The 55,799-nt window shown below is 73.4% G+C and carries 51 protein-coding genes, 3 tRNA genes and 2 pseudogenes (1 of these 56 running past the window's edge); 17 read left to right on the top strand and 39 right to left on the bottom strand.

Annotated features, from left to right (window positions below; genetic code table 11):
- On the bottom strand, positions 1–596 hold the start of the coding sequence (locus ACIPXC_RS27635) for a sensor histidine kinase (protein WP_401623565.1). The gene continues 811 nt to the left of window position 1, outside the view; only the first 596 of its 1,407 coding nucleotides appear in the window; it begins with the start codon at positions 594–596; its stop codon lies beyond the left edge, outside the window.
- 7 nt (positions 597–603) lie between these two features.
- Entirely contained in the window at positions 604–1,293 is a 690-nt protein-coding gene (locus tag ACIPXC_RS27630; protein ID WP_401623563.1) for a response regulator transcription factor, read from the bottom strand.
- A gap of 79 nt (positions 1,294–1,372) precedes the next feature.
- On the opposite strand from ACIPXC_RS27630, the gene ACIPXC_RS27625 reads away from it, so the two are divergent.
- Positions 1,373–1,915: a hypothetical protein gene (locus tag ACIPXC_RS27625; RefSeq protein ID WP_401623561.1), complete on the top strand. Its 543-nt coding sequence runs from the start codon at positions 1,373–1,375 to the stop codon at positions 1,913–1,915.
- Positions 1,916–2,261: 346 nt separating this feature from the next.
- Here ACIPXC_RS27625 and ACIPXC_RS27620 read toward each other — a convergent pair whose 3' ends face one another.
- The gene (locus tag ACIPXC_RS27620) at positions 2,262–3,134 is read right to left on the bottom strand and encodes a spermidine synthase (RefSeq protein ID WP_401623559.1); all 873 of its coding nucleotides are present in this window, start codon (positions 3,132–3,134) and stop codon (positions 2,262–2,264) included.
- Between the two features lie 34 nt (positions 3,135–3,168).
- On the bottom strand, positions 3,169–3,573 hold the full coding sequence (locus tag ACIPXC_RS27615; protein WP_401623557.1) for a hypothetical protein: 405 nt from the start codon (positions 3,571–3,573) through the stop codon (positions 3,169–3,171).
- A gap of 249 nt (positions 3,574–3,822) precedes the next feature.
- Between ACIPXC_RS27615 and ACIPXC_RS27610 the strand changes: the two genes are divergently transcribed.
- Complete coding sequence (locus tag ACIPXC_RS27610) at positions 3,823–5,136, top strand: tetratricopeptide repeat protein (RefSeq protein WP_401623555.1); 1,314 nt, start codon at positions 3,823–3,825, stop codon at positions 5,134–5,136.
- Between the two features lie 1,295 nt (positions 5,137–6,431).
- Here the strand turns inward: ACIPXC_RS27610 and ACIPXC_RS27605 are convergent.
- The gene (locus tag ACIPXC_RS27605; RefSeq protein ID WP_401623553.1) at positions 6,432–7,046 is read right to left on the bottom strand and encodes a histidine phosphatase family protein; all 615 of its coding nucleotides are present in this window, start codon (positions 7,044–7,046) and stop codon (positions 6,432–6,434) included.
- A gap of 124 nt (positions 7,047–7,170) precedes the next feature.
- On the opposite strand from ACIPXC_RS27605, the gene ACIPXC_RS27600 reads away from it, so the two are divergent.
- The 3 genes from ACIPXC_RS27600 to ACIPXC_RS27590 are packed head-to-tail and all read left to right on the top strand — an operon-like array spanning position 7,171 to position 11,260.
- A complete protein-coding gene (locus ACIPXC_RS27600; RefSeq protein ID WP_401623551.1) occupies positions 7,171–8,340 on the top strand; it encodes a hypothetical protein in 1,170 nt (389 codons plus the stop codon).
- Positions 8,328–9,914 (top strand): hypothetical protein, encoded by a 1,587-nt coding sequence (locus tag ACIPXC_RS27595; protein ID WP_401623549.1) that lies wholly within the window; start codon positions 8,328–8,330, stop codon positions 9,912–9,914. Before ACIPXC_RS27600 ends, ACIPXC_RS27595 begins: the two co-directional genes overlap by 13 nt.
- Positions 9,911–11,260 (top strand): AAA domain-containing protein, encoded by a 1,350-nt coding sequence (locus tag ACIPXC_RS27590; protein WP_401623547.1) that lies wholly within the window; start codon positions 9,911–9,913, stop codon positions 11,258–11,260. Before ACIPXC_RS27595 ends, ACIPXC_RS27590 begins: the two co-directional genes overlap by 4 nt.
- A 14-nt stretch (positions 11,261–11,274) precedes the next feature.
- Here the strand turns inward: ACIPXC_RS27590 and ACIPXC_RS27585 are convergent.
- The 3 genes and pseudogenes from ACIPXC_RS27585 to ACIPXC_RS27575 all read right to left on the bottom strand — a co-directional run.
- Positions 11,275–11,466: pseudogene (locus tag ACIPXC_RS27585) on the bottom strand (XRE family transcriptional regulator); the annotation flags it as partial.
- Between the two features lie 17 nt (positions 11,467–11,483).
- Entirely contained in the window at positions 11,484–11,987 is a 504-nt protein-coding gene (locus ACIPXC_RS27580) for a hypothetical protein (RefSeq protein ID WP_401623545.1), read from the bottom strand.
- A gap of 128 nt (positions 11,988–12,115) precedes the next feature.
- The gene (locus ACIPXC_RS27575; protein ID WP_401623543.1) at positions 12,116–12,598 is read right to left on the bottom strand and encodes a MarR family winged helix-turn-helix transcriptional regulator; all 483 of its coding nucleotides are present in this window, start codon (positions 12,596–12,598) and stop codon (positions 12,116–12,118) included.
- Positions 12,599–12,713: 115 nt separating this feature from the next.
- On the opposite strand from ACIPXC_RS27575, the gene ACIPXC_RS27570 reads away from it, so the two are divergent.
- The 4 genes and pseudogenes from ACIPXC_RS27570 to ACIPXC_RS27555 all read left to right on the top strand — a co-directional run bounded on the left by ACIPXC_RS27570 (position 12,714) and on the right by ACIPXC_RS27555 (position 14,687).
- Complete coding sequence (locus ACIPXC_RS27570) at positions 12,714–13,295, top strand: NADPH-dependent FMN reductase (RefSeq protein WP_401623541.1); 582 nt, start codon at positions 12,714–12,716, stop codon at positions 13,293–13,295.
- Between the two features lie 203 nt (positions 13,296–13,498).
- On the top strand, positions 13,499–13,843 hold the full coding sequence (locus tag ACIPXC_RS27565) for a hypothetical protein (RefSeq protein WP_030964132.1): 345 nt from the start codon (positions 13,499–13,501) through the stop codon (positions 13,841–13,843).
- Positions 13,844–13,998: 155 nt separating this feature from the next.
- A pseudogene (locus ACIPXC_RS27560) lies at positions 13,999–14,623 on the top strand (bifunctional DNA primase/polymerase).
- Positions 14,614–14,687: transfer RNA gene (locus ACIPXC_RS27555), tRNA-Lys, on the top strand. The pseudogene ACIPXC_RS27560 and the gene ACIPXC_RS27555 overlap by 10 nt, the downstream one beginning before the upstream one ends.
- Before the next feature lie 43 nt (positions 14,688–14,730).
- On the opposite strand, the gene ACIPXC_RS27550 is transcribed toward ACIPXC_RS27555, so the two are convergent.
- Positions 14,731–15,966, bottom strand: coding sequence for a M6 family metalloprotease domain-containing protein (locus tag ACIPXC_RS27550; protein WP_401623539.1), 1,236 nt, complete (start codon positions 15,964–15,966; stop codon positions 14,731–14,733).
- Between the two features lie 345 nt (positions 15,967–16,311).
- Between ACIPXC_RS27550 and ACIPXC_RS27545 the strand changes: the two genes are divergently transcribed.
- Both ACIPXC_RS27545 and ACIPXC_RS27540 read left to right on the top strand, forming a co-directional pair.
- Positions 16,312–18,195, top strand: coding sequence for a putative bifunctional diguanylate cyclase/phosphodiesterase (locus ACIPXC_RS27545; protein WP_401623537.1), 1,884 nt, complete (start codon positions 16,312–16,314; stop codon positions 18,193–18,195).
- The gene (locus tag ACIPXC_RS27540; RefSeq protein ID WP_401623606.1) at positions 18,192–18,386 is read left to right on the top strand and encodes an ALF repeat-containing protein; all 195 of its coding nucleotides are present in this window, start codon (positions 18,192–18,194) and stop codon (positions 18,384–18,386) included. Before ACIPXC_RS27545 ends, ACIPXC_RS27540 begins: the two co-directional genes overlap by 4 nt.
- 47 nt (positions 18,387–18,433) lie before the next feature.
- On the opposite strand, the gene ACIPXC_RS27535 is transcribed toward ACIPXC_RS27540, so the two are convergent.
- The 4 genes from ACIPXC_RS27535 to ACIPXC_RS27520 form a co-directional block, all read right to left on the bottom strand.
- Positions 18,434–18,694 carry a DUF397 domain-containing protein gene (locus ACIPXC_RS27535; protein ID WP_401623535.1) on the bottom strand — a complete coding sequence of 87 codons (261 nt, stop codon included), beginning with the start codon at positions 18,692–18,694 and terminating at the stop codon, positions 18,434–18,436.
- A complete protein-coding gene (locus ACIPXC_RS27530; RefSeq protein WP_401623533.1) occupies positions 18,654–19,502 on the bottom strand; it encodes a helix-turn-helix transcriptional regulator in 849 nt (282 codons plus the stop codon). The genes ACIPXC_RS27535 and ACIPXC_RS27530 overlap by 41 nt, the downstream gene beginning before the upstream one ends.
- A gap of 158 nt (positions 19,503–19,660) precedes the next feature.
- Positions 19,661–21,343: a glycosyl hydrolase family 18 protein gene (locus tag ACIPXC_RS27525; RefSeq protein WP_401623531.1), complete on the bottom strand. Its 1,683-nt coding sequence runs from the start codon at positions 21,341–21,343 to the stop codon at positions 19,661–19,663.
- A 255-nt stretch (positions 21,344–21,598) separates the two neighbouring features.
- Complete coding sequence (locus ACIPXC_RS27520; protein WP_401623605.1) at positions 21,599–22,666, bottom strand: LLM class flavin-dependent oxidoreductase; 1,068 nt, start codon at positions 22,664–22,666, stop codon at positions 21,599–21,601.
- A 359-nt stretch (positions 22,667–23,025) separates the two neighbouring features.
- Here ACIPXC_RS27520 and ACIPXC_RS27515 point away from each other — a divergent pair, with 359 nt between their 5' ends.
- Entirely contained in the window at positions 23,026–23,784 is a 759-nt protein-coding gene (locus ACIPXC_RS27515; RefSeq protein WP_030964149.1) for an IclR family transcriptional regulator, read from the top strand.
- A 113-nt stretch (positions 23,785–23,897) separates the two neighbouring features.
- On the opposite strand, the gene ACIPXC_RS27510 is transcribed toward ACIPXC_RS27515, so the two are convergent.
- The 5 genes from ACIPXC_RS27510 to ACIPXC_RS27490 form a co-directional block, all read right to left on the bottom strand.
- Positions 23,898–23,971, bottom strand: a tRNA-Lys gene (locus ACIPXC_RS27510).
- A gap of 157 nt (positions 23,972–24,128) precedes the next feature.
- A complete protein-coding gene (locus ACIPXC_RS27505; protein ID WP_401623529.1) occupies positions 24,129–25,805 on the bottom strand; it encodes an AMP-binding protein in 1,677 nt (558 codons plus the stop codon).
- Between the two features lie 26 nt (positions 25,806–25,831).
- Complete coding sequence (locus ACIPXC_RS27500) at positions 25,832–26,425, bottom strand: lytic polysaccharide monooxygenase (protein ID WP_401623603.1); 594 nt, start codon at positions 26,423–26,425, stop codon at positions 25,832–25,834.
- A 179-nt stretch (positions 26,426–26,604) separates the two neighbouring features.
- Positions 26,605–29,034, bottom strand: coding sequence for an SPFH domain-containing protein (locus ACIPXC_RS27495; protein WP_401623527.1), 2,430 nt, complete (start codon positions 29,032–29,034; stop codon positions 26,605–26,607).
- Between the two features lie 11 nt (positions 29,035–29,045).
- Positions 29,046–30,407, bottom strand: coding sequence for a peptidoglycan-binding protein (locus tag ACIPXC_RS27490; RefSeq protein WP_401623601.1), 1,362 nt, complete (start codon positions 30,405–30,407; stop codon positions 29,046–29,048).
- 214 nt (positions 30,408–30,621) lie between these two features.
- Here ACIPXC_RS27490 and ACIPXC_RS27485 point away from each other — a divergent pair.
- A tRNA-Lys gene (locus tag ACIPXC_RS27485) sits at positions 30,622–30,695 on the top strand.
- 74 nt (positions 30,696–30,769) lie between these two features.
- On the opposite strand, the gene ACIPXC_RS27480 is transcribed toward ACIPXC_RS27485, so the two are convergent.
- The 13 genes from ACIPXC_RS27480 to ACIPXC_RS27420 form a co-directional block, all read right to left on the bottom strand.
- On the bottom strand, positions 30,770–31,396 hold the full coding sequence (locus ACIPXC_RS27480) for a class F sortase (RefSeq protein ID WP_401623599.1): 627 nt from the start codon (positions 31,394–31,396) through the stop codon (positions 30,770–30,772).
- Between the two features lie 63 nt (positions 31,397–31,459).
- Complete coding sequence (locus tag ACIPXC_RS27475; RefSeq protein WP_401623525.1) at positions 31,460–32,065, bottom strand: hypothetical protein; 606 nt, start codon at positions 32,063–32,065, stop codon at positions 31,460–31,462.
- A 170-nt stretch (positions 32,066–32,235) separates the two neighbouring features.
- Entirely contained in the window at positions 32,236–33,015 is a 780-nt protein-coding gene (locus ACIPXC_RS27470) for an HAD-IIA family hydrolase (RefSeq protein ID WP_401623523.1), read from the bottom strand.
- Positions 33,016–33,141: 126 nt separating this feature from the next.
- Entirely contained in the window at positions 33,142–34,620 is a 1,479-nt protein-coding gene (locus tag ACIPXC_RS27465) for an alkaline phosphatase family protein (RefSeq protein WP_401623597.1), read from the bottom strand.
- 209 nt (positions 34,621–34,829) lie between these two features.
- A complete protein-coding gene (locus ACIPXC_RS27460; RefSeq protein ID WP_401623521.1) occupies positions 34,830–35,900 on the bottom strand; it encodes a 2-aminoethylphosphonate ABC transporter substrate-binding protein in 1,071 nt (356 codons plus the stop codon).
- A 104-nt stretch (positions 35,901–36,004) separates the two neighbouring features.
- Positions 36,005–36,802 (bottom strand): ABC transporter permease, encoded by a 798-nt coding sequence (locus tag ACIPXC_RS27455; RefSeq protein ID WP_401623519.1) that lies wholly within the window; start codon positions 36,800–36,802, stop codon positions 36,005–36,007.
- Entirely contained in the window at positions 36,789–37,616 is an 828-nt protein-coding gene (locus ACIPXC_RS27450) for a 2-aminoethylphosphonate ABC transporter permease subunit (RefSeq protein ID WP_401623595.1), read from the bottom strand. The genes ACIPXC_RS27455 and ACIPXC_RS27450 overlap by 14 nt, the downstream gene beginning before the upstream one ends.
- A 643-nt stretch (positions 37,617–38,259) precedes the next feature.
- Positions 38,260–39,309 carry an ABC transporter ATP-binding protein gene (locus ACIPXC_RS27445; RefSeq protein WP_401623517.1) on the bottom strand — a complete coding sequence of 350 codons (1,050 nt, stop codon included), beginning with the start codon at positions 39,307–39,309 and terminating at the stop codon, positions 38,260–38,262.
- Complete coding sequence (locus tag ACIPXC_RS27440; protein WP_401623515.1) at positions 39,306–40,064, bottom strand: phosphonatase-like hydrolase; 759 nt, start codon at positions 40,062–40,064, stop codon at positions 39,306–39,308. The genes ACIPXC_RS27445 and ACIPXC_RS27440 overlap by 4 nt, the downstream gene beginning before the upstream one ends.
- Before the next feature lie 5 nt (positions 40,065–40,069).
- Complete coding sequence (locus tag ACIPXC_RS27435; RefSeq protein ID WP_401623513.1) at positions 40,070–41,197, bottom strand: TIGR03364 family FAD-dependent oxidoreductase; 1,128 nt, start codon at positions 41,195–41,197, stop codon at positions 40,070–40,072.
- A gap of 156 nt (positions 41,198–41,353) precedes the next feature.
- Entirely contained in the window at positions 41,354–42,118 is a 765-nt protein-coding gene (locus ACIPXC_RS27430; RefSeq protein WP_401623511.1) for a GntR family transcriptional regulator, read from the bottom strand.
- A gap of 188 nt (positions 42,119–42,306) precedes the next feature.
- Positions 42,307–43,065: a hypothetical protein gene (locus ACIPXC_RS27425; RefSeq protein ID WP_401623509.1), complete on the bottom strand. Its 759-nt coding sequence runs from the start codon at positions 43,063–43,065 to the stop codon at positions 42,307–42,309.
- Positions 43,066–43,782: 717 nt separating this feature from the next.
- Positions 43,783–45,009 (bottom strand): ROK family protein, encoded by a 1,227-nt coding sequence (locus ACIPXC_RS27420; protein ID WP_401623507.1) that lies wholly within the window; start codon positions 45,007–45,009, stop codon positions 43,783–43,785.
- A 56-nt stretch (positions 45,010–45,065) separates the two neighbouring features.
- On the opposite strand from ACIPXC_RS27420, the gene ACIPXC_RS27415 reads away from it, so the two are divergent.
- Positions 45,066–46,172, top strand: a complete 1,107-nt coding sequence (locus ACIPXC_RS27415; RefSeq protein WP_401623505.1) for a Gfo/Idh/MocA family oxidoreductase — start codon at positions 45,066–45,068, stop codon at positions 46,170–46,172.
- Positions 46,173–46,386: 214 nt separating this feature from the next.
- On the opposite strand, the gene ACIPXC_RS27410 is transcribed toward ACIPXC_RS27415, so the two are convergent.
- The 4 genes from ACIPXC_RS27410 to ACIPXC_RS27395 form a co-directional block, all read right to left on the bottom strand.
- The gene (locus ACIPXC_RS27410; RefSeq protein ID WP_401623503.1) at positions 46,387–47,244 is read right to left on the bottom strand and encodes a fumarylacetoacetate hydrolase family protein; all 858 of its coding nucleotides are present in this window, start codon (positions 47,242–47,244) and stop codon (positions 46,387–46,389) included.
- A gap of 122 nt (positions 47,245–47,366) precedes the next feature.
- Positions 47,367–48,242 carry a hypothetical protein gene (locus ACIPXC_RS27405; protein WP_401623501.1) on the bottom strand — a complete coding sequence of 292 codons (876 nt, stop codon included), beginning with the start codon at positions 48,240–48,242 and terminating at the stop codon, positions 47,367–47,369.
- A 114-nt stretch (positions 48,243–48,356) separates the two neighbouring features.
- Complete coding sequence (locus ACIPXC_RS27400) at positions 48,357–48,626, bottom strand: DUF6412 domain-containing protein (RefSeq protein WP_401623593.1); 270 nt, start codon at positions 48,624–48,626, stop codon at positions 48,357–48,359.
- Between the two features lie 252 nt (positions 48,627–48,878).
- Complete coding sequence (locus ACIPXC_RS27395; protein WP_401623591.1) at positions 48,879–49,670, bottom strand: class E sortase; 792 nt, start codon at positions 49,668–49,670, stop codon at positions 48,879–48,881.
- Between the two features lie 74 nt (positions 49,671–49,744).
- Between ACIPXC_RS27395 and ACIPXC_RS27390 the strand changes: the two genes are divergently transcribed.
- Positions 49,745–50,740 carry an SEC-C metal-binding domain-containing protein gene (locus tag ACIPXC_RS27390; protein WP_401623499.1) on the top strand — a complete coding sequence of 332 codons (996 nt, stop codon included), beginning with the start codon at positions 49,745–49,747 and terminating at the stop codon, positions 50,738–50,740.
- 30 nt (positions 50,741–50,770) lie between these two features.
- Here ACIPXC_RS27390 and ACIPXC_RS27385 read toward each other — a convergent pair whose 3' ends face one another.
- Genes ACIPXC_RS27385 through ACIPXC_RS27375 form a run of 3 tightly spaced genes read right to left on the bottom strand, consistent with a single transcriptional unit; the run spans position 50,771 to position 52,279 of the window.
- Complete coding sequence (locus tag ACIPXC_RS27385) at positions 50,771–51,700, bottom strand: YDG/SRA domain-containing protein (protein ID WP_401623497.1); 930 nt, start codon at positions 51,698–51,700, stop codon at positions 50,771–50,773.
- A 51-nt stretch (positions 51,701–51,751) separates the two neighbouring features.
- The gene (locus ACIPXC_RS27380; RefSeq protein WP_401623495.1) at positions 51,752–52,048 is read right to left on the bottom strand and encodes a hypothetical protein; all 297 of its coding nucleotides are present in this window, start codon (positions 52,046–52,048) and stop codon (positions 51,752–51,754) included.
- A gap of 39 nt (positions 52,049–52,087) precedes the next feature.
- Entirely contained in the window at positions 52,088–52,279 is a 192-nt protein-coding gene (locus ACIPXC_RS27375; protein ID WP_401623493.1) for a hypothetical protein, read from the bottom strand.
- A 186-nt stretch (positions 52,280–52,465) separates the two neighbouring features.
- Here ACIPXC_RS27375 and ACIPXC_RS27370 point away from each other — a divergent pair, with 186 nt between their 5' ends.
- Both ACIPXC_RS27370 and ACIPXC_RS27365 read left to right on the top strand, forming a co-directional pair.
- Entirely contained in the window at positions 52,466–53,002 is a 537-nt protein-coding gene (locus tag ACIPXC_RS27370; protein ID WP_401623492.1) for a GNAT family N-acetyltransferase, read from the top strand.
- A 34-nt stretch (positions 53,003–53,036) separates the two neighbouring features.
- Entirely contained in the window at positions 53,037–54,050 is a 1,014-nt protein-coding gene (locus ACIPXC_RS27365; RefSeq protein ID WP_401623490.1) for a hypothetical protein, read from the top strand.
- On the opposite strand, the gene ACIPXC_RS27360 is transcribed toward ACIPXC_RS27365, so the two are convergent.
- Positions 54,020–55,369 (bottom strand): DUF445 domain-containing protein, encoded by a 1,350-nt coding sequence (locus ACIPXC_RS27360; RefSeq protein ID WP_401623488.1) that lies wholly within the window; start codon positions 55,367–55,369, stop codon positions 54,020–54,022. The two genes, ACIPXC_RS27365 and ACIPXC_RS27360, sit on opposite strands and share 31 nt — an antisense overlap.
- Between the last annotated feature and the right edge of the window lie 430 nt (positions 55,370–55,799).

Genomic DNA, 55,799 nt, shown 5'->3' with positions numbered 1-55,799 from the left:
CGGGCCCCGAGCCGCCCCTCGCCCAGCTGGTGCGCGGCGTCCGCGAGCCGTTCGGCCGGCCGGACCAGCCGGGCGCCGAGCCGGTCGGCGACCGCGACCGAGCCGACGATCAGGGCCAGTCCGACGCCCGCGAGCACCAGCCAGGCGGTCGCGACGCCGTTGCTGACCTCGCTCTCCGGTACGAAGATCTCCACCACGGCGATATCGCCGGATCCCAGCGCGATCGGCTGGAGCAGCGCCGAGCCGCCGCCCGTCAGCGAGGCCGTGGTGGCGCGTCCCATCCGGCGGGTCTCCGCGACGGCGCGGTCCCCGACCCGGCCCTCGCCGATGCTCACCGGCGCGCCGCCGCCGACCGCGGGCACGTGGACGGCCATCCGCTGCGCGGCGCCCATCTGCGTGGACTCCACGGCCTTGCTCAGCTGCCCCGGGTCGGTGGTGATCGACAGCGTCGGCCCGATGGTGGCGGCCTGCCGTTCGGCGTTGGAGAAGGCGCGGTCGCTGGCCATCTCCTGGACGACGAGCCCGAGCGGTACGGCGAAGGCCACGACCACCATGGCCGTGACCGCGAGGCACACCTTGACCAGGGCCCATCTCATCGCTGCATCACTGCGGCGGCTCCAGCTTCACGCCGACCCCGCGCAGCGTGTGCAGGTACCGGGGCCGGGCGGCGGTCTCGCCGAGTTTGCGGCGCAGCCAGGACAGGTGGACGTCGATGGTCTGGTCGTCGCCGTAGGACTGCTGCCAGACCTCGGCGAGCAGTTCGCGGCGGGCCACGACGACTCCGGGGCGCCCGGCGAGGAAGGCCAGCAGGTCGAACTCCCGGCGGGTGAGGTCCAGTACCGCCCCGTCCAGTTCGGCCTGGCGGCGCAGCGGGTCGATGGCGAGGCCGCCGACGCGCAGGACGCGCGAGGGCGGTTCGGCTCCGGCGGCGGCCCGGGCGCGGCGCAGGACGGCGGCCATCCGGGCGGAGAGGTGTTCGACGGAGAAGGGTTTGGTCAGGTAGTCGTCGGCGCCGTCGTTGAGCAGCCGGACGATCTCGGCCTCGTCGTCGCGCGCGGTGGCGATGATCACGGGCACGTCCGTGATGCCGCGCAGCATCTTGAGCGCCTCGGACCCGTCCAGGTCCGGCAGGCCGAGGTCGAGGATGACCACGTCGAAGCGGTGGTGCGCGACTTCGCGCAGTGCCTCCAGGGCCGTGCCGACGCTCCGCACGGTGTGCGCGGCCTCCGTCAGGTGCCGGATGAGGGCGGAACGTACGAACTGGTCGTCCTCGACCACGAGCACACTTGCCATGGGCCGCACCGTAGTCCATTCGGACGACTGCACGGGGTGTCGGGCCACTCCTGTGGTGTGTGGTGCAGTATGTGCCTTGATGCGAAGAGGACTTGTGCATGCCATGGCGTGGATGCTCGCGACCGGGGCGGCGGTGACGCTGTGCTGGTGGGGTGTCCACACCGTCATGTCGGGCACGGCCTACGACCGGCCGCTCGCGGTGCCGCTGGCCGGCCAGCCGCTGTCCTCCTCGACCCGGAGCGCGCAGCCCTCGGACTCGCCGTCGCAGTCCCCGTCCGCCTCGGGCTCCCCGTCGCCCGGCCCGACCTCGTCGCCGACCGCGGAAGCCTCTCCCGGCAGGCCGTCGCAGACTCCTGCGGCCTCCCCGCGCGGGCCGCAGCAGCCGGAGGGCCAGGACTCGGGGAAGGTGCAGGCCTATCCGGTCTCCGGCGGCCGGGTCGTCTTCTCCCTCGGCGCCTCCTCGGCCGAGCTGGTGACGGCGACACCGGCGGCGGGCTGGCGGATGCAGGTGTGGAAGCAGGACTTCTGGATCCGGGTCACCTTCACCCGGGACGGCCGCGAGGTGTCGGTGTTCTGCACCTGGCACGACCACCCGCCGCTGGTGGAGATCGTCGACCCCTGAGGCGGTCCCCGGGGCGGCGCCGGAGCGGGTCCCGGCCCTTGCGCAAGGGCCGCCCCACCGGGGAGCGGCGCCCGCGCCGCGGCGGACGCCTCATCGGGCGCGGTCCGGCCGCGTGCACCCTCCAGGAGGTCCCGCCCCGGTCGCGGACGGAAAGGTCGTCCGCCCGCCGCACCAGCACTCCACCCGCTCCTTCTCCCCTCCGGACACCATCCACGTGCCGCGCCGCGAGGCCCCGAGCGCCCGGTGGGCCTTCGTGCGGTCCGGCACCTCGGAAGGGAGCGGAGTCGTGCGCGCCCGGGTGGCGCAGGAACCCGTCACCCCTTCCCCGTGCCGGCCGAGGACACCCCTACCGGAACACGGAGGGCGGCGGCTGCGGCGAGGCCACCGCGGAGGCGTCGGCGACCGGGGGCGCGCCGCCCGCGAAGTCGGCCAGCGCCCGGCCGTGCTCGACGCGGCCCGGATGCGGGTCGGTCGCGACCCGGCGGGTGAACTCCGCGACGGGCAGTTCCCGGTCGGCGGCCACGAGCACCGCATTGCCGAAACGTTTCCCTCGCCACACCACCGGGTCCGCGGCCAGCGCCAGCTCCGCGAACCGGGACGCCGCCGTCGCGATCTGGCCGCGCAGATGGGCCAGCGGCGGCCCGTCCGCGAGGTTCGCCACGTACCACCCGGTGGGCGCCAGGGCCCGGCGTACGTCGTCCAGGAACTCCGCGCTCGTCAGGTGCGCCGGAGTGCGCGCCCCGCTGAACACGTCCGCGATCACCAGGTCCGCCCAGCCGTCCGGCACCTTCGCCAGACCGGCCCGCGCGTCCACCGTCCGCACCCGGACCCGCGCCTGCGGATCCAGCGGCAGGTGCTCCCGTACGAAGGCCACCAGCGCGGCGTCGATCTCCACGACCTGCTGGGTGGAGCGCGGGCGGGACGCGGCCGTGTACCGGGCCAGGGTGAAGGCGCCGCCGCCCAGGTGCACCACGTTCAGGGGCCGGCGGGCCGGCGCGACGAGGTCGATGAGGTGGCCGATCCGTCGCTGGTAGGCGAAGTCCAGGTACGACGGGTCGTCCAGGTCCACATGCGACTGCGGGGCCCCGTCGATCAGCAGGGTCCAGGCGCGGGGCCGCTCCCGGTCCGGCTCCAGCTCCGCCAGACCGCCGCCCACCTGCCCGGCGACCGCCTCCGCGCCACCGCGCTGCCTGCCCCTGTTCCTGTCCTTGCCCGCCACCACCCCATTGTGCGGGTCGGCGGGCGGGGACGGTTCAGCGGCAGTTGTCGGCGGCCTCGATCAGCCGGGCCGCCTCGCCGAGCGCCGCGCGCAGCACCTCGGGGTCGGTGACCGGGCCGACGGCCTCCGGCGGGAGCAGCCAGCCCGTGGCGCCCGCCGTGGGCGAGACGGCGTCACCGAAACGCATCCCCCGCCCGTTGGTCTGCGTACACGCACTGCCCGGGAGGTCCCAGGCGTCGGCGGTGCCGGGCGGTACGAGAAAGCCGAGGGTGTCACCGGACCCGTCGTGCAGGACGGGCCCCACCGGGCCGGACCGGCCGGCGGCCCGGCGGATGATGTCCACCGCCTCCAGGCCCTGCCGGGCGGGCACGGTCACCAGGTCCAGCTCCGGGGCAGCGACGCCGGACCCGGGCGCGGTGTTCGTTCCAGTGCTCTCCATGCCGACCTCCACCAAGGGGAACCCCTCCTCGATCCGTATCCGCATGGGTTCAACGCACGGGAACGTCAACGGGTGCGGCGCCAAGACGCCGCAAAGGATGGCAGTTCATGGCGGATCGCGGGTGAGATATCCGTTTTGTAGCTAAACACCGCGTGAACACCGCGTCGCTGGCGGTACGTTCATGCGCGCCGGGCCCACCGCACCAGCCCCCGCACCGGCGCTGCGCTCCTCGCCAGAGAGGTCACGTCCATGGCGGCGTTCCCCCACTCACCCAACTCCACGTTCAGGCGGCTGCGCGGGCAGCTCTCCCCCGCCGAATTCGCCGCCCTGGTACGCAGGGCGGCGAAGGAGATCGGAGAAACGGTTTCCTGCGACGCGCGCTACATCGGCCGGGTCGAGTCCGGCGAGATCCGCTGCCCCAACTACGCCTACGAGCGGGTCTTCCTCCACATGTTCCCCGGCCGCACCCTGGCCGACTTGGGCTTCTCCCCCCGCGAGGCCGTCCGCGGCCGCTCGGCGCAGCGCGGCCCGCACCCGGTCCCCCGTTCCCCTTCCAGTGCCAAGGAGAGCGACGTGCTGCGTCGCGCGTTCATGGCGGGCGGCTCCGCGACCGTGGCGGCCGCGACGCTCAGCCTCACCCTGCTCGGCGACACCCGCCGACTGCCCGCGCGCGCCGGCGAGTCCGAGGCCGCCGCCGTCGAGGACGCCGTACGCCGGATCCGGCTGCTCGACGACCGGCACGGGGCGGACGCCCTCTACCGCAGGGCCTCCGAACCCCTGCGCACCGCCTACGCCCTGCTCGACGCCGGGGCGACGCGGCAGTCCACCGAGGACAGGCTGCACTCGGGCGCCGGCGAACTGGCCGTCTCGGTCGGCTGGCTGGCCCACGACTCCGGCCGTTTCGACGACGCCCGCTCCCACTACGCGGAGGCGTTGGCCACGGCGCGGGTGGCACGGGACGCGGGCCTGGAGGCCCACGCCTTCAGCAACATGTCCTTCCTGGCCCGGGACACCGGTCGCGCGCGCGAGGCCGTACGCGCGGCCCAGGCGGGCCTGCGCGCCGCCTCCTCCCTCGGCTCGCCCCGGCTGCTGTCGCTGCTCGCGCTGCGGGAGGCCGGTGGATGGGCGGGGCTCGACGACCGCAAGTCCTGCGAGGGGTCGCTGGCGCGGGCCCACCGGGAGTTCTCGCGGGGGCCCGCGGAGGCCGACCCCGAGTGGATGTCCTTCTTCGGCGAGGCCGAGCTGGAGTCGCTGGAGGCGCGGTGCTGGTCGGCGCTCGGCGAGCACGCCCGAGCCGCGCGGCACGCGCGGCGGGCCGCCGACCTCCAGGATCCGCACTTCGCCCGGAACGTGGCCCTCTACGCCGCCGAGCTGGCCGGTGACCTGGCCCGGGCCGACGCCCCCGACGAGGCGGCGTGGGCGGGCGGGCGGGTGCTGGACCTGCTGGCCGAGGTCCAGTCGACGCGGGTGCGGTCGATGCTCGCGGAGACGGCCGCGACCCTCGTCCCCCACCAGCGGTCCCCCCGCGTGAACACGTTCCTGACCCGCCACGCCTCTGCTTGACGCCGAGTCGCCGCGCGGGTCGGCTCCCGCCGGGGGTGACCACTGCCTTGCGGCGGGCTCGGCGGTACGGGTCGGCTCCCGCCGGGCGGTGGTGTTGGCGGGCTCGGCGGTACGGGTCGGCTCCCGCCGGGCGGTGGTGTTGGCGGGCTCGGCGGTACGGGTCGGCTCCCGCCGGGGGTGACCAATGCCCCTGTGGCGGTCTCGGCGGTACGGGCGGGGTTTCGGCTGGCCGGTGGTGCGGGAGTGCGGGTCGGCTCCCGCCGGGGTGACCAATGCCCCTGTGGCGGGCTCGGTGGTACGGCCTGTGTCTGCTGGTCGGTGGTGTGGGGGTGTGGGTCGGTGCCCCGGCGGAGTGTCTCCTCGGCTCGGCGCGGACTCCTTGTCCCGGCCAGGCGGCCTTGGTCGCGCCTCGTCCTGCGGGGACACTCCGCCGTGTCCCCGCCCCACGCCACGGCTCCGCCCGGACGACACCACGCCCTCCCGGAGCCTGCCCGTACCGCTGGAGGGAGGCCCGGCGGTGTGGGCGGAGTTTCGGCTGGCCGGTGGTGTGAGGGTGTGGGTCGGTGCCCCGCCGGAGTGTCTCCTCGGCTCGGCGCGGACTCCTCGTCCCGGCCAGGCGGCCTTGGTCGCGCCTCGTCCTGCGGGGACACTCCGCCGTGTCCCCGCCCCACGCCACGGCTCCGCCCAGGCGACACCACGCCTTCCCGGAGCCTGCCCGTACAGCTGGAGGGAGGCCCGGCAGGGGTGTCCCCGCCCCACGCCACAGCTCCGCCCAGGCGACACCACGCCTTCCCGGAGCCTGCCCGTACGGCTGGAGGGGGGACGGGCAGGGGTGTCCCCGCAGGACGAGGCGCGACCACCGGGTACAGCCGGGACAAAGAGCACGCGCCGAGCCGAGGAGACACCCCTGCCCGGCCCCCCGACCCCGCCCGCACCACGCCCGCAACCCGGGACCCGCGACACACCGCCGACCCCGCGAAGCAAGCCCCGGACCCGCCGAGCAACCCCGCAGGAGCCCCGGCCCCCCGACCCACCCGCACCGCGCCCGCAACCCGGGACCCGCGACACGCTCCCGACCCCGCGAAGCAAGCCCGAATCCCGCCGAGCAACCCCGCAGGGGCCCGGCCCCCCGACCCACCCGCACCACGCCCGTAACCCGGGACTCGCGACACGCTCCCGACCCCGCGAAGCCAGCCCCGGACCCGCCGAGCAACCCCGCAGGGGCCCGGCGGCACGCTCCCGACCCCGCGAAGCAAGCCCCGGACCCGCCGAGCAACCCCGCAGGGGCCCGGCCGCTACCCCCGCGGGAGCGGATCGGCGTCCAGATGGCCCGTGTCGTTCCAGCGTTCCAGGGCCGGCGCCCCGTACGCCCAGCCCAGGACCGACAGGGACGTCGGCTCCAGGCGGATGCGGGCGCCGAAGGACGCGTCGAAGCCCAGCCAGCGCGCGGCCAGCGTGCGCAGGATGTGTCCGTGGGCGAAGACGAGCACGTCCCGCTCCGCCGCGCGCGCCCACGCCACCACCTCGTCGGCACGCGCCGAGACGTCGGCCACCGACTCGCCGCCGGGGACGCCGTCGCGCCAGATCAGCCAGCCCGGCCGGACCGCCTGGATCTCGGCCGGGGTCATGCCCTCGTACTCGCCGTAGTCCCACTCCAGCAGCGCGTCCCACGGTTCGGCCCGGGCGCCGAAGCCCGCCAGGTCGCAGCTCTCGCTCGCGCGGACCAGCGGGCTGGTCCGCACCTCCAGGCCGGGCAGGCCCTTCCACGGGTCGCGGGCCAGGCGTTCGCCGAGCAGTTTCGCGCCCTGTTTGCCCTCCTCCAGCAGCGGCACGTCCGTGCGTCCGGTGTGCTTGCCGAGCTGCGACCACGCCGTCTGACCGTGACGGGCCAGCAGGATGCGGGGGGCCATGCGAATCTCCCGATGTGCGTTTCCTCGTCCGCCCATCATCCATCACGCCCCCGGCCGCCTCTCCCACCGGCCCGTTTCCGCGCTCCGCCCACGATTGTCAGTGGCGGATGGGACACTTCCGCGGGTGAGCTCTTACCCGCCCCGCAGCCCCGCGCAGCCGACCACGCTGCGGCAGCGGCTCGCCGGCCTGCGAGGTCCTGACGTACAGCCCCGCCCGCTCGACGCCCGGGCGCTGGCGGCCCTCGCCGCCAACCCCGGCTGCGGCAGACGCGCCCTGCTCGACGGCGCCGGCGTGGACAAGAACGCCCTGGCCACGGCCCTCGGCTCGCCCGCCGCCTTCGGGCAGTCGCAGTTCGCCATCATCCGCGGGAACTCCTTCGAGGCGAGGGTCAAGGGCGACGGCGGCGCCGAGCTGCTGCGGCTGGTCCACGCGCATCTGGATCCGGCCGCCGAGCCGCCCGGGGCGGGCGCCCGCGTTCCCGACCTGACGGCCGCCGGTCCCGAGGGCCGCGCCGCCCGGACCGCCCTGGCGCTGCGCGATGCCACCGCGGCGAAGGAGTGGACGCTGCTGGACCACCCGATGCTGGCCCTGGAGGTGGCCGGTTCCCCGGCCTATCTGGAGCCGGACGCCGTCGTCGTGCACCCCGACGGCCGCTGGACCGTGGTGGAGATCAAGTCGTTCCCCATGATCGACGCGGCCGCGGACGCCGCGAAGGTGGGCGCGGCGGCCCGGCAGGCCGCCGTCTACGTCCTGGCTCTGGAGCGGACCGCCGGGAAGCTGCCCGGCGCCGAGGTCGGGCACACCGTGCTGCTGGTCTGCCCGAAGGACTTCTCCAACCTGCCCACGGCCGCTCCCGTCGACATCCGCCGCGAGCGTTCGGTGACCCGCCGCCAGCTGGACCGGCTGACCCGGGTCGAGGAGCTGGCCGCCGCGCTGCCGGAGGGGCTCAGCTTCGACCCGGAGCGGAGCGCCGAGGAGCTGGCCGAGGCGGTCTCCGCGGTGGACGCCGCCTACGCCCCCGAGTGCCTGGCCGCCTGCGAGCTGGCCTTCCACTGCCGGGAGCGGGCCCGCGCCGCCGACGAGGTGACCGCGCTGGGCCGTTCCGTACGGGGTGAGCTGGGCTCGCTGACCACCGTCGAGGAGGCCCTGGCGGCGGCCGCCGGCGGCGGGTGCGCCGAGGACCCCACCGCCGCCGCCCTGCACCGCGCGGCGCGGCTGCGCGCCGAGGCGCTGGAGACCGCCGCCGCCCGTCCCCGCCCGCACGTTCCGGAGATCCCCGCATGCCCCTGCTGAGCACCCTGGCCCGGCTGGAGGCCGTCCGCGCTGGCCGCGCCCAGCCGCTCGCGACGGTGCGTCACCGTCATCTGAGCGAGAAGCCGCTGGTCTTCGTGCCGCTGACCACGGCCGGTGAGGCCGGTGCCCCGCTCGGCGCGCTGGTCGGCACCGACCGGCACGATCCGCGCGTCTTCGTGATACCCCAGCCCCGTGACCGGGACCTGCGCTGGGCGTTCCTCGCCGACCTCGCGGTGCACGTGCTGGCGCACATCGAGGCGTACGCCGACGAGGTGGAGCCGGCCGAGCGCAGCGAGACCGATCCGGAGACGGGCAAGCGGGTCAAGGTCGAGACGGAGCTGTGCGTCGACGCCCCGCAGCTGATCGTGCCGAGCCGGGCGGGCATCGAGTACGTCCGCCTGCTGGGGCGGTCGATGAGGTTCCGGCGCACCGCGGAGGAGGATCCGGACAATCCCTTCCCGGCGCCGTCACGGGTGCCGCTGCTGGGCCGCTGGTTCACGCACCTCGGTGAGCGCGCGCGGGTGCCCGGCTCCTCGATGCTGCTGTCGGCGACGGATCTGCTGTCCCGGCACTGGGCGACGGGGCAGAGCAACCTGGAGGACCAGCACCTGGGCGCGCTCCTGGCCTGGATCGCCCCGCCGGGGGGCGGGTCGGGGGCGGAGGCGGCCCTGCGCGCGGAGCTGGGCCGGGACGAGCACGGCCAGTTGCTGTGCCCGCCGGCCGGTCCGGCCACCGACCCGGCCTTCGACAACAAGCTGCTGGCGCCGGCCATCGCCCGCTACGACGCGGCGCGCGCGGCCCTGGCGGCCGGGCCGGGGGACGACGACCGTGAGGTGCGGACGGCCGAACGGGCCGTGCGCCGACTGGTCGTGGACCAGATGTCAAGCACCTGGTGGGCGACGTGGGAGGCGATCGACCTGGTCCGCGGGCTGCCGCCGGGCGAGCGGGCGCAGGAGCGCTGGACGCGCGACCGCTGGTCGTACACGGGCCACCGGGACCGGGTACGGGCGGGCGAGCCGCCGCAGCCGCGCCGCGACGACGCGGTGACGGCGGCCCAGAAGCTGGCCACGCGGGAGACCGAGCAGGTGCGGCTGGATGCCCAGGAGGCGCTGGACGATCCGCTGGTCATGGCGGGCCGGCGGCTGGCGGGCGAGGCCTTCGCGGGTGAGGTCACCGAGGTGGTGATGGAGTGGACGGAGTCGAAGCGGCCGAGTCCGCGTCCGCTGGTGACGGTGTCCACGGAGGACCGGCCGCAGCTCGCGGACGGGGGCGGCGCCGTGAAGGTGTACCGCTCCCTGGAGGGGCGGCCGCAGAGCGCGCAGTTCGTCCGTGTCGAGGAGGACGGGCAGGTGGTGCTGCGGCTCCTCGACAAGATGGGCCGTGGCCGGGACCCGGAGCCGGGTTCCGTGCCCGACAAGGGCGACCGCGTGTGCTGGACGCTGTTCGAGCACGACGCACGCGGTGGCCCGAAGCTCCCGGACCCGGAGCGGACGCCGTGGACCCATGGCGGCCCGCCGGGGTCCGGGTCCGCCGTTCACCTTCCCGACGCCGTCACCGACGAGGACATCCTGTGACTCCTGTGTCCGCACCCGCCGCCTTCGACCCGGGTGCGGCGGCCGCCCGGGCGACCGCCGAGATCCTGCACGACACCCTGTACGGGACCGAGCGGGGTGTCGTGGTGGACTCCCCGCCGGGGGCCGGCAAGTCCACGCTGGTGGTCCGGGCGTCCCGGGAGCTGGCCGCCGCGGGGCGCCGGCTGATGGTGGTGGCGCAGACGAACGCGCAGGTCGACGACCTGGTGCTGCGGCTGGCCGAGAAGGACCCGGAGCTGAGGGTCGGCCGGCTGCACAGCAGTGAGGGGGATTCCTACGATCCGGCGCTGCGGGAGCTGCCGTCGGTGACCCTCTCGGCGAAGCCGGGGGATCTCGCGGAGCTGCCGATCACCCTCTCAACGGCGGCGAAGTGGGCGTTCGTGAAGGACGTCGAGCCCTGGAGCCACGCGATCGTCGACGAGGCGTACCAGATGCGCTCCGATGCGCTGCTGGCGGTGGCCGGGCTGTTCGAGCGGGCGCTGTTCGTGGGCGACCCGGGGCAGCTGGACCCGTTCAGCGTGGTCGGCGCAGAGCAGTGGGCGGGGCTGTCCTACGACCCGTCGGCGTCGGCGGTGAGTACGCTGCTGGCGCACAATCCGCAGTTGCCGCAGCACCGGCTGCCGGTGTCCTGGCGGCTGCCGGCGACGGCGGCGCCGCTGGTGTCCCGCGCGTTCTACCCGTACACGCCGTTCCGCAGCGGTACGGGGCCGGGCGACCGGCGGCTGTCGTACGGGGTGGCCTCGGACGGGTCGGGGCCGGACCGGGTGCTGGACGAGGCTGCGGAGGCGGGCTGGGGGCTGCTGGAGCTGCCGGCGCGGCACACGCCGCGGACCGATCCGGAGGCGGTCGGCGCGGTGGCGCTGGTGGTGCGCCGGGCCCTGGACCGGGGGGCGGTGACCTCCGACGAGCGGTCCTCGGGGCCGGTGGCGCTGACGGCCGACCGGATCGCGGTCGGCACCGCGCACCGCGACCAGGCGGCGGCGGTCCGTGCGGCGCTGGCCTCGCTCGGGGTCTCGGGGGTCACGGTGGACACGGCAAACCGGCTGCAGGGCCGCGAGTACGACCTGACGGTGGTCCTGCACCCGCTGTCGGGGCGCCCGGACGCGACGGCCTTCCATCTGGAGACGGGCCGGCTGTGCGTGCTGGCGTCGCGGCACCGGCACGCCTGTGTGGTGGTGGCCCGGGCGGGCATAGCGGAGCTGCTGGACGACCATCCGTCGACGGAGCCGGTGCAGCTGGGGGTGACGGTGAAGTTCCCGGACGGCTGGGAGGCGATGATGTCCACGTGGGATTTCTGGTCCAACCACCGCGTCTCGTGGCGGCCGTAGCACAACGGGTGCCCTCAGTGCCCGGTCACTTCGTCCATGAGCATCCGCAGCGTCAGTGAGTGCTTCTCGGGTGGCAGAGCGGTCAAGGCTGCCTGCGCATACGCCACGCCTCCCACACGGTCACCGGACCGAGCCGGCATCAGACCCCGGTGCCTCTCCAGGTGCGTCCGGAAGCGAGGAAGCGTTTCGGGAAGCTCTCGAACAGCCGGCCTCGCGCCACCGCTCACGACAGGTCGGCGCGGCCCAGCCACGCCGGCTTGACCGGTACGCCGTCCGCATACCGCTCGACCTGCCCGACCGACTCGCCAGGTGAGGTGACGTGCTCGCCCGACACCTCCACAGGTTCCGGGACAGCGGGCGCGGCGGAATCCTCCTGCCCGTCCGACTCGCCAGGTGAGGTGGCGGGCTCGCTCGACACCTCCACAGGTTCCGGGACAGCGGGCGCGGCGGAATCCTCCAGCACCTCCGCCACCGTGAACCGCGTGACGAACGACTGCCACACCCCGTCAACGACGAGGAGGAATCCGTCGCTCTCTCGAAGGAGCCGACGACGCCTGGGGCTTCTGGGGTGCTCGGGAGTGTGGCTCCGAGCCCGCCGTTCCAGCTCGGTGAGCGCCTCCGCTCGGGATCCGGAGATGTGCGCCACCACGTGCGCCTCTGTGTGCTTGCGCTCGCCGAGACCCACGGTCGTCTCGATGACCAGTCCCCATATCGTCATACTCTCCACCCCTTCACGCTTGCGTGTGACGCTCCACGGTAGGAGGTGGGCCGGCCCGGCAGGGCCCCCGGGAGCGCCACTAGCCCTCTCGGCGACATCATGCGGCGAGGAGTCCCGCCGGTCGGGCCTGGCTCCGCTCAGTGCCGGCCCTTGCGGGGGGTGCCGAGGTGGTGGCGGAGCGCCTCGCCGACCTCGGCCAGGGCCTGGAGCTGCTGCGGGGTCAGGATGTCGATGAGGTGGCGGCGCACCGATGCCACGTGGAGCGGGGCGGCGTCGGTGATCGCGGCCACGCCGGCCGCGGTGAGGACCACCTCGGCGCCCCGGCCGTCGGTCGCGACGTCCTCGCGGCGGACGACGCCGCGCTGTTCCATGCGCGTGAGCTGATGGGACAGCCTGCTGCGCGACCACTGCATCAGTTCGGCCAGTGCGCTGATCCGCATGCGGTGCCCGTCCGTGGAGCCGAGCACGGACAGTACGTCGTAGTCGGCTTCGGAGAGCCCGCTGTCCTGTCCCAGGTCGCGGGCGATCTCCGCGTTGACCAGCGGGAACATTCGCCGCCACGCGTACCAGGCGTCCTGCTCGGCCTCGGTGAGCCAGCGGGGCTCGGATGCGGGGGTCATGTCTTCCACTGTAACCAGGTCGGTGACACATCATCTACCTGGTTGACACGTCACACACGTAACGCTTTTATTAGGTGACACATCAACAACCACTTCGATCGGGAGAGCCCACCCCATGACCCGCCTGCACGTCATCTCCGCCGCCACCCGCCCCACCTCCTCCGGCCGCCCGCTCGCCCGGTGGGTCACCGACCGGGCCCGCGACCACGGCGGCTTCGAGGTCACCCCCGTCGACCTCGCCGAGATCGCGCTGCCCTTCCTGGACGAGCCCGAATACGCCTCCACCGGGAACTACGCCCACCAGCACACCCGCGACTGGAGCGCCCTGGTCGACTCCGCCGACGCCTTCCTCTTCGTCCTGCCGATGTACAACGGCGGCTTCACGGCGCCCTTCAAGAACGCCATCGACTTCCTCTACAACGAGTGGAAGGGCAAGCCGGTCGGCATCGTCAGCTACAGCGCCGGCCCCACCGGCGGCGCCCCGGCCGCCGCGATGCTGCTGCCCGTCCTGACCCGCCTCGGCATGCTGCCCGCCGAGCACTCCGTCGCGATCCCGCGCATCCCCCAGCTGATCGGCGCCGAGGGCTTCGAGGCCCCCGAGACCCTCTCCGGCGAGCTGGCCGCCGTACTGGCCGACGTGGCCGAGCTGGCGGCGAAGCGCGAGGCGGGGCTCGCCGCCGAGGCGGTCACCGCCTGAGCGGCCTGCCGGCCGGGTGGTCGCACCCCGTGCGGGGCTGACAGCCGATCACCTGAGCGACTCCCCGGCCCCGGCTCCACCCCTCCCCCCGCGCGCCCCGTTCTCCGTACAGGCGTTCCCACCCGTCGGGGCGTGCCCTTGCGGGGCATTGGACAATGGACGGTGGCCCGGAAGGATTTCGCACGCGCACCAGGAGGACAGGGATGGCAGAGCCCGAGCGGACCGAGCGGCGGCTGCGGCCGGCGCCTCTGCTCTTCGAACCCTCGGAGGCCGTGGCGGATCCGGAGCACTTCTTCGACCTGGAATCGATCGAGGACCCGCGCGAGCTGCTGGCCCGCGCGACCGAGCTGACCCTCGCCTTCCGGGCGGCGCAGGAGCGGGCGGTGGAGTTCCAGGCCCTGGCGGCGGCCCAGCTGGCGGATCCGCGGCGCTTCGACCGGCTCACCGCCGCCGCCATCGCCGAACGGGCGGAGTGGACCGAGGACTACGCCCGCAAGATGATCGAATTCGGCGAGACCCTCCAGCACGGCCGCGCCGACCTGGCGTAGCGGCCGGGGCGGTCCGAGCCTGTCGGGCCGGGCGCGACGCCGCGGGGAGCAGCGGCCCGGCGCAGGCGGGGCAACATACTCCAGACCCACTCGCCCTGTCCCGGTTTTCGGTAACTCCCGGAGTTCGGATCGCTACGGCGGGTAGATCTTGGCATATGACGACGCTGACGACGGCCCACGGATGCACCGCCCTCCACGCGCGCGGCGAGCGCACGCGCACCGCGCCCGCCACGCACGTCACTCCGCAGGGAGCGGCCTGGCTGACCTCGGCCTCCGCGCGCCCCCGGCGCACGCTCGCGCTGTGGGAGGCCCGGCCCGGCCTGTCGGCGACACTGCCCTGCGGGGAGGTCTTCGACGTCGTCAACGTCCCGCTGGTCCTCGGACGGCGCGTCCTGGACCTGCTCTGGGCAGAAGGCCCCGGATCCGGCCCGGTGGCCGTGCACCGCGGCCGGATGCTGCTCTTCGCCGCTCCCGGCACCGCGCACCGGCTGCCCGCCCTGCTGGCATGGGAGGAGTGGGGGGCCTCCCGCACCGCCCCGGCACCCCTGTGCCACGGCCGGGGCGACGCCGTCACCGTGCCGCCGCTCGCCGCCGGCCCCGGCCCGTCGCGGTGGGTCGTGGCCCCCGACGCCCGGGAGCCCTGGCTCCCCGGGCCCGAGGCGCTGCTCTGGGCCTTCGTACGGGCGGCGCGCACCGCCACACCGACGGGACCTGGGGATATCGATTTTTCGTTCCGCCGGTCCTCCTGCTAATGTCTTCCTCGTCAGCAAGCGCCGCTAGCTCAGTTGGTTAGAGCAGCTGACTCTTAATCAGCGGGTCCGGGGTTCGAGTCCCTGGCGGCGCACAGACGGAGGAAGGCCCCCCACGCGAGTGGGGGGCCTTCTTCGTCATGTCGTGATCTTCACCGTGTACGCGCCGGACCGGGTGCGGTCGGCCACCTCGATGGTGATCCGCTCCCCCGGCACCGTGTACGTCTCGCCCACATCCAGCGGCGCGTCCGCCAGCGGCGGGTACACCGAGCGGTCCCAGCACGCCTCCGTCTGCGGGTGCGCGTCCAGTACCTCGATGGGGCCGCCGCCCGACGCCGCCTCGTTGCGCACCCGGTAGACGAGTACACCTTCGGTGCAGGTGTCGCCGTCGTTGCCGGACGAGCCCCGCGCCTCGACGGCGATCGCGCTGCCCGGCCCCGTACGGACGACCGCGAGCCGGGTGCCGCCCGTGCCGCCGCTCGGCGGGGCCTGCCCCAGTGGCTGCAGGGTGTGCAGCGACGAGCCCGACTGCACGCAGTCCACCTGGGAGGCGTCCAGCCAGCCCAGCTTCCACTTGTGCCAGGCGAAGAGGTCCGGGGACATTCCGAACTGGCTGCCCATGACGTCCCAGTCCCCGACGTAGGTGTCCCAGTCGCCCTTGCCGTCCGTGGGCCGGTGGTAGAGGTCCGGCAGGTCGAAGACGTGCCCGGTCTCGTGGGCCAGCACGTTGCGGTCCGGCGGGTGGCGCTCGAAGACGGTGACGATCCGCCGCAGCTCCGCGCCGTCGGCGACGATCGGGCGGTCGAAGTTCACGACCTTCGTGGCGTCGGAGTCGACCCCGGGCGCGTCCGGGTCGGCGACGAAGTAGACGACGTCGTACTTGCCGAAGTCCACCCGGGCGTCGGCCGCGGCGACCGCGTCCCGCAGATAGGCGGCCCGGTCACCGGGGGCCCAGTCGCGCCTTATCCCGTACGCGGTGGACGGCTTGGGCATCCGGATCCACTGCTTCTGCGGGTGCGGGACCAGGCGGAACCGACCGTACGAGGCCTGCTCGAAGAAGTCGCTGGTGGCGGGGAAGTAGTCACGGGCGAGTTCTTCGGGGGTCAGGGTTCCGGCGTGGTCGGGGAAGGAGAGGAAGACCATGACCGCGTCGAGCGTGCTTTCCGGCTTGGGGTAGGCACCGTTCCAGGTGTCCAGCCCGAGCGAGTGGTGCGCCGCCGTGCGGGTCAGCGCGCAGGGCCCGGCGCCGGAGTCGGCCACCGCGGGACCCGCGACGAGCGACATGGCGGCGAGCGCCGTGAGGGAAGTGAGTGCCGCGGCGGTACTTCGGACGCGAGAGCGGTCCACTCCCCCGGGTGTCTGCTGTCGCGTCACATCGACCTCCGGTGGTGGATTCGTACCTGTTTAGCCACCTTGAGGCGATTGTCTTACTAATGCCCTGTTCCGCTGCCCCACACGAGTGAGGGGTGCGGCAAGTCGGTGACCCCCGAGGTTCACGCGGTTGCCTACAGAACGTCACGACCGATCACCCGAGATCAGCGGGGGCCATGTCCCGCTCAGAGGCGCGCAGAAACGATCAACCGATCTTGGTCCGGGGATCCGTCATCACACCGAACCTTCGCGTCTCAACCGGTGACGCCGCTGGATAGGGCCTCCCGACAGCCTCTATGATCGGCACACTTTCCTGCACGGACACTCACGAACACTGCGGGGCCAACGGTGAGCGGAACCTCAGAAGGAACCGGTTCGGCGGCCGACAGCATCCGATCGGCCATTACGGAGCGTCACCCGGCAGTGCCATCAGTGCCGTCGGTGTCCCATCGCGCCGCGTCCGAGCTGCGCGACTACCGGGCCGCCTTCAACGCGGCCCACCTCGCCATGGCGGTCGTGGACCGCGAAGGCTACGTGGTCACGGCCAATCAGGCATTCGCGGGCCTGCTCGGCAGCGAACCCCACGCGCTCGTCCACCGCTGCGCCGCCGACCTGGTGGACCTGGCCGCGGAGGCCCGCACCTGGGCCGCGTACCAGGAGGTCCTGCGCGGACGGCAGGCCCGGCTGCGCTGCACCCGCCGTCTCAAGCACCCCGACGGGCACTCGCTGTGGACCGAGGTGACCCTGGGGCCGGTGCCGGGCACCGGGAACGTCCTGCTGTCCGTCTCCGACATCAGCGACCGGCGCGACCTCCAGGCCCGGCTGCGGCACCTCCAGATGCACGACCCGGTCACACGGCTGCCGAACCGGGCGCTGTTCTTCGAGCGGCTCTCCGCCGCCCTGGAGGCGTCCTCGTACGACCACGGCGGCGGCACCGGCCGGATCGGCCTGTGCTACCTGGACCTCGACGGGTTCAAGGCCGTCAACGACACCCTCGGGCACCGCGTCGGCGACCGGCTGCTGACGGCGGTCGCGTCCCGGCTGACCCAGTGCGCCGACCAGTCCGGCTACGGGCGCCGGGGCGGGCACCTGGTCGCACGGCTCGGCGGCGACGAGTTCGCCCTGCTCGTGGAGGACTCCACCGGTACCGAACAGCTCGCGGACCTGGCCCGCAACGTACTGGCCGCCGTGCAGGAGCCGTTCGACCTGGCCGGGCAGCGGCTGTCGGTCTCCGCCTCCATCGGCGTGGTGGAACGGGCCACGGACGGGACCTCCGCGACCGGGCTGATGCAGGCCGCCGACACCACCCTGTACTGGGCCAAGGCGGACGGCAAGGCCCGCTGGACCCTCTTCGACCCGGAACGCAACGCGCACCGCATGACCCGCCAGGCCCTGTCCTCCACGCTGCGGCCGGCCGTGGAGCGGGGCGAGTTCGCGCTGGAGTACCAGCCACTGGTGGACCTGGAGAGCGGTGCGCTGCGCGGGGTCGAGGCGCTGGTGCGCTGGAACCACCCGCAGTTCGGCACGCTCACGCCGAATCGGTTCATCGGTATCGCCGAGGAGGACGGCTCCATCGTCCAGCTGGGGCAGTGGGTGCTGCGCACCGCCTGCCGGCAGGCACGGCGCTGGCAGATCGAACAGCCCAGCGACGCGCCGGTCTTCGTGTCGGTGAACGTCGCCGTCCGGCAGGTGTGGGACTCGGACCTGGTGGGTGACGTCGCGGAGATCCTCGCCGAGACGGGCCTGGCGCCGCAGCTGCTCCAGCTGGAACTGACCGAGTCCGCCGTGATGGGCTCGGCCGGGCGCCCGCTGCAGGCCCTCCAGGCACTCAGCGACATGGGGGTGCGCATCGCGATCGACGACTTCGGCACGGGCTATTCGAACCTGGCGTACCTCAGCAGGCTCCCGGTGTCGGTCCTGAAGCTGGACGGCTCCTTCGTGAAGGGCTTCCGCTACGACGAGGGCGCGCATCCGAACCCGGCCGACGAGACCATCGTCGAAGCGCTGGTCCAGCTCGCCCACCGGCTGGGCCTGACGGTGACCGCGGAGTGCGTGGAGACGGCCGGGCAGGCGGCCAGGCTGCGGCGCGTGGGCTGCGACACGGGCCAGGGCTGGCTGTATTCGCGGGCGGTCCCCCCGGACGTGATCGCCGGCATGATCGGCCGCCGGGTCGGGGCGGGGCCGACGACTGCTTCCCTGCCCGATGAGCCGGCGTCGCACCCGCTGGTCTGACGGGGAGTGCGAGATTCGCCCGACCCGGCGAGCCCGGAGAGCGGCGCGCTGCACGGGATCGAGGCATCTTCAGGATCCTGGCCACCAACCCGCCCACCGGCAAGGCCGTCAAACGCAAGGCCAACAAGGCTCTGGGCGGCACCCCGGAGGAGCTGCGGCACTTCATCACGGTCGGCCAGTACCAGGCCTGACCCGCCGGTGCGGCAGCCCCGCCGGGGGCTGCCGCCCGGGCACGCGCTCAGAGGCTCCGCACGAACGCCGTGAACGCCTCCGGGGCGACGGTGAAGGCGGGCCCGTCGGGATTCTTGGAGTCCCGCACGGCGACCCGACAGGGCTGCGCGGCCACCTCGACGCACTCGCCGCCGTTGGTGCTGCTGTACGAAGCCTTGCGCCAGGCGGCACCGTCGAGGGGCGCGCACTCGACGCACTCGCCGCCGTTGGTGCTGCTGTAGGACGACTTACGCCACTGCACGCCCAGCAGGTTCACACTGGTCCCCATAGCGTTCCTCCATTACGCGTGCGATCAGAAGGGCCGACTCCTCAGGTGAGAGGGCTGCGGCCTGCAATCGAGCGTATCCGAAGGAACGTTCCCTGATCACTTGCGGATTGGCGGTCATCCGGCCCGAGTCGTAGCTCTCGGTGTAAAAGAGTTCAGGGTCGTGATCGAAGCGGAGCAGAGTGAATGAACCGGTCATGGCCGCGTGTTCACCGGCTGTGAAGGGCAGCACCTGGAGCTGGATCCAGGACCGGTTAGCGAACGTCAGCAGGTGCGCCAGTTGCTCCCGCATCACCTCGCGACCGCCGACGTTGCGATGCAGCAGCGCCTCGTCAAGCACCACCAGCAGAACCGGAGGCACCTCGCGCGCCAGGATGCGCTGACGGTCCATGCGCGCCGCCACGATTTCGTCGACCCGCTCCGCATACTCCACGCTCAGGAGAGCCTGGGCGTAGGCCTCTGTCTGGAGCAGTCCGTAGACCACTTGCGCCTGGAAGGTGGAGATGAACGTGGCCCGGGCCTCCATCTCCGCGTACGCCTGGAACCATGTCGGCAGCACACTCCGCAGGACCAGGCCCACCAGGCGGGAGAAGTGGCCGCCCGTGTTCAGGGCCGCATCGACCCGTTCCGAGAAGTCCCGCGTCGGGACGCGGCGGCCGTTCTCGATCATGCCGATCAGGGAGCCCGTGCAGAAGATGATCGCGCCGAGCTGCGACTGCTTCAGGCCCGCTTCCTCTCTCAGGCGGCGCAGTTCGTAGCTGTAGTAGTCCAGCGGCGAGGCGCTGGGATCGATATCGCGGGCCAGGACCATGGAACGGCACCCCCAAGCGGGAAACGGGCTTGTGGCCGAGCGTAGCGATCCCGCTACGGGCCGGTGTCCGAAATCCGGCAACCATGTGACACACCTCCGCCCCACCCCTGGGAGAGGGGGCGGGGCGGAGGCGTCGCTCGGCGCGGGGTGGGGGGAGATCAGCAGGCGCCGAGGTCCTTCCAGACACCCCATTCACCGGTGGTGCCCGGCGTCTCGTTCTGCGTCCACCACTGGGCCTTGTACTTGCGGCCGTTGTGGGAGACCTCGCTGCCGCCGGTGTAGATCGTGCCCGCGACGTAGGCCGGGGTCGAGCCGCAGCCGGTCGGAGGCTGCGTGGTCGGCGGGGTCGTGGTGGGCGGGGTGGTCGTCGGCGGGGTGGTGACCGGCGGCTGCGTGGTGCCGCCCAGGGCGTCGGAGATCTGGCCCAGCAGCGTGGCGTTGTTGTCCAGGCCGAGCAGGGAGTACATCATCGCGCCCGCCAGACCCCGCTGCTTGCCGTAGTCCACCCGGGCCTGGATGGACTTCTGGTTCAGGCCGGTGAAGAACTCGCCGTCCTTGTAGAAGTACGAGGACTTCGACTGGTCGTCCCAGAAGGTGGTCGCCGCGTTGTCGACGATGCCGCCGAGCTCCTTGTAGTGCGCGATGCCCGCCTGCTGGCTGAGCGGGCGCGCGGCGGAGCCGCCGGTCGCGGTCTGGGCGAGGCCGTTGGTGGTGCCGGCCGGGACGCCCTTCCAGCCGCGGTAGTAGAACTCGTAGCCCAGGGTCAGCTTGTCGGCGGGGAAGCCGCCGGTGATGCCGTAGGCCGGGTTGCCGTCGATCCAGGAGTCGATGGCGTTGTCGATGCTGTACTTCTCGGTGCCCGGCGCGATCGGGTCGGTCGGGTCGGCCGCGGACGGGTACAGCGGGGACTGGTGGTACGTCGGCCCGTCGCCGTCCCAGGCGCCGTGCATGTCGTACGTCATGATGTTGGCGTAGTCCAAGTACTGGCCGATCTTGTCGGTCTCGATGTACTTGATCTTGTCCTGGCCGGCCGGGAGGGCCGCGGTCAGCATGTACTTCTTGCCGCCGCCCGCCGCGCCCTCGGCGTCGAGCTGCTTGCGGAACTCCTGGAGCAGCAGGGTGAAGTTCTGCTTGTCCTCGGGGCCGTAGTGGTTGCCCAGGTGGCCGCCGGAGGAGCCGGGGTACTCCCAGTCGATGTCGATGCCGTCGAAGATGCCGGCCGCGGTGCCGGGGCCGCCGAAGCCGCCCTCCACCGGGAGGTCGCCCTTGATGTACTGCTTGATGCAGGAGGCGACGAACTTCTTGCGGGAGGCGTCGGTCTTGGCCGCGTCGTGGAAGTACTTGGAGTACGTCCAGCCGCCCAGCGAGATGTTGATCTTCAGGTGGGGGTACTTGGCCTTCAGTTCCTTGAACTGGTTGAAGACGCCCACGATCGGCTGGTCCCACTTGTCGGCGACGCCGTCCACGCTGTCGGCCGCACTGAAGGACTTCTGGTAGTCGGCGTAGCTGTCGCCCGCGCCGTCACCGGCGTTGGGGTTGTTGTCGTCGCCGGCGGCCTTGTTCGCCTCGAAGCAGGTGAGTTCGGTGGGGTGGATGTTGCCGAACGAGTAGTTGATGATGTCCAGCTTGCTCGCTATGCCCCGGGTGTCGAGGTGCTTGGGGTAGAAGGCGTTCCCGTACACGCTCCACTGGTCGTAGTAGGCGATACGGACGCCGCCCGCCGCCGCTCCGGCCGCGGCGTCGGCGGCCTGGGCGGTGCCGAGTCCCGCGAAGGAGGCGAGCGCTCCGGCTGCCAGCGCGGCCGTGGCGGCGGCCGCGACGAGGGGTTTACGGATGTGCATGAACTGCCTCCGGGGGGCTGGGAGGGGAGAGCGGGAGGTTCGGGTGAGAGAAGTGATAGCGATCACTCCAGCCCCGCGTCAATGGTTCGGACCAAAGAAGGACTAGACCACTCCTGCGCCATTTCCCCAAGTCAGAGACCTGAGCGCACATCAGAAACCGCTCGCCACCCCGGGTGACGAGCGGTTTAAGGTTCCCTTGAGACACGCCCTCGCAAGGTTTTGGCAATGAACCAGCCAAACCCCGTTATCGCGCGTTCAGTTGGCTGCGGGTGCCCGGTCGGGCATGCCGTACGCGTCTGCGACCAGTTCGTACGAACGCAGTCGGGCGGCACCGCTGTGGGCGTTGGCGGTCAGCATCAGCTCGTCCGCGCCGGTGCGCTCGGCGAGGGCGTCGAGCCCGTCGGCGACGGCGTCGGGGGTGCCGTGGACGATGTTGGCGAGCCAGCCGTCCACGAACTCCCGCTCCAGCGCGGTGTAGGGGTACGCCGCCGCCTCCTCGGGCGTGGGCACCAGCCCCGGGCGGCCGGTGCGCAGCCGCAGCATCGACAGCGCGCCCGTGGCCACCTGGGCGCGGGCCTCCGCGTCGGTGTCGGCGGCGAGCGCCGAGACCCCGATGACGGCGTAGGGGGCGTCCAGGACGGCCGAGGGCCGGAAGCTGCTGCGGTAGAGGTCGAGCGCGGGCAGGGTGCCGGCCGCGGAGAAGTGGTGGGCGTAGGCGAACGGCAGGCCGAGCTCGCCGGCGAGCCGCGCGCTGAAGCCGGAGGAGCCGAGCAGCCACAGCGGCGGCCGCCCGGCCGGGCCCTGCACCGGACCCGGTACGGCGTGGACGCGGGCGTAGGGGTGTCCGTCGGGGAAGTCGTCGTCGAGGAAGCGGGTGAGCTCCATGAGCTGCCGGGGGAAGTCGTCCGCGCCCTCTTCGAGGCGTCCGGGCCCGCGCAGGGCGGCGGCGGTGCGGCCGTCGGTGCCGGGCGCCCGGCCGAGACCGAGGTCGATCCGGCCCGGGGCGAGCGCCTCCAGGGTGCCGAACTGCTCGGCGACGGCGAGCGGGGCGTGGTTGGGCAGCATCACACCGCCGGATCCGAGCCGGATGCGGGAGGTGTGCGCGGCGAGGTGGGCCAGGATCACGGCCGGGGAGGAGCTGGCGACACCGGGCATGGAGTGGTGCTCGGCGACCCAGTGGCGGTGGTAGCCGCGGGATTCGGCCAGGCGGGCGATGGCCACACTGGTGCGCAGGGAGTCGTGCGCGGTGCTGCCGGCGCCGACGGTGACCAGGTCCAGGACGGAGAGCGGTACGGGCGCCCGGCCGTGGGCGGTACCCCGCATGCCGTCGCGGCTCCCCTGCGCGCCGTCCGCCCGGTCGCCGCCCCGGCCGTCCGCGCCGCCGCCGGGGAGTCCGTGCGCCGCGCCGTTCGCGTCCCCGGTGTCACTCATCGTCGCTCCCGTCCCGTTGTCCACGTCCGCACGACGCCCATGCGACACCGTACGAAGAACTCGAACCGTGGAGGGCCGCCGGGCATTCCCGCACGGCGCGACCACGCCCATGCCTGCGGCATATGCCAATGGCTTAGGTACAGGCAGACGGGTGTGATCGAGCCATCAATCTCCCCAACAGGCGCTCCACATGGGCCTCTTGATGGCTATCGTGGTAGGGCAAGCGGTAACAACCTGCTAGGGGGGAAACCGTGGCGCTGAAGCCCGAGCCGACCGCGCCGTTCCACTCGGTGCAGTACGCCCTGCGCGTACTCGAAACGATCGCACGGCACACCGGTGGTGTGACCGACGTGCAGATCGCGCGTGAGACCGGCCTGCCCGCAGTCCATCTCGCCCCGATGCTGCTCATGCTGCGCCGGGAGGGATACGTCCTGCAGGTGGCGGACGGCGCGTACGCCATAGGGGATTCCCTGGTGCTGCTCGGGTCCGGCACCGACCGCCAGCAGGCCCTGACCGACAAGCTCCAGGAGACCCTCGACCGGCTGCGCGACTCGGTCGGCGCGGCCGTCTACATCAGCCGGTATGTGGACGGCGAGGTCAGGATCACGCAGTTCGCGGACAGTCCCCGCACCCCGAAGGTCCACGAGTGGGTCGACTTCCGGTCCGCCGCACACGCCAGCGCGGTCGGCAAGTGCCTGCTGACGCAGCTCGACCTGAACGGGCGGCGCGACCATCTGTCCCGGCACAAGATCGCCCGGCTCACGTCCAAGACCATCGTGAACGAGCGGATCCTCTTCTCGAAGCTGGACGCGCAGCCGGCCACCGTCCCCATGCTGGACCTACAGGAGTACGCCGTGGGCACGGTCTGCGCGGCGGTTCCGATCACCGCGGGCGCCTCGGTCGGCTGCCTGGCGCTGTCGATGCCGGTCGAGCACGCGCACCGGCTGCGGGCCGCGGCCGACACCCTGAACCGGAAGGCCGCGCCACTGCTGCTGTCACTCACCCTCTAGCGGGGCCGCCCAGGTCCTGGCGGAGCGGTGGAGCCGACGGGCGCGACGGGCGTCACGGGCCGGAAAACACTTCGGGCGGTTCCCGGTGAACCGGAAACCGCCCGAAGGACAGGTGCGCCGCCAGGGACTCGAACCCCGGACCCGCTGATTAAGAGTCAGCTGCTCTAACCAACTGAGCTAGCGGCGCCTGCTGACAGAGAAAATACTACCTGGTCCTCAGGGGTGCTCCAAACCATTACCCGCGGAGGTACGCGAGGACCGCCGGCACCCGGCGGCGGCGCCCCGAACGGTGGCGGACCTAGGGCCTGTATTGAGTTGCCCCGCGGCGCAACTCAATACAGGCCCTAGCGCTCCAGGAGGTCGAGGCGGCCCTGCGCCTCGTAGGTGGCGAGGAGGGCGGACCGGGCCGACGGGGTCAGGACCGCGTAGCCCCCGGCGGGGGACCGGTGCCACACCGGGTCCTCGCAGCGGAAGCCGGCCCGGCGCAGCGCCACCCGGTGGACCTTGTTCGTCGCGGTGACCGGCATCCGCGGGACGATTCGGACGTAGCGCGGGGCCATCTTCGTGCCCAGGTCCGGCTGGCGGGAGAGGAAGTCCTCGAACGCCTGCGGGGAGAACACCGCGCCGTCCCGGAGGGAAAGGGCCGCCATCACCTGGTCGCCCGCCACCTCGTCCGGGACGCCGTAGACGGCGACCGCCGTCGCGTCCGTCCAGCGGGCCAGGATGTTCTCGATCACCGCCGCGGCGAGGTTCTCGCTGTCGACGCGGAGCCGGTCGTCGGTGCGGCCGGCGAAGTAGAGGAAGCCGGCCGCGTCCCGGAAGAAGAGGTCTCCGGTCCAGTACCAGCCGTGCCGGGTGCGTTCGGCCTCGGCGTCCGGATTGCGCCAGTAGCCCTCGAACAGGCTGCGACCCCGGTTGACGAGTTCGCCGATCGCCGCCGAGCCGTTGAGGAGGCGGCCGTCGGCGTCCAGGACGGCGGGCGGGCATTCCTCACCCGTCTGCGGGTGGATCACCGCCAGGTCGTCGCCCGCGCCCGCCCGGCCCAGGGCGCCCGGCGGGGTGTCCGGGGTGTGCTGGACGGAGGCGCCGCCCTCGGTGGCGCCGTAGCCCTCCACCAGGCGGACGCCGAACCGTGTCGCGAAACGTGCCGCGTCCACCGCCCCGGCCTCGGTGCCGAAGCCGAGCCGCAGGCGGTGGTCGCGGTCGTCGGGGCGGGGCTCGGTGGCCAGGAGGTACTGGACGGCCCGGCCGACGTAGGTGAAGTACGTGGCCCCGTAGGCCTGTACGTCGTCCAGGAACGCCGAGGCGGAGAAGCGGCGGCGCAGCGCCACCGCGGCTCCGCCGACGAGCGCCGGGAGCCAGTCGGCGATCACGGCGTTGCCGTGGAAGAGCGGCATGCAGACGTAGTGGACGTCGTCCGGGCCGACGGAGAACCGGCGGGCCAGTGCGGCTCCGGCGGCCGCGAGCCGGCCCTGACTACAGAGGGCGGCCTTGGGGGCGCCGGTGGAGCCGGAGGTGAAGTAGAGCAGGAGGCGGGAGTCACGGCCGGGGCCGGCGGCGCGCAGTGCGGCCTCGCCGGGCTTGGCGGCGGCGTAGGGCGCGAGGAGGGACTCGTACTGCTCTGTGCCGGTGACCAGGACGCGTACGCCGGGCAGGTCGAGGCCGCGCAGCAGCGGCAGGTGGGCGGGCTCGGTGATCAGGATCCGGCAGTCGGTGTGCAGGATGTCGCGGGCGAGTTCGGGGCCGCGCCGGGTGGGGTTGATCCCGGCGACGGCGGCCCCGGCCAGGGCCGCCGCGCCGAGCCAGAACAGGAACTCGGGGGTGTTGTCGAGCAGGACCCCGAGGTGGGGCTCGGCCTCCGCGGGCATGAGGTCGACGAGGAGTGCGGCGCGTGCGGCGGCCTCCTGGGCGGTCCGGTGGTGGGTGAGGACCTCTTCCTCGTGTTTCAGCCCGGGCCGGTGGTCGCCCCATTGGCGCGCTATGAGCTCCGCGACGGTTTCGGGTGCTGTCGTCGTCCGCATGCCGCCGGAGGGTAGCTGACGTATCGTCAGAATTGAACGTCCGAGCAGGCGTAGAAGGCCATCGGGGTGTCGTTGACGGTCCAGACCGCCAGGATCAGGTGCCGGCCGGTCTTGCCGCTGGGCATGGCGCCCTGGTGGACGGTGGTCATGGCGGGGCGGGCGCCGTTGTAGGCGACGGTGAGGAAGGGCTGGGGTTCGAGGTCGGCGCGGGTGAGGGCCTTGGTGCCGGTCCAGCCGTCCTTGGTGACGTAGTACTTGAAGTCGGTGGTGGAGTGGTTGGCGGTGAACTGCCACCGGAAGCCGTAGCTCTGGCCGCTGGTCACCTTGGTGGTGGGCCAGCCGCCGCCGCGCGGGTTGTCGAGTTCGGCGAACTGCGGGAGGCCGCCGGAACATATCCTGCCGTCGGCGGGGCCGGCGGCCGGGAAGCCCTTGAAGCCCTCGACGCTCTGCGGCTCCCACTGGATCGCGCCACAGTCGGACACGGTCCTGTTGGCGCAGAGCTTCTGGCGGCTGATGGGGGTGTCGGTGTAGCCGTGGCTGCTGGCGCTGGGGGCGCCGATGAGGGTGATTCCGGCGACGAGGCCGAGGCCGAGCGCGGCGACGCCGGCCCGTCCGGGCATGCGGACGTTACGCATGATGCTCCTTGAACGTGGGGGGGGTTCGGCGAGCGCGCGCGGGGGGATTCAGGTCTAGACCAAGTCCCAGATTATTGACGAGAGTTGGCCATGTCCATACCAATGGGAGAACGGGTGGTCCGGTCCCTTCCGGCCACCCGTCCCCTGTGGTGCTACGGGTCGCGCTACTCGGTGCGTCCCGTGTAGAAGGCGACCGTGAGGTCCTTCACCAGGGCCTTGCGCTCGTAGTCGTCGAGCTCGACGAGTCCGCGCGAGGTCAGCCGGTGGACGGTGTCGTCCACGGCGTCCACCACCGAGGTCAGCACGGCGTCCCGGTGCTTGGCGTCGATCGCCGCGACCCGGCGGCGGCGCATGGCCTCGGCGACCTCGGCCGCGTACTCGATCCGGGTCGGCTGGGCCGAGAACACCTCGATCCCGACCGCCTCCGTCTCGGCCGCCAGCATCCGGGTCAGCGCGTCACCGACGGCCTCGGCGTCGCGCAGGGTCGGGGCGTCCTCGTGGAAGGCGTCCGCCGGGAGCTGGGAGAGCACGCGGGCCATGGCCGACTCGACCTGTTCGGCGAGGTACTCGGTGTGGTCCGCGACGGCGAGCGTGGCCCGGGCGGTGTCCTTGACCTGCCAGACGACCTGGACGACGACCTGCAGGGCGAGGCCGCCGGAATCGACGGCGGGCATCGGGTCACTGCGCCAGTGGCGCAGCCGTACGTCGACCCGGCGGCGCAGCAGGAGGGGGCTGACCCAGGTCAGGCCGGTTCGACGGACCGTGCCGCGGTAGCGGCCGAAGAGGGTGAGCACCCAGGCGTGGCCGGTACGGGCCCGGCCGAGGCCGCCGAGCGCGACGAGGACGACGATGCCGAGGAAGGCGAGCGGCGGCCAGTGGGTGGCGTGCAGGCCCTGGTAGGCGCGGGGGGCCGCGCCGAAGGCGGCGACGAGGGGGGCCGGGAGGATCCCGGCCCGCCAGAGCACCGCCGCGCAGCCGGTCAGGGCGAGGCCGCCGACCGCCACGCCGACCCAGCCGGGCAGCACCGGGCCGCGGTGCTCCCGGAGCCGGTCGTCCCCGCGGGGGACCCGGCGGCCGGGGGCGGGGCGCGCGGGGCGGGGCGCGGCGGCGGGCGCGCGCTCCGGCAGGGGGATGGTCGAGGCGGCACGGAACGGGAGGTGCGGCGGAACCTCGGTGACGGCGGACCCGCGGCGGGGGGCGGCGACGTTCGGGAGGTCCTGCGTGTCGTCCTCGTCCATGGCGCGCGCCACCGCCCGGGCGACGATCTCGGCCACCCCGGGCCCGGGCCCGGGTACGCCGGAACGCGCCGCGCCGGGCTCGTCGCGCTGCGGGTCCGGGCCGCCCGGGCCGAGCCCGGGCTCGGCCTCGGCCGCCTCCCGCGCGGCGGGCACCACCGCCTCGGCCGATGCCGGCGGCGAACCGGCTCCGGCCACCCGCCCGGTGGGCACGGGCACGGCATCCGGTGCGGGCACCGCCACCCGCTCACCGGTCGCGGACTGCGGCACGGACCCGGCCTCGGGCCTCGAAACCGGCCCGGCCACTGGCAGAGGCACGGCCGCCGGACCGGCTCCGGCCACCCGCCCGGTGGGCACGGACACGGCATCCGGCGCGGGCACCGCCACCCCCTCACCCGTCGCGGACTGCAGCACGGACCCGGCCTCGGGACGCGAAACCGGCCCTGCGGGCACCTCCTGCGCCACCCCGGCCGCATGAAGCGAAACCTGCCCGGCCACCGGACCGGAGGCGGGAACACCCTCCTTGTCCGCCTCCCGGAGCGGAGCCTGACCGGCGGACACCGCCGGCCGGCCGGAGACGGGGACGACCCCGGCCCCGCGCCCCGCATGCGGTGCGGGTCCGGGTGCCACGGGCACGGACTGTGGTGCGGGCGCCGCCGCCGGGCCCGCCGCGGTCGCGCGGTGCGGTGCGGGACCGGCCGCCGGGCAGGCCGTCGTGTTCCGGCGGGTGGGCGGAGCCTCCGCCGCCGACGGTCGGGGGTACGTGCCCAGCGGGGCGGAGGGGGACGCGGTCCCGGGCTCGTCCCGCACGGGGTGCGGAGCGGGCACCGCCGCTGTCCGGCCGACGACCCCCGTCGACGCGGGCTCCCGTTCCCCATGAACGGTCGCCTGCTCCGGAGCCGACGCCCGGGCCACTGGGTGCGCTGCGGGCGCGGCCCCGTCGGCGGGTGCCGGGAAGGCGGAGGCGCGCGCCGCCGCCCCCGGAGCCGCCATGATCGGCTCCGCCAGGACGGCGGGCACGGCGGGCACGGCGGACGGGACTGGCGGGACGGCGGCGGCCGCCACCGGCGCGCCGTACCGGGGCGCACCCGCGTCGGCGGGCGTCGGCTCGTCGTGCGGCGCTGCCGCGGGCGCCGGGACGGTGGCGGGGGCGGGGGCGGGGGCGGGGGCGGCCTCCCGGGGCTCGGCGGCGGTCGACGGCTCCGGCCGCCGCCCGGCCTCGCCCGCGGGCTCCGGCGCGGCCACCCGCAGGGACAGGGTCGGGGTCGCGGCGGCCCAGCCGAAGGAGGTCGCGGCGGCAGCGGTGGCGGCCGGTACGCGGAGGGTGCCCGTCGTCGAGGTGGTGCGCGTGGGGAACATCGTTACCTCCGTCATGCGAACAGCCGGCGCCAGGTTTCCGGGCCCGGGTAGCCGTTGGCCGCGGCCCCGCGCCAGCCCTGCGCGCGCTGGAAGGCCTCGACGTTGCGGCGGTCGGCCTCGCCCCAGCGGGCGCCCGGACCGGACGTGTAGTACTTGCCGAAGCCCTTCTTCACCAGTTGCCGGCCGAGGGCCTCGACGGCCGGGTGGGACTGGCCGGGGCGGAACACCGCGGGCCCCGGGTAGGCCCGTACGCCGCCCGGGCCGGGCGCCGCGCCCACCGTCGGCGGGATGTTCCTGCCCTGCTTGTCGACGAGCAGGCGCCAGGTGTGCGCGCCGGGAACGCCGTCGGCGTCGGCGCCCGTCCAGCCCTGCGCGCGCTGGAAGGCCTGGGTGGCGAGCCTGTCGTGGTCGCTCCACGTCCGGTCGGCCACTCCCTTGGGGTAGAAGCGGTACGCGCCGCGCTCGATGAGCATCCGGCCCAGCTGGGCCACGTGGTCGTTGGCGGCACCCGGGGCGAACTTGTCCGCGCCGGGGAAGGTCCTGGCGGCAGCGCCCGGGTTCGGGCCCGCCGCCGGCGGCTCGGGGGCGGGGGCGGGGACGGCGCCCGGGGCCTCCGGGACGATGCCGCCCGTCACCCCGTTGAACCGGTACGGGACGTACTTCGCCGCGTTGGCCCAGTACCCGTAGGGCGTGGCCAGCTTCCGCGTCGTGGGGCGCGTCTGCTCGTAGGCCACGTAGTGCGTGCGGGTCTCGTCGACCCAGCCGCCGAAGAGGACCACGTGGGAGCCGTTGGTGGGGTCGGCCGGGTTGTGGAAGAGCAGCATGTCCCCGGGCAGCAGCTCCTCCTTCGTGATCTTGGTGGCGAACTTGTCGAGGCTTCCGGTCCACTCGTTCGAGCCGAGGTTCCAGGCCATGGAGACGTAGCCGGAGCAGTCCTGCCGGTAGCCGTCCGTCCAGTACGCCGACATGCTGTACGGGACCTGGGCGTCCAGCCACAGCTTCGCCCTGGTGATGATCGTCGTGCGGTCGATCCGCTTGACCGTGCCCGGCTTGCCCGGGGCTCCGGGGTTGCCGGGCTTGCCCTTCGGGCCGTGCAGGGGGGTGCGGCCGCCCTGGGGGCTGCCGGGGTCGTCGAGGGCCACCGGTCCGGTGGCCGGTGCGCTCAGGGCCACCGCGGTCCCGCCGCCACCGCCGAGGACCACCCCGGCGGCGGTGGCCAGGACCAGGGCCCGGCGCGCCCCGCGCGCGGCGGGGTGGCCGCCGTCCCGGAGCGGTATGGCCCTGGCCCGGGCGAGGGCGCGGCGGCGCTGGGCGCATCCCCGGCACACGCAGTCGCCCGCGGGCTCGTACTCCTCGAAGGCGGGCATCGGCATCTGCACGTGCGTCGGGGGCTGCATCGTCATGCGGTCCGTCCACTCCCCTGCTGTTCCGGTGGTCGACCGGGGCCACACCTGATAACGCATCAGATGCGGTCGGCGCAGACATATCGTGCACGATAAATCGCTCAAACATGGGTTAATCGGACAAGGCGGGCGTGGCTGGTCATGGGCACCTGCGGAGGTGGGGTAGAGTTTTCCCTGTCAGCAAGCGCCGCTAGCTCAGTTGGTTAGAGCAGCTGACTCTTAATCAGCGGGTCCGGGGTTCGAGTCCCTGGCGGCGCACAGACGGAGGAAGCCCCTCACAGCGAAAGCTGTGAGGGGCTTCTTCGTTCACCGGACCGGCGGACGGCCAGGCACTAGACCGACGTGCCCGCGCGGACGCCCACACCCGTCAGGTAGGCGGAGACCACCACGTTCGCCGTGTACTCCTTGGCCGCCTTGTCGTAGGTGCCCCCGCAGGTCACCAGCCGCAGCTCCGCCCGGCCCCGGACCCGCGGACCGTACGCCCTGTGCGCGTCGAAGGCCGCGCGCTCGTAGACCCGTACGTCCTCGATCGTGAACTCGGCCACGGAACCGTCCGCCCGCACCACGCGCACCTTGTCACCCGGCTGCACCGAACTCAGGCCGTAGAAGACCGCCGGCTTGGACCGCGTGTCCACGTGCCCCACCATCAGCGCCGTCCCCACCGCCCCCGGCTGGACGCCCTGCCCCCACCAGCCCACCGTGCCCGGGCTGTCGTACGGCGGCGGATCGATCGCACCGTCCTTGTCCAGGCCCCGGGACACCACCGGGGCCTGGATGCCCATGGACGGCACGTCGACGCGCTGCGGCAGGGAGCCGGCGACGGGGGCGTGCGCGGCCGGGAGCCCCGCGCTCAGCGCCCCGCCGGCCTGCCCGGAGGGCGTGGCCGGCGCCACGGTCAGCTCACGGCCCCACAGCCACAGCCCCAGCACCAGCACGGACCAGGCCGCGAAGGTCAGCATCCGGCCCCCGGCGGTGGCCCTCGCCTCGTCCGTCCGCCACTCGCTCACGCGGGGCCCGTCCCCTCACTCACCGCTGCGGCGGCGGCGCAGGGTCAGCGCCCGGCCCGCCACGGCCAGCGTGGCCGCCGCGGCGAGCACCGCGCCGATCACCGTGTGCGGCGTCCCCGGACCGTCCTGCCCGTGTTCCTTCTTCGCCGCGGTGACCAGGCCGGGAGCCTCCGCCGGGCGGTCCGCCATGCCGCCGCCGCCCGCGTGGACCGGCCAGACCGGCGAGGCGTGGTGCGACGGACGGCGGTACGCGGACACCTGGACGGAACCGGTGACCTTCTCGTCGCCGTCGCAGTACACCCGGACGGCGTGCCGGCCGGGTGAGGCGTGCGAGCTGATCATCGCGTCGCCGTAGAGCGGGCTGCGGCGACCGCCGTCGCGCCCGTAGAGGTCGGCGTCCGCCACGAAGACGGAGGACTTGGCCACTCCCCGGTTGCCGTCACACCCCTGGACGCGCAGCTTGACCTGCGCTCCGGGGTGGGCCGGGCTCGGGTCGACGGCGATGCTGCCGCGGCCGCGGTCCTCCTCGCCCGCGAGGGCGGTAGGCGCGGTCACCGCGGAGAAGGCCGCCAGGGCGGCGGCCACGGCGGCGGTGCGGACAGCGATCGGAACACTGCGCATGGTGAACCTCCTCGACAAGGAGATTCACGCGCGGCACGCCGCTCCGCATCCGGAGCGGCGCCGTACGTGTCAGCCGTACGCCCCAAACGCGGTACGCCCGCACGGCCGTACGCACCGCCCCCGTACGCACCGCGCCCGGACGACCGCCCGCACGGCCGCCCGCACGACCGTCAGACCAGGTCGACCAGGTCGGCGATCGAGGGGACCGTCCTGGTCGGGCGGTACGGGAACTTCTCGGTGTCCTGCTCGGTGGTCAGACCGGTCAGCACGAGGAAGGTCTGCATGCCCGCCTCCAGACCGGCCAGCACGTCGGTGTCCATCCGGTCGCCGATCATCGCGCTGGTCTCCGAGTGCGCGCCGATGGCGTTGAGGCCGGTGCGCATCATCAGCGGGTTCGGCTTGCCGGCGAAGTACGGCTGCTTGCCGGTCGCCTTGGTGATCAGCGCGGCCACCGCACCGGTGGCCGGCAGCGGGCCCTCGGTGGACGGGCCGGTCTCGTCGGGGTTGGTGCAGATGAAACGCGCCCCGGCGTTGATCAGGCGGACCGCCTTGGTCATGGCCTCGAAGCTGTACGTCCGGGTCTCGCCCAGCACCACGTAGTCGGGCTCGTGGTCGGTGAGGACGTAGCCGATGTCGTGCAGGGCGGTCGTCAGACCGGCCTCGCCGATGACGTAGGCCGTGCCGCCCGGGCGCTGGTCGTCGAGGAACTTCGCGGTGGCCAGGGCGGATGTCCAGATGTTCTCCACGGGGACGTCCAGACCCATGCGGGCCAGGCGGGCCTGGAGGTCGCGCGGGGTGTAGATGGAGTTGTTGGTCAGCACCAGGAAGGGCTTGCCGGACTCGCGCAGCCGCTTGATGAAGGCATCGGCGCCGGGGATCGGTGTGCCCTCGTGGATGAGGACCCCGTCCATGTCGGTGAGCCACGATTCGATCGGCTTGCGCTCTGCCACTGGACTGCTCTCCGCTCTCGCTGACCTGCGACCTCGACTTCTGGTCTGTACCACCTGCACCCCACCCTATCCGGGCCGGGCCGCGGACGTCCCTGCCGTCCACAGCCCGGACTCCGGGGCGGTCGGTCAGCCCAGGCGCACGTCGTCCACGGCCCAGAACCAGTTGTTGTCACCGCTGTAGCGGAAGCGGACCTGGACATCGGTGGCGCCGCCCGGGACCTGGAGGGCGACGGACTCGGCCTTGGCGACGGCGTCGGCGGTGTAGCTCTTCACCACCGTCGGGGTGCCGCCGTTGTAGGAGACCAGGACCTGGGCGGTCTGGCCGGCCTCGTGGCGGTAGTGCGACTGGAAGGCGAGGGTGCGCGTACTGCCGCCCACGACCGGCCACTTGGGGGTGACGAGGGTGGAGTCGAAGGTGCCGGTGTGGGTCTTGTCGTCCCACTCGTCGGAGTCGGCGACGGCGAAGACGTCACGGGAGCGGACGTTCAGCTCGCGCCACTGGTCGCGCTGCGACTGCGTCCAGAACTCGTCGGTCGCGAAGGACCAGCCGGCCCATTCGGTGACACCGCCCGTGCCCATCCTGGAGTTGTCCACGGACCAGCCGGCGGGCGGGGTGCGGGTGAAGCCCTTCACCCCGGCGGGGATGCCCGTCTCGTCCACCCGGGCCTGCAGGCTCGGGCGCACGGTGTCGAAGGGGTCCGCGTCCGGGGTGCCCAGCGCGACACCGTCGATGCCGGGCGCACTCACACCGACCTGGGCGAGGGCGGTCGCGGCGACGTCGGCGAGCCTGACGTCGTCGCGGACCGAACCGGCGGGGATCCCGGCGCCCTTGGCGATGACGAAGGTGCCGCGTTCGGCGATGCTGGAGCCGCCGTGGCCGCCGGCGGCGGTGTGCCCGTGGTCGGTGGTGACCAGGATCTTCCAGTTCTCCCGGCCGTACGTCGGGCGGTCCTGGACGGCCGTGAGGAGCCGGCCGACCAGGGCGTCCACGCGGGCGACGGCGTCGAGGTACTGCCGGCTCGCCGCGCCGTGGGAGTGGCCGGCGGCGTCGATCTCGCCGAGGTAGACGAAGGCGGCGTCCGGGTTCTGGGTGCGCAGTTCCGTGGCTGCCGCGGCGGCCACCTTCGGGTCCTCGTTGCGGTAGCCGTCGCGGTCGCCCTTGAGGGAGAGCCGCTTGTCGACCTTGGCGGAGAAGATCGGACCGTTCTGGTCCGTGGAGGTGATGGGCTCCCAGTCCGCAGCCGCGTAGGTGTTGAGCTCCGGCTTGGCGTTCTCGATCCGGGTGAGGAAGTCCGGGTACGCGGCGTAGTTCTTGCCGGTGAAGGAGTTGTCCTTCACGCCGTGCTTGTCGGGCCAGACCCCGGTGGCGACGGTGGACCAGCCGGGGCCCGAGGAGGTCGCGGCCATCGGGCCCGCGTAGAGGGTGCTGCGGGCGGTCAGCCCCTGGGCCATCAGGCCCTGCAGGTAAGGGGCGTTGGCGGCCTTGACGCGGTCGAGGACCGCGCCGTCGACACCGATGACGAGGACCTTGTCGGTGGTGGCGGCCGCCGTGGCGGGGTGGGTACCGAGGACGGTGGCGAGCAGGGCGGTGGCGGTGGCAGCCATGGCGAGGGTGCGTCCGGCGGGGACGGCAGGGGACACGAACTCCTCCGGGAGTGATCGTGGAAGGAAGGCGTTGGGGACATGCGCCGGGCCCGGACCGAAGGTGCGGTCCTCGGTCCGGACCCGTCCCCCGGACTTCGTCCGAGGGGCCCTCAGGCAGGGGACACTCTGTCGGTCGTGGGTGGCCGGGAGGGTGACCTGGAAGCGACCAGTCAGCTTCCGGTTGCCGACTTCCATGCGTCGACGTAGGCGGTGAGGTTCTTGTCGATGTCCGCCCAGTCCGGCTCGAACACCTCGACACCGGTCATGAGCCGGACGAGTTCGACGGCGTTGGCGTCGGTGGGCTTGACGTCGGTGCGGGCCGGGAAACCGCCGCCCACCTCGCTGACCAGCTTCTGCGCCTCCTCGCCGAGCAGGTGGTCGAGGAGCTTCCTGCCGTTCTCGGCGTGCGGGGCCTTGGCGACCAGGCCCGCCGCGTAGGGCAGGGCGAAGGTGGTGGGCCTGCCGCCCTCCTTCGCGGGGAACCAGATGCCCAGGTTCGGCATGGACCTGGACTGCGCGAAGTTCATCTGGACGTCGCCGTTGGCCACGAGCAGCTCGCCCTTGTCGGTCTTGGGCGCGAGCTTGCTGGTGGAGGAGGACGGGCCGACGTTGTTGGCCTGGAGCTCCTTCAGGTACTCCATCGCCGGCTCCTTGCCTCCGAAGTCGTGCATCGCCTTGATGAGGACGGCGGTGCCGTCGCCCGCGACGCCCGGGGTGGAGTACTGCAGCCTGCCCTTGTAGCGGGCGTCCAGCAGTTCCTCCCACGTCCTGGGCGCCTCGGCGAGCTCCTTCTTGTTGTAGACGAAGCCGAAGTAGTTGTTGACGACCGAGGTCCACTTGCCGTCGGCGGACTTGTCCGCGCCGTTGACCTTGTCGGCGCCCTGGGGGACGTAGGACTGCAGCAGGCCCTTGCCGTCGGCCTGCTGGATGAAGGGCGGCAGGGTGATCAGCACGTCGGCCTGGGTGTTGGTCTTCTCTCGGACGGCGCGCTGCACCATCTCGCCGGAGCCGCCCTCCACGTACTTGACCTCGATGCCGGTCTTCCTGGTGAAGTCGGCGAAGACCCGGTCGTACCAGCCGTCGCCCTTCTCGCCCTTGAGGCCGTCGGCGCTGTAGACGGTGACGACCTTCTCGGCGCCCTTGGAGCCGGCCGGGGAGGCGCCGCCGCAGGCGGTGAGGGAGGCGGTCAGGGCGAGGCCGCCGGTGACGGCGGCGGTACGGAGCACGAGCGTTGTGGGCATGGAACTTCCTCACGGAGAAAGGGAGTCGGTGGAGATCGGCGGGATCGGCAGGGGCGAGCGGGGATGAGCAGGGATCGGCGGGGATCGGCGGGGATCGGCGGGGATCAGCGGTACGAGGCCCTGGTGCGGATGCGGGAGACCGCCAGGAGGACCAGCAGGGTGGTGGTCATCAGGACCACCGCGACGGCGGAGCCGCTGAAGAGCGAACCGCGGTCGGTGGCGGTGAAGATGCGGACGGGGAGGGGCATCCAGTCCGGCGGGTAGAGCATCATCGTGGCGCTGAGCTCGCCCATGGACAGGGCGAAGCAGAGTCCGGCGGCGGCCGTGAGGGACGGCAGCAGCAGGGGGAGCCGGACCCGCCACAGCACGTAGGCGGGGCGGGCGCCCAGGGAGGCCGCCGCCTGCTCGTAGGCGGGGTCGAGCCGGACGATCGCGGCCGAGACGGACTGGTGGGCGAAGGCCGTGACGAGGACGGTGTGCGCCAGGACGACGATCGAGCCGGTGCCGTTGAGCAGGACGGGCGGGCGGCTGAAGGCGACGAGGACGGCGAGGCCGACGACCACGGACGGTACGGCGACGGGCAGCATGAACAGCGCGTCCAGGACACGCTTGCCCCGCTTCCTCAGCGCGGCCCCCGCCAGCGCGGCCCAGGTGCCGACGGTGAGCGCGAGGAGGCTCGCGGCGACGGCGGTGAGCAGGCTGGTGGTGAGGGCCTGGAGGGATTCGCCGCGGACGGCGGCGGTGTAGTTCGCGGTGGTCGGACCGGAGGGGAGGGCCCCGGACCAGTGGGTGGCGAAGGACGCCGCGACCACGACGAGCAGGGGCAGGGCGAAGAGGGGCAGGAAGAGCAGACCGAACAGGCCCCAGGCGGCCCAGCGGCCGGTCCTGCTATGCACCAGCACGCTTGCTCACCACCCGGTAGAGGCCGAACAGGCCGACGGAGATCGCGATGTTGACGACGGCGACCACGCAGGCGGCCGGGTAGTCGGATTCGAGGATGGCCTTGCCGTAGATGAGCATTGGCAGGGTCGTGACGTCCTTGGCCCCGGTGAACAGGACGATCCCGAACTCGTTGAGGCACATGACGAGGACGAGGCTGCCGCCGGCGCCGAGGGCCGGGAGCGCCTCGGGCAGGATCACCTGCCGGACGATGCGGGCGGGGCGGGCGCCGAGGCCCGCGGCGACCTCCAGCTGGGCGGTGTCCAGCTGGGAGAACGCGGCGAGGAGCGGGCGGATCACGAAGGGCGTGAAGTACGTGATCTCCGCGAGGAGTACGCCCCAGGGGGTGGTGAGGAAGCGGAAGGGGCCCTCGGCGGCTCCGGTGACCTCGGTGACGAGGCCGTTGGCCATGCCGACGGTGCCGTAGAGGAAGAGGAGGGCGAGGGTGATGAGGAAGGAGGGGAAGGAGAGGAAGACGTCGATGAACTTCGCGACGGCGCGGGCTCCGGGGAACGGCACGAAGGCGATGATCAGCGCGAGGGTGAACCCGAGCACCAGGCAGCCGAGGGTGGCTCCGACGGCCAGCCAGACGGTGGTGCCGAGGGCATCGACGAAGGCCCGTGACCCGAAGACGCGGGCGTAGGCGTCGAAGGCGCCGCCCCCGTCGTCGGGGCTGAGGGACTGCTGGACGACCAGGGCGAGGGGATAGAGGAACAGCACCGCCAGCACGGCGACGGGCGGCAGTGCCCACAGGCTGCGCGGGATCCCCCGCGGAATCCCCCGCGGGGTCGCCCGCGGGGTCGCCCGCGGGGTCGCCCCGGGGGACACGGCCGGGTTCTCGCCGTGCGCCGGGAGGACCGGCCCGCGGCCCGCTCCGGCAGTACCGGCGAGCGGGGACCGCACGGGAGCCGAGGGGCCCGCCCCGGGGCCGGGGACGCCCGGATCCGGATCCGCGGCAGGTCCGGGCGGGCCGGGGACCGCACCGCTCGGGCCGCGGGCCGCGACCACCGCGGCGAGCACGGTACGCAACGGATCCGCGGCCGGGCCGGTGCCGGGCCCGGGCGGGCCGGGCACACCGGAGACAGGCACCGGGCCGGGCACACCGGAGACGGGCACCGGGCCGGGCACATCCGGATCCGCGGCCGGGCCGGGCACCGGGCCGGGCAGACCGGAGACGGGACGGGCCGGGTCCGCCGAGTCGCGGGACGGGGGCTCCCCGGGCGCGGCGGCGGCGTCCGGCGGTGGGGGCGGCGCGGGCCGCCGCGGTACGTCCGGGCTTTCCGGCCCCGCCAGGGGGCACCTCCCGGCGGTGGCCGGAGGCGCGTGAGGCGCGGGGTCCGGGGCGGAGCCCCGAGCCTGCCCGTCCCCGGGCGCGGGCACTCCGGCGGCGGGTGAGAGGGGCGCGGCTCGCCGCGAGGCGTCACGCATGGGCCACCCCCGCCGCCAGCAGCACGGCGTCCCGCGGCTCGAAGTGCAGCGTGACCCGGTCCCCCAGCGCGGGCGTCTCCCGCAGTTCGGGGAGGTCCGCCTTCACCCGGTGGCCCTCGACATCGACGTACAGCCGGTGCGTCGAACCCCGCCACTGCACCTCGGCGATCGTCCCGCTCAGCGCGTTCGGTCCGGCGCCGAGGCCGAGCAGGTGCGGGCGTACGCACAGGGTGGCCGTGGAACCGGGCGCCGCCCGCCCCCGGTCGAGGGTCAGCGCACGGCCCTCGAAGAGCGCGCCGCCCTCGGCCACCGTGACCGGGAGCAGGTTCGCGTTGCCGACGAACGAGGCGGTGAACTCCGTGCGCGGGGCCCGGTACAGCTCCCGCGGTGTGCCGCAGTCCTGCAGCCGGGCCCGGTCCATGACGGCGATCCGGTCGGCCAGGGTGAGGGCCTCCACCTGGTCGTGGGTGACGTACAGGATGGACACGTCGGGCAGTTCGCGGTGCAACCGGGCCAGTTCGGCGAGCATTCCGGAACGCAGCTGCGCGTCGAGGGCGGAGAGGGGTTCGTCCAGCAGGAGGACGCCGGGGCGGATGGCGAGGGCCCGGGCGATGGCGACCCGCTGTTGCTGGCCGCCCGACAGCTCACGCGGGTAGCGCCGGGCGTAGGCCGCCATCCCCGTCATCTCCAGGGCCTCGGCGACCCGCCCGGGTATCCCGGCCCTCGGCGCCTTCTGCGCCCTGAGGCCGAAGGCGACGTTCTCCTCGACCCGCATGTGCGGGAAGAGCGCGTACTGCTGGACGACCATGCCGATGCCGCGTTTGTGCGGCGGGAGCGCGGTGACGTCCCGGCCGCCGATGAGCACGCGGCCGGCGGCGGGCCGTACGAAGCCGGCGACCGCGCGCAGGGCGGTGGTCTTGCCCGAACCGGACGGGCCGAGCAGCGCCATCACCTCGCCCGGCTCCACGGTCAGGTCGAGGCGGTCCAGGACGGTGTTGCCGTCGTAGGCGACGCAGACCCCGTCGAAGCGGATGCCGCTCACGCCGGCTCCGCGAGGAGGCGCGGGAGTTCGGCGACGGAGCCGAGGACGCGGGTCGCGCCGTGCCGGGTCAGCGTCGCGCGGTCGTGCGCTCCGGTGAGGACGCCCGCCACGGTGCCGGCGCCGGCGCGCCGCCCGCTGAGCATGTCGTAGGCGGTGTCGCCGACGACCACGACGTCGCGCACGTCGGCCACGGCGCCGGTGCGCAGGAACGCGGTCAGCACCATGTCCGGGTGGGGCCGGCCGCGGCCGCCCGCGTCGGCGGGGCAGAGGGTGAGGTCGGCGAGGTCCTGCCAGCCGAGGGCGCCGAGGATGGCGTCCTGGGTGACCCGGGCGAAACCGGTGGTCAGGACGACGGTCCGGCCGTCGGCGCGGAGTTCCTCGACGGCGGCACGGGCGCCGGGCACCTCGGTGACGAGGCCGTCGTCGACGAGTTCCCCGTACGCCTCCTCGAAGGCGGCATTGGCGCGCCGGGCGAGCTCCTCCGTACCGAAGAGGTGGCGGAAGACGGAGATCTTGGACTCGCCCATGGTGGCGAGGACATGGCGGAGCTTCTCGGCGTGGTCGGGGGTGCCGGGCCGGACGCCGAGGCGTTCGGCGGCCCGCTCGAAGGCGCGCTCGACGAGGCCGCCGTCGGCGACGGTGGTGCCGGCCATGTCGAGGACGACCAGGCGGCGGGGATCCGGGGTGCTGGTGGTGGCGGAGTTGTCGGTGGTGGCGGCGGAGTTGGCGGTGGTGGCGGTGTCGGTGTCGGTCATCGGTGTTACCAGCCCAGTTCGTTCGCGGTGGTCTCGGCTATGGCGGGCGAGCAGGTCATGCCGCGCCCGCCGGGTCCGGTCACCAGCCAGACGCCGTCGGCGACCTGCCGGCGGTGGACGACGCGGGTGGTGTCGGTGCACTGCGCGTACACGCCCGCCCAGCGGTTCCTGATCTTCGGCAGGGGGCGGCCCAGGAAGGACTCGACCACCTCGGTGAGGTGCTCGTAGGGCTCCTCGACGGTGTCGAAGGCGAAGGGGTGCTCGTACTCGTGGGTGTCACCGATGGTCAGCCCGCCGTCCCGGCGCTGGACCATCAGCAGCTGCATCCCGTGTGCGGCGGCGACCGCCGTCTGGGCCTGGCCGGCGTTCAGCTCGTCGAGGGCGGCGGACCGGTAGGCGGGGTAGTAGCGGAAGCTGTCGGCGTCCGCGACGGAGGTGGTGAGCTCCTCGCCGAGCGGGGTGGTCTGCATCATCTGCAGCCGGACCCTGCGCACGGGCAGGTCGGGGGCCAGTTCGCGGACCAGCCCCGACAGCCAGGCGCCGGTGGCGAGGACCACCGCGTCGCCGCGGTGGACGTCGCCGTGGTCGTCGCGGACGGCGCCGGGGCCGGTGACCTCGCGGACCTCGCGGCCGGGGAGGAAGGTGTAGCGGCCGCCTGCCCTGGCCTTCAGGGCCTCGCGTAGGTGCAGTTGGGCGGTGCGGGGCTCGACGGCCGCGTCCCGCTCGCACCACAGGGCGGCCTCGAACGCGCCGCGCAGGGCCGGGTTGATCCTGCGCGCCTCGTCGGCGCCGAGCAGCTCGTAGCCGCGGGCGGCGGCGTCCGGGCGGGCGAGGGCCGCCTCGGCGACGGCGTACTCACGGGCGGTACGGACGGGGGTGAGGGAGCCGTTGGCCCGGAAGCCCAGACCGGGTACCTCCGCGCCGATGCGCTCCCAGAGTTCGCGGGCGCGCAGGGCGGTGGCGAGCTCCTCCCCTCCGGCTCGGCCACTGATCCAGATCTGGCCGAAATTACGCAGTGAGGCGCCGCGCGCCTCGGCCTCACGCTCGATCTGGACGACCTCGTGGCCGCGTTCGACTGCTTGCCAGGCGTGCATGGTGCCGACCACGCCGCCTCCGACGACTATGACTCTCACGCCGCCAACGGTGGGTGCGGACCGTGACCCCGGAGGATCGGTCCGGCGACGCGCCGGTGAACAGCCCCCGACGCTTGGACTAGACCCGTTATCTTTTTGTGACTTCACTGCGCCCCTTTTCGGTCGGTACGGGTGGTGCGCTGCGGCTGCTGCGGACTATTCGGCCCGCAGGCGGGTCGTGAAGCTGAACCGGTCACCACGGTAGAGCGAACGCACCCGCTCCAGGGGCCGCCCGTCCTGGTCCCGCGAGAAGCGGTGGATGAGCAGCATGGGCAGGGCCGGCGGAGTGCCGATCAGCAGGGCTTCCCGAGGGGTCGCGAGCACGGTCTCCAGCTTCTCGTCGGCCTCGCCGAAGGAGATGCCGAGGCTGTCGCGCAGATATCCGTAGAAGGAGGAGTCCGGCTGGAAATCACTGCTCAGTCGGGGGGCGCGGGCCACCCGGATGTACGTGCTCTCCAGGCCGACGCGCTCGTCGTCCGCGAGCAGGACCCGCTCCAGGTGCCAGACGGGTTCGCCGGGCCCGGCCCCGATGCCCGGCGCGAGGTCGGGCGGGCAGGGGAACTCCTCCAGCCCGATCAGCTGCCGGCCGGGGCGGCGACCCTGGCGGCGCACGCCCTCGGTGTAGCTGGCGAGGGAGAGCGGCTGCTCCAGCTTGGGTCCGGCGACGACGGTCCCCCGGCCGGAGCGGCGCAGCCGGCCCTCCAGCAGCAGCTCTCGCAGGGCCTGCCGGACGGTCTCGCGGGACACCTCGTAGCACTCGGCCAGATCCCGCTCGGTGGGCAGGGTCCCGCCCTCGCCGAGCTCGTCGAGGAGCTCGGCGATCCGGGCCTTGACGGCGTAGTACTTGGGGATGCGGCCGTGCTCGGGGATACCGGACCGCACGGGCGAGCCGGGGCGGTGGGCCGGGAGGTTCTTGTCCACGACGGGACTCTATGCGGGACGGCCGCGGCGTCCGCACGGGACTCCGCACGGACGTGGCGGCGGACCGAGCGGCCGGTCCGGGCGGACGGTCCGGGCGGACGGTCCGGGCGGACGGACCGAGCGGACGGACCGGGCGGACCGGGCGGACGGTCCGGGCGGACGGTCCGGGCGGACGGTCCGGGCGGACGTCAGTACGCGCGGGTGCGGGCCCGGGCACGGAGCCGACGGGCCCCCAGCAGGAGGCCGCCGCCCGCGGCTAGGGCCGCTACGGACCCTGCGCCGTACGTCCACTCGCGGGGACCGGTGTGGGCGAGGGAGCCGCCCTCGACGGAGTCGTCGGGCTCCTCGACGGAGAACCGGTAGCCGCCCGCTTCCCCGACCCAGTCCCCGTCGCCGCTCTTGCGCTGCACGAGGGCGGCGTCGGCGACGACCTCGCCGGTGGGGGCGTCGGAGGCGAAGGCGAGGCCGACCTTGACGGTTCGGGTGCCGCCCGGACCCACGGTGAAGCCGGGGAAGGCGTCGCCGCCGTCGAAGACGGCGATGATCTCGTCGCGGTCACTGCGTTCGAGGCCGGCGGGCAGGACACCGTCCGGGGTTTCGAACTCCATCCGCAGGTGGGCGGGGCGCAGGGTGCGGGCCTTGTCGGTGAGGACCACGACGGGGTGGATGGCCTTGCACTCGGAAGCCGTGGTGTTGGTCAGGTCCAGGTACCAGGTCTGCAGCTCGCCGCCGGTGCGGTACACGGCCGGGCCCCCGCGGATGCGCGCCCCGATGGGGAAGGCGGAACTCTTGCCGTCGCCGCAGGTGGCCTTGACGCGGGACGGCATCGCGGGCGCGGGGCGGGCACCGCCGCCGGTGCCGATGTCCGCACCCGCGGTGGTCGCGGTGAGGGCGGCCAGGGCGGCGGAGAGGAAGGCGGTGAGGGCAAGGGCTTGGCGCAGTCGCATGGAAGACCTTCGCTGCTCGCCGGACAGGACGATGGTCGGACGAGGTGATCATCACCCCGGCCTGTCCGCACCTTGCCACGCCCGCGCGTTCCCTCTCCGCGCACCACGCCCGAGTCGTTCCGGTTTACGCCCGATTGCCCCACAGGTCAACCCCGTTCAGCTCGCCCCCGGCCCCCCGAGGCCCGCACCCGGGGCGAAGCCCCACTCTTCCAGCCCTACCGGCGCTTGAGGCCCGGGCAGAGCCTCACAGGCACGGGGCCCCCGGGGCAGCCAACCCCGCCGGCGTTTGAGGCGCGGGGGCTCGGGGGCAGCACCCGGCTCTTCCGACCCCACCGGCACTTGAGGCGCGAGGGCCGGGGGCAGCGCCCCATTCTTCCGCCCCCGCCACCCCTTCACACACGGGGCCCCAGGGGGCAGCGCCCCGCTCTCCCAGCCCCACCGGCACTTGAGGCACGGGGGGCCGAGGCGGCGCCTCGCTCTTCCGGCCTCACCGCCGCTTGAGGCACAGGATCCGGGGCGGAGCCCCACTCTTCCGGCCCCACCACCTCTTCAGGCACGATGCCCCGGGGGGGCAGCGCCCCCCTCTTCCAGCCCCGCCGGCGTTTGAGGCGCGGGGGCTCGGGGGCAGCGCCCCCGCAACGGCGCCGCACCCGGCAACGAACCCGCATCCGCCCGGCAGCCGCGCCCCGCGCCCCGCGCCCCGCGCCCCGCAAACCGTCACCCCTCACGCCCGAACAACGACGTCAGCGCCATCTCCGCCGCCCCCTCCGCCACACCCGCCCCCGCCAGGGCAACCACCGGCCGGGCCGGATCCAACGCGCGGGCCGCGAGAACGGCCCCGACACCGGCCACGAAGACGTCCGGCGCCGAAGCCACCACGCGCCCGCCGAGCAGCACCCGGTCCACGTCCAGCAGCGCGACCAGGTTGGCCGCGGCCTCACCCACGATCCGCGCCGCTCCGGGAAGATCACCGCGGGCCACCGCCTCCAGGCACAGCGCCTCCACACAGCCGCGCGCCCCGCACCGGCACGGCGGCCCGTCCAGCTGGATCACCTGGTGGCCGAACTCCCCCGCCGCCGAGCGCGCGCCCCGGTAGACCCCGCCGCCCAGCCACAACCCGGCCCCGAGGCCCGTCCCGACGTGCAAGTACACGCAGGTGTGGGACCCGCCACCGGCAAGACCGCCCCCGGCCACCGCACCCACATCCGCACCCACATCCGCGCCCGCGCCCGCACCCGCACCCGCAGCCACATCCGCATCGGAGCCCGCATCCGGCCAGGTGGCCCGGAGCCACGCCCCGGCGGCCGCGGCCGCGCCGGCGTTCGTGTCCTTGTCCAGCAGCACCGGAAGGCCCAGCCGCCCCTCCAGCACACCGCGCATCGGGAAGTCCTTCCAGCTCGGGAACCCGGTCACCCGCCCCATCACCCCGGCCCGGTGGTCCAGCGGCCCCGGCGCGGCCACACCCACACCCAGGAGCGGCGGCCCGTACGGATCACCGAGCCGGGAGACCGCCCGTACGACCGCCTCCACCGCCGCCTCCGGCCCGGCCCCGAAGTCGAGCGGGCCGCCGCTGTCGGCGACGACGCGGCAGGCCAGGTCCACCCGTACCGCTCTGAGCACGTCACGGTCCAGATACACGCCCAGCGCGTGCCGCGCCTCCGGCACCAGCCGGAGCAGGGTGGGCGGCTTGCCGCCGGTGGACGCCGCGCGGCCCGCCTCCGCGACCAGGCCGTCCGCGCCGAGCCGAGCCGTGATCTTGCTGACGGCCTGCGGGGTGAGCCCCGTACAGGCGGCGAGTTCCGCGCGGCCCAGGCCCGTCGGTCCGGCGCCGCGCAGCAGGTCCAGCACCAGTGCCTCGTTGTGGCCGCGCAGCGCAGGCAGGTTCACCCCGCCGCGCCGACCGTGCGCATCCCTGTGGCCGCTGTTCCTGCTACCCCTGTTCACGAGCCCATTGTCCACCCTCCTTGCACTTAGACAACACTGTTGCGAAAGTGGTTCCCATGAGCACCCCCGCCCCCACCGCACCACTCCGCGTCGGCGTCATCGGCTACGGACTCGCCGGTTCCGTCTTCCACGCCCCCCTCGTGGCCGCCACGGACGGACTCGTCCTCGACACGGTCGTCACCTCCGACCCGGCCCGGCAGGCCCAGGCCCGCGCCGAGTTCCCCGACGTCCACACCGTGCCCACCGCCGACAAGCTGTGGGAGCGCGACCTCGACCTCGTCGTGATCGCCTCGCCCAACAAGACGCACGTCCCGCTCGCCACCACCGCCCTCGAAGCCGGCATCCCGGCGGTCGTGGACAAGCCGCTCGCCGCCACCGCCGCCGAGGCCCGGGCGCTCGGCGCCCTGGCCGACCGGCGCGGGACCTTCCTCTCCGTCTTCCAGAACCGCCGCTGGGACAACGACTTCCTCACCCTGCGCCGCCTCCTCGCCGACGACGAACTCGGCGAGATCCAGCGCTTCGAGTCCCGCTTCGAGCGCTGGCGCCCGCAACTGAAGGGCGGCTGGCGCGAGTCGGGCGCCCCGGAGGAGATCGGCGGCCTGTTGTACGACCTGGGCAGTCACGTCGTCGACCAGGCCCTCGTACTGTTCGGCCCGGCGGTACGGGTCTACGCGGAGACCGACGCGCGCCGCCCGGGCGCCGAGACGGACGACGACACCTTCATCGCCCTCACGCACGCGAACGGGGTCCGCTCCCACCTCTACGTCAGCGCGACCACCGCCCAGCTCGGGCCGCGGTTCCGCGTGCTCGGCTCCCGGGCCGGCTACGTGAAGTACGGCCTGGACCCGCAGGAGGGCGCCCTGCGGGAGGGGCTCCGGCCGGACGGGCGGCTGCCCTGGGGCGAGGAGCCCCCGCACCTGTGGGGGCGGGTGGGGTCGGGCGAGTCCCCGCTGACCGGCGGCGGTGCCCCGGTGCCGACCGAGCAGGGCGACTACCCGGCGTACTACGCGGCGGTGGCGGCCGCCCTGCGCACGGGCGGACCGGCGCCGGTCACGGCGCTGGAGGCCGCGCACTGCCTCGACGTACTGGAGGCGGCCCGCATGTCGTCCCAGGAGGGTGTGGCCGTGGAGCTCCCCCTCACCGCGGAGCACGGAACCGTATGACGTCCCGGCGTCCGCAGGCACCCGCACGGGCGGACACGGACGCAGACACGGACGTGGACGTGGACGTGGGCGGGGAAGCACATCCGGCCGCGGACACGCACCTGAACGCACCTCCGCACGCGCACGCGCACGCGGACGCGGACGCGGACGCGGCAAAGGCGGTGCCGCCTCGACGACAGCCCCGCCCACGCCTTCCGTCCGCTCCCGACGGCGGCTACGCGCCCTTGAACTCCTGGCGCTGACGGCCCAGCCCCTCGATCTCCAGCTCCACGACGTCACCCGCCCGCAGGTACGGCTTCGGCTCCGGCCGGCCCATCGCCACGCCGGCCGGCGTACCGGTGACGATGACGTCGCCCGGGTACAGGGTCATGAACCGGCTCAGGTACCGGACGACCTCGCCGACCGGGAAGATCTGGTCAGAGGTGTTGCCGTCCTGCGCGAGCTCGCCGTTGACCCACAGTTTCACGTCCAGGACCTGCGGGTCCGGGATCTCGTCGGCGGTCACCAGCCACGGACCGAGCGGGGTGAAGGTCTCGCAGTTCTTGCCCTTGTCCCAGGTGCCGCCCCGCTCGATCTGGAACTCGCGCTCCGAGACGTCGTTGACCAGCACGTAGCCGCCGACGTGCGCCAGGCCCTGCTCCGCGGAGTCCAGGTAGCGGGCGGTGCTGCCGACGACGACGCCGAGCTCGGCCTCCCAGTCGGTTTTCACGCTGCCGCGCGGGATCAGGACCGTGTCGTCGGGGCCGGCCACCGTGTCCGCCGCCTTCAGGAAGAGGATCGGCTCGGCCGGCGGCTCCGCGCCGATCTCCGCCGCGTGCCCGAAGTAGTTCAGACCGATGCCCACGATCTTGCCGATGCGGCCGACGGGTGCGCCGATCCGCAGCCCTTCGGCGTCCAGGACCGGAAGCTCACCCGACTCCGCCGCGTCCCGTACCCGGGACAGCACGGAGTCGTCAGCGAGCAGGGCGCCGTCCACATCCGTGACCAGGCCGGACAGGTCCCGCAGGATCCCGTCCTGGTCGAGCAGCGCGGGGCGCTCCGACCCGACCGGTCCGACACGCAGCAGCTTCATGGGCATTCTCCCGTGGTCGTGGGTGGTCGGCCCATGGGCATGCCCCGGGCCGGACGATGGGTTGCGGCCATCGGAGGATTGGCTGATCCTCCAAGAAGTCCACCCAATCCGCAAGACCCTGTTCACAGACTGGAACGCGCCGCTCCGTCGGCCCCCCGTTCGGCACCGGGCGCTTCGGTGTGGGCCGCGGCCCGGGCCTTGCGGTGTTCGAGCCAGGCCCGCTCGGCGACCGTCCAGGCGGTGGTGGTGAGCAGGTAGAGCCCGGCGGCCAGCGGCACCACGGCCGCGGTGATCAGCGTCCCGAACGAGATCAGGGGCAGTACGCCGCCCAGCTTGCGCATGACCTCCTGCTGCTCGGCGCTCAGCTCGGGCAGCGCCGCGGCACCAGCACCGGCCCCGGCGCGGTGACCATCCACGACCCGGGCACGGAAGCCGGCACCGGCACCGGCACCGGCACCGACGGCAGCACCGGCACCGGCACCAGCCCGGGCACGGGAGCCGGCCCCACCCCCGGCCCCGGCCTTGCTCCCCCGCTTCGCCCTGCCGGAGCCGGGGGCGGGCTGCTTCGCGGCGTCGGCCGCGGCGGCTGTGGCGGCCGCGGCCGCCGACCGGCGCCCGCGCACGGCACTCCAGGCGGCCACCACCGCGATCGCCCCGAACAGCGCCAGGAACACCAGCCCCTGCGCCCCGAACGGACCGCCCTCCCCCAGCGCATCCACCCACCGGGACCCGAGCGGCGCGGCGAACAGCCGGTGACTCAGCAGCTCACCCCCCGAGGAGAACGCCTGGTACATGAGGAAGAACACCGGCAGTTGCAGCAGCAGGGGCAGGCAGCCGGCCAGCGGGGTCGCACCGCGGAAGGCGGCCCTGCTCAGCGGGTGCAGGGCGAGCCGTACGAGCACGGTGAACAGCACGATCGCGGCAGCGGTCGCGGACTCGGCCAGCACCGGCTCAAGAAGCCGGCCCAACTCGACAACAAGATGGGTGAAAACGGACACGTGGGCCCTCCGAAGGGTCTCGTCGAACGTCGAAAGAGGTGCATTTCGGCGTGACGACCCACGAGGGGCGACAACAGTGATCAGTCAGCAGATGGCGAGGAGAACTGCGCGCCCCTACGCGGCCGTCGGAAGGGGACGGCCGGGCGCCCTGGGCCGCGACCGGCCCGAGGCATCGGGATCACGCTGCGGCAGGAACGCCGTACGCTGCTCACGATCACGGATCGCGGTGCGTATTCGGTGCGGGGGCACCGGCCGTACGAACCGCGCGGCGGCGGCCAGGGCCTCGGCACCCACGGAGACGGCGGCGACGGTCGCCGCGAGGGCGACCACCACGGCGCCCAGCCCGCTCTCCCCGGCGAACAGGCCGAGGGCTCCCCCGAGCAGCACGAGCGGGAGCAGCACGGAGAGCGCCCGGGCGATCCGGGCGAGCGGGACGTCGTGGCGTCGTGACCGGTCCACGCGAACCTCCCCCTCTCCCCGCACTGTTCGAACTGTTCTCGATCGATGGTAACCGGGGCCACCGACAAGGGGAGATAGGGAGGCCGGAAAGCCGGGAAGCCGGGAGGCCGGGAAGCCGGGAGGCCGGGAAGCCGGGAGGCCGGGAGGCCGGGAGGCCGGGAGGCCGGTGCAAGGGGGTCAGTGCCGGAGGGTCCCCCAGACCACCAGCCGGTACTTCGAGCTGTACTCGGGTGTGCACGTGGTCAGCGTGATGTACGCACCGGGCTCGGCGTAGCCGTACTCCGGCTTCACCACGCTCCGCGGCACCGGGGCGATCACCCCGGTGTCCCGTTCGGTCGTCTCGCTCAGGACCTTCCCCACCACGTACGTGTACCTGCGCCCCCGCATGTCCACGATCAGCTCGTCGCCCGCCCGCAGCCGGTTGACGTACCGGAAGGGCTCGCCGTGGGTGTTGCGGTGACCGGCCAGCGCGAAGTTCCCCCGCTCCCCGGGCCCGGCGGTCCCGGGGTACTGCCCCACGTACCCCTTGTCGAGGACGGTCCGTTTGTCGATGCCCTGCGCGACGGGGACGACGAGGCCGAGACGCGGGATGCGCAGCACGGCGTACGCCCGGTCCCGCTCCCGCGCCCCCGCCGGCCCGGCAGGCGGGGACGGCGGGGAAGGGGGAACCGCAGCAGGACCCCCTGAAGGCGACTCGGCAGACGACACGGCAGACGACTCGGAAGGCAGGTCGGAGGGCGGGGCGGAAGAAGGAGAGGGCGGAGGCACAGGAGCGTCCCCCCAGGCCCGTTCCAGAGCCCGGACCTGCTCCTGCGCCGCGGCGGCGGCCTGCCGGTTGGTCCACCACACCTGGTGCACCACCAGCAACAACACCACCACGCCCACGGTGACGGTCAGCTCGGCGGCGGCCCACAGGACCCCCACGAGGCCGGCCCGGCGCGCCCGCCGGCCCCTCCCCTGAACCACCACAGGTATGTGATCCCGCACGGGCGGCACCCTAAGACCTCCCCCGTCAACTGACCAGCGGCAGTACGGTGTGAACCATGCGCCCCGACACGCCTGCCGAGCACATCGCCGAAGCCGAGCGCCTCATCCGCACGGCGACCCGCTACCCCGAGGACCAGGAGCCCTTGCTCCTCCAGGCCGCGGCCCACCTCGAACTGGCCGACGAACGGGACCGGGCGAGCACCCTGTACGACCAGCTCCTCTCCTCCTCACCGTCCGACCCCCACCTGATCAAGGCCCTCCAGGCGGCGAACCTCTGGGAGTACGGCCACGAGGCCGAGGCCCGCGCCCTCATCGCGGGCATCCGCGCCGCCTCCCCCAAGGACCCGGCCCCGTGGGAGGTCATCGCGGAAGCCCTGGAGGCCCACGACGAGTTGGAGGCGTCCGAGGACTGCTTCACCCAGGCCGCGACGCTCCTGATCGCGGACTCGACCCCGCTCACCCCGGCCACGACGGCCCTCCTGACGGGCCGCCACCGGGTGCGCCGCCTCCTCGGCCGGCCGCACGACGACTGGGACATGGTCGCCGACACCCGCCACATCGGCCCGATCCCGCTCGACGAGCTCCACGACCCGAAGCGCATCTGGGCCCTGGGCTCCGACGACCCGGCCGAGCTGCGCGCCGAGATCGCCCGCCTGCGCGCCGAGCTGGGCGACCGCCGCGCCGCCCTGTCCCGCCCGTTCCCGGTGGCGATCCTGCACTGGCCGCAGCGCGAACTGTCCGAGCTCCTGACCAGCTACCCGACGCTCGCCTCGGAGTACGCCTCGCACGAGGCCCACCTCCGCGACATCGAGACCTCCCTGCGCGCCCTGGCCGCCTCGGGCACCACCAACCTCGGGATCGTGACGGCGAGCGTCCCCTCGTACGAGGCCTTCGCCGCCTCCGAAAGGACCTCGCCGGCCTCCCCCTCCCTCCTGGCGGAATACGCCACGACCCTGGCAGCCCGCGGCAAAGCCACCCCCTGGCCCCCCACCCCCACCTCCCCCTGCTGGTGCACCTCGGGCAAGCCGTACGCGGAGTGCCACGGGGGCTAGGACGGGGGCGGGACGCCCCTGAGGAACGACCTACGGGAGACGGTTCGCCCAGCGTTCGCGGTGCTTGCGTGCAAACTCGATGCCGATGTTGTGCCCCTTGACCTGCGCGAGCACCGCGCGGAACTGACCGGTGACCCCATTGATGACGTGGAGGTCGTCCGTCAGCTGCAGCGCACCCCGGTCGAACAGGGCGTGGCAGTTGGGGCACAGGCACAGCACGTTTTCGAGCCGGTCGGTACCGTGGTGCGGCTTGCCGACGGCCTGTATGTAAGCCGCTTCGCTGTATGCCTCGCCCGCAGGCGAGACGATCAGTCGCTCGCGACAGATCTGGCAGGTGTTGTCGTACAGCTTCTTCACTGCGACGGCCACCCGGGAATCGCGCACCAGACTGTCTTGCGAGATGTAGCGGCGGGCCTGCTCCTCGAAAGTCGTCTCCGCGCTGGCCAACGGGTCCACCGGCTGACGCGGCGGCGGCACCTGCCCCGGCACAATCTTCAGGAGCTTGAACTGGCAGATGCGAAAGCCTTCCTGCCCCACCGTCATCCAGTGATCAACGACCCTGAACAGGCCGCGATAGGCGTACCCCTTGGTCGCCCGCCTACGCTTGCCTTTGGTGATCCCCAGCCCCTCGATCACCCGCACCGGGTGCCCCAGTGCCTGTGAAATGACCAGCGCCGCATTGCCGCTGTCGCCGAGGGACTGGTCGGCATTCATCTGCCCCGAATCCCGGTCCCGTCCGCCTTCGCCGGTGTAAACGATCAGGTCGCCTTCATCGCGGTCATCCACATATCCGCCGGAGAGCACGATTGAGTCAGCGCCGGTCTTTTCCGTGCCCGAAATGCCGCGACCTCGGAAGCGGTGCACGTCACGGGCATAAAGCTCATCGTGGCTCGGGAACCAGTCCCCCTCGCTCACACCATCCGGAGTACCAAACGAAACGGATTTTGAACGCGCAGTCATCCGCGCATCATGCCAAGGATCTCCGTAGACCGAGCGAGGTTTGCGGGCGGTCTAGCGGTCGGCCACGGCGTAGGTGGTGGCGGCCATGGCGGCGGCTGCCGTGAAGACCGCGGGCCAGGCACCGACCTTCTTCGCCAGGGGGTGCGAGCCCGCGAAGGCGGCGACGTAGGCCGCGCCCAGCAGGGCTGTCGTGGTCGGCGAGGTGCGGCGGTGCCACTCGCGGGCCGCGAGGGTGCCGGCCGCCGCGAGGACCACGCCACCGAGCGGCCGCTTGCCGGTCCATCGGGCGGCGGCGTAGCCGCCGACCAGGCCGCCTGCGGCTACGAGCGAAGTGGGGAACTGCGCCATCGTGAGGGCCTCCAGCCGTTCGAACGTCTCCGCACGAGGCTAACGCGCCCGCCGCGCAAACCTGCGCGCGGCCACCACCGCCAGCACGACCGCGGCGCCGCCCAGGACGTTGTCGGGGAGCGCGTCCTGGAGGGCCCGCGGCAGTACGGCCATGACCCCCAGGACCACGAAGAACGCCACCGCGCAGGCGGCCAGACCCATCAGGGCTCGGCTCAAGAGGTTGTTGCGCACGCTGGGCTCAACGCCGGGCCGGGCGGTCCGATACGGGTGGTCTGCAACACCGTACGGAAGTCGGATTTGTCGCACACCCTCCGGATCTGTGGACCTGCCCGTCCCGGCGCCACGCAGGCGTAGATTCAGCCTTCGACAGGGGCGATACGGCCCAAGCCACCCAAGCCGGCCCAAGGAGCTGCACACGTGATCTGCTACGGACCGGCCGTGCTCGACCTCATGGACGAACTGGCCGACGCCTACAGCGAGGTCTTCTCGGCCCCGCCGTGGAACGAGGATGAAGAAACCATTCGCCAGTTCGCTGTCCGACTGCAGACCGACAGCCGGCGCAGCGGCTTCCGTACCGCCTTCGCGCAGTCGCCCCTCGGCGTCGACGGATTCGCCACCGCCTGGCTGACGCCCCGTGCCTTCCCCACGGACCGGTCCTACGGACGGGTCGCCGCACAGCTCGGCCGGCAGCGCGTACGGGAGCTCCTCGTCGGAGCCCTGGAGATCGACGAGCTCGCCGTACGCCCGCACGCGCGCGGGCACGGCACCGGACGCGCCCTGCTGGCGGAGATCACCGCAGACGCCCCGGACGGGCGGGCCTGGCTGCTGACCGCCCGCGTGGCCACCGACACCGTGGCCACCTACCACCGGCTCGGCTGGCACGAGGTGAAGCCCCTGGCCGGCACCGAGAACGGGGTCGTCGTCTTCCTCGCCCCGAACCACCCCTCGGCCTGAGCGTCGACCGCCCACCACCGGGCATACCGGGGGCATGATCACACGTACCGCCCGGCGCCAGCTGAACATGGCCACCCACCACCAGCTCCGGCAGGCCGGTGTCCCGGCCGCCACCATCAGCGGCCGCAGCCGCCGCGGAGGACCCTGGCAGCGGCTCCTCCCGAGGGTCTACCTCCTGCAGACCGGCCCACCCGACGCCCGGCAGCAAGCCCTGTGCGCCGTCCTGTACGCCGCCCCACCCACCGCGGACCCGCTCTCCGGAACCACCGCCGCCCTCACCGGCGGAGCGGCCCTCGCCCTCCTCGGCATCCGCGACGCGCCAACCGAACCCCTGGACGTCCTCGTCCGCGCCCCACGGTCGGTAGCCACCACCGGCCGCGTCCGGCCCGCCTCGACCACCCGCTGGCCCGCCACCCTCACCATCGCCGGGGTCCCCAGCACCCGCCCGGTCCGGGCCGCCACCGACTTCGCGGCCCGCACGGACGACCCGGACCTCGTGCGCTCCGTCCTCGCGAACGTCGTCCAGGGCGGCTGGTGCCACCCCCACGACCTGCACGCCGAACTGCGCGCCGCCCGGATCCGGCACCGCCCCGCCGTCCGGGCGGCCGCAGCCGAACTCGTCGCCGGCGTACGGTCGATCGCCGAGGGCCACGCACGCGACACGCTGTCCGCCACCGACCTGCCCGCCCCGCTCTGGAACGCCCGGCTCCACGAACCCGACGGAGCCTTCCTCGCCAGCCCCGACGCGTACTGGCCCGAGGAGGGCGGGGCGCTGGAGATCGACTCCGCGGAGTACCACTACACCCGCGACTCCTGGCAGGCCACGCTGCGCAGGAGACTGCGCATGGAGGCCCGGGGCGTCCTGGTGGCCAGTACGACGCCCGGGATCCTGCGCGAGCAGCCCGCGGACCTGATCGCCGCCCTGCGCGCACTCCTCGCCGTGGGCGCCGCCCGCCCCGCCGCGCCGCAGGTCACGGCCCGCGGACACGCCCAACCGGAGCTGCCGCTCCCCGGACCCTACGCGCCGAAGGCGCGGGAGACCGTGTAGATCAGCAGGCCGGCCAGGGCGCCGACCACCGTGCCGTTGATGCGGATGAACTGCAGGTCACGGCCGATGTGGGCCTCGATCTTCCGGGAGGTGTGCTCGGCGTCCCAGGCAGCCACCGTGTCGGTGATCAGCGAGGTGATCTCCTTCCGGTAGGTGGTGACCACATAGACGACCGCCCCCTCAATCCAGCCCTCCACCTTCGCCTGGAGGCGGCCGTCGGTGGCCAGGCGCGCCCCCAGGGACATCAGCGACGAGCGGACCCGCAGGCGCAGCTCGCTCTGCTCATCCTCCGCCGCCGAGATGATCATCGAGCGGATTGCGGACCACGTCGAGGCGATGACGTCCTGGACCTCGTCACGGGCCAGGATCTCGGACTTGAGGCGTTCCACCTTCGCGCGCGTCGCCGTGTCCGACTGGAGGTCGGCCGCGAAGTCCCGCAGGAAGCGGTCCACCGCCGCGCGCGCCGGATGCTCGGGCATGTCCCGCATCTCCGTGACGAAACGGAGCAGCTCCTTGTAGACGCGCTCGCCCACCTTGCGGTCCACGAACCGCGGGGTCCAGCCGGGGGCACCCCCCTGGACCGCGTCCGTGATCGAGTCCCCGTGGGTGATCAGCCAGTCGTGGGCCTTGGCGCAGACGAGGTCGACGGCACGGCGGTGGCCTCCGTCGGCGACGATCTTCTGCAGCGCCTTGCCGATGCCCGGCGCGATCTCGGCGGTCTCGGCGCGCCGGGTGATGGCCTCGCCGACGACGGCCTGGACGTCGGAGTCGCGCAGGACGGTCAGCGCTCCGCGCAGGGCCGTGGCCAGCTCGGCCGTGACGCGGTCGGCGTGCGCGGGCTCGGCCAGCCAGGCGCCCAGGCGGCCGCCGATGCCGAGGGCGTGCAGGCGGGCCCGGACCACGTCGGAGGAGAGGAAGTTCTCGCCGACGAACTCGCCGAGAGTGACGCCGAGCTGGTCCTTCTTCGTCGGGATGATCGCGGTGTGCGGGATGGGCAGGCCGAGGGGCCGCTTGAAAAGGGCGGTGACGGCGAACCAGTCCGCGAGCGCGCCGACCATGCCGGCCTCCGCGGCGGCGGCGACGTAGCCGGCCCAGCCGCCGGCGCCCCAGGCGTGCTGGGCGTACTTGGCCAGTACGTAGACCACCGCGACGAGGAGCAGCAGGCCGGTCGCGGTGGCCTTCATCCTGCGGACGCCGCGGCGGCGCTCCTCGTCGGCGGCGTTGAACACGAACGCTCCGCGGGGCGGGGGCGGGGGCGGCGCCGGGGCGGCGACGCCGCCGCCGCTGGCTGTGCCGCCGGCTCTGGTGCGGTCGTCCACGTGGTCCTGCCTTCCCCCGGGGCGCCGGGCGCCGGTTTTGTCTGCATAGCATCCGACTCCCGGGAGGGCGTCGGAGTTCCCGCCACGCCCTTCCGCTCCCGCGGGGGCAGCAGTCCGGGGTGTCCCCGCAGAGCCGTGCCCCCTGCGGGGTTGCTCGGCGGGCTCCGGGCTGGCTTCGAGGGGTCCGGATCGTCCTGTCGGGCGGGATCCGGGGCTTGCTTCGCGGGGTCGGGAGCGTGTCGCGGGCCCCGGGTTGCGGGCGCGGTGAGGCGGGGTCGGGGGGCCGGGCCCCTGCGGGGTTGCTCGGCGGAATCCGGGCTGGCTTCGCGGGGTCGGGAGCGTGTCGCGGGTCCCGGGTTGCGGGCGCGGTGCGGGTGGGTCGGGGGGCCGGGCAGGGGTGTCTCCTCGGCTCGGCGCGTGCTCTTTGTCC

Origin of the sequence: Streptomyces sp. NPDC090021, from assembly GCF_044748225.1 — a bacterium.
Lineage (GTDB): Bacteria > Actinomycetota > Actinomycetes > Streptomycetales > Streptomycetaceae > Streptomyces.
The sequence above is the reverse complement of the archived record's forward strand: the minus strand, read 5'-3'. Positions and strand labels throughout refer to the sequence as shown.

Excerpts from the sequence above, each read along its gene's own strand:
- ACIPXC_RS27630 (WP_401623563.1), bottom strand. The coding sequence starts at position 1,293 with ATGGCAAGTGTGCTCGTGGTCGAGGACGACCAGTTCGTACGTTCCGCC.
- ACIPXC_RS27625 (WP_401623561.1), top strand. The coding sequence starts at position 1,373 with ATGCGAAGAGGACTTGTGCATGCCATGGCGTGGATGCTCGCGACCGGG.
- ACIPXC_RS27615 (WP_401623557.1), bottom strand. The coding sequence starts at position 3,573 with ATGGAGAGCACTGGAACGAACACCGCGCCCGGGTCCGGCGTCGCTGCC.
- ACIPXC_RS27610 (WP_401623555.1), top strand. The coding sequence starts at position 3,823 with ATGGCGGCGTTCCCCCACTCACCCAACTCCACGTTCAGGCGGCTGCGC.
- ACIPXC_RS27605 (WP_401623553.1), bottom strand. The coding sequence starts at position 7,046 with ATGGCCCCCCGCATCCTGCTGGCCCGTCACGGTCAGACGGCGTGGTCG.
- ACIPXC_RS27595 (WP_401623549.1), top strand. The coding sequence starts at position 8,328 with ATGCCCCTGCTGAGCACCCTGGCCCGGCTGGAGGCCGTCCGCGCTGGC.
- ACIPXC_RS27575 (WP_401623543.1), bottom strand. The coding sequence starts at position 12,598 with ATGACCCCCGCATCCGAGCCCCGCTGGCTCACCGAGGCCGAGCAGGAC.
- ACIPXC_RS27570 (WP_401623541.1), top strand. The coding sequence starts at position 12,714 with ATGACCCGCCTGCACGTCATCTCCGCCGCCACCCGCCCCACCTCCTCC.
- ACIPXC_RS27565 (WP_030964132.1), top strand. The coding sequence starts at position 13,499 with ATGGCAGAGCCCGAGCGGACCGAGCGGCGGCTGCGGCCGGCGCCTCTG.
- ACIPXC_RS27535 (WP_401623535.1), bottom strand. The coding sequence starts at position 18,694 with ATGGGGACCAGTGTGAACCTGCTGGGCGTGCAGTGGCGTAAGTCGTCC.
- ACIPXC_RS27530 (WP_401623533.1), bottom strand. The coding sequence starts at position 19,502 with ATGGTCCTGGCCCGCGATATCGATCCCAGCGCCTCGCCGCTGGACTAC.
- ACIPXC_RS27525 (WP_401623531.1), bottom strand. The coding sequence starts at position 21,343 with ATGCACATCCGTAAACCCCTCGTCGCGGCCGCCGCCACGGCCGCGCTG.
- ACIPXC_RS27520 (WP_401623605.1), bottom strand. The coding sequence starts at position 22,666 with ATGCGGGGTACCGCCCACGGCCGGGCGCCCGTACCGCTCTCCGTCCTG.
- ACIPXC_RS27505 (WP_401623529.1), bottom strand. The coding sequence starts at position 25,805 with ATGCGGACGACGACAGCACCCGAAACCGTCGCGGAGCTCATAGCGCGC.
- ACIPXC_RS27500 (WP_401623603.1), bottom strand. The coding sequence starts at position 26,425 with ATGCCCGGACGGGCCGGCGTCGCCGCGCTCGGCCTCGGCCTCGTCGCC.
- ACIPXC_RS27495 (WP_401623527.1), bottom strand. The coding sequence starts at position 29,034 with ATGTTCCCCACGCGCACCACCTCGACGACGGGCACCCTCCGCGTACCG.
- ACIPXC_RS27490 (WP_401623601.1), bottom strand. The coding sequence starts at position 30,407 with ATGCCGATGCCCGCCTTCGAGGAGTACGAGCCCGCGGGCGACTGCGTG.
- ACIPXC_RS27480 (WP_401623599.1), bottom strand. The coding sequence starts at position 31,396 with ATGCTGACCTTCGCGGCCTGGTCCGTGCTGGTGCTGGGGCTGTGGCTG.
- ACIPXC_RS27475 (WP_401623525.1), bottom strand. The coding sequence starts at position 32,065 with ATGCGCAGTGTTCCGATCGCTGTCCGCACCGCCGCCGTGGCCGCCGCC.
- ACIPXC_RS27465 (WP_401623597.1), bottom strand. The coding sequence starts at position 34,620 with ATGGCTGCCACCGCCACCGCCCTGCTCGCCACCGTCCTCGGTACCCAC.
- ACIPXC_RS27460 (WP_401623521.1), bottom strand. The coding sequence starts at position 35,900 with ATGCCCACAACGCTCGTGCTCCGTACCGCCGCCGTCACCGGCGGCCTC.
- ACIPXC_RS27440 (WP_401623515.1), bottom strand. The coding sequence starts at position 40,064 with ATGACCGACACCGACACCGCCACCACCGCCAACTCCGCCGCCACCACC.
- ACIPXC_RS27425 (WP_401623509.1), bottom strand. The coding sequence starts at position 43,065 with ATGCGACTGCGCCAAGCCCTTGCCCTCACCGCCTTCCTCTCCGCCGCC.
- ACIPXC_RS27415 (WP_401623505.1), top strand. The coding sequence starts at position 45,066 with ATGAGCACCCCCGCCCCCACCGCACCACTCCGCGTCGGCGTCATCGGC.
- ACIPXC_RS27410 (WP_401623503.1), bottom strand. The coding sequence starts at position 47,244 with ATGAAGCTGCTGCGTGTCGGACCGGTCGGGTCGGAGCGCCCCGCGCTG.
- ACIPXC_RS27390 (WP_401623499.1), top strand. The coding sequence starts at position 49,745 with ATGCGCCCCGACACGCCTGCCGAGCACATCGCCGAAGCCGAGCGCCTC.
- ACIPXC_RS27385 (WP_401623497.1), bottom strand. The coding sequence starts at position 51,700 with ATGACTGCGCGTTCAAAATCCGTTTCGTTTGGTACTCCGGATGGTGTG.
- ACIPXC_RS27380 (WP_401623495.1), bottom strand. The coding sequence starts at position 52,048 with ATGGCGCAGTTCCCCACTTCGCTCGTAGCCGCAGGCGGCCTGGTCGGC.
- ACIPXC_RS27365 (WP_401623490.1), top strand. The coding sequence starts at position 53,037 with ATGATCACACGTACCGCCCGGCGCCAGCTGAACATGGCCACCCACCAC.